General features: G+C 72.7%; 52 protein-coding genes, 1 tRNA gene and 3 pseudogenes (2 of these 56 running past the window's edge). 27 read left to right on the plus strand and 29 right to left on the minus strand.

Going from position 1 to position 55616, the window contains the following annotated elements:
• A protein-coding gene (locus ACIF8S_RS09315) for a cation:proton antiporter (protein WP_399998309.1) crosses the window boundary here: on the plus strand, positions 1-1053 show its 3' portion. Its footprint begins 234 nt before the window's first position; only the last 1053 of its 1287 coding nucleotides appear in the window; the start codon falls outside the window, past its left edge; its stop codon occupies positions 1051-1053.
• A gap of 70 nt (positions 1054-1123) precedes the next feature.
• On the opposite strand, the gene ACIF8S_RS09320 is transcribed toward ACIF8S_RS09315, so the two are convergent.
• Both ACIF8S_RS09320 and ACIF8S_RS09325 read right to left on the minus strand, forming a co-directional pair.
• Positions 1124-2566 carry a class I adenylate-forming enzyme family protein gene (locus ACIF8S_RS09320; RefSeq protein WP_399998311.1) on the minus strand — a complete coding sequence of 481 codons (1443 nt, stop codon included), beginning with the start codon at positions 2564-2566 and terminating at the stop codon, positions 1124-1126.
• Complete coding sequence (locus ACIF8S_RS09325; protein ID WP_399998312.1) at positions 2559-4103, minus strand: NAD(P)-binding domain-containing protein; 1545 nt, start codon at positions 4101-4103, stop codon at positions 2559-2561. Before ACIF8S_RS09325 ends, ACIF8S_RS09320 begins: the two co-directional genes overlap by 8 nt.
• A 93-nt stretch (positions 4104-4196) precedes the next feature.
• Between ACIF8S_RS09325 and ACIF8S_RS09330 the strand changes: the two genes are divergently transcribed.
• Complete coding sequence (locus tag ACIF8S_RS09330; protein WP_399998313.1) at positions 4197-4577, plus strand: signal peptidase I; 381 nt, start codon at positions 4197-4199, stop codon at positions 4575-4577.
• Positions 4578-4710: 133 nt separating this feature from the next.
• Here the strand turns inward: ACIF8S_RS09330 and ACIF8S_RS09335 are convergent.
• From ACIF8S_RS09335 to ACIF8S_RS09345, 3 genes and pseudogenes are all read right to left on the minus strand, one after another.
• Positions 4711-5166 (minus strand): annotated as a pseudogene (locus ACIF8S_RS09335) (LLM class flavin-dependent oxidoreductase); the annotation flags it as partial.
• Between the two features lie 75 nt (positions 5167-5241).
• Positions 5242-5799, minus strand: coding sequence for an NADPH-dependent FMN reductase (gene ssuE, locus ACIF8S_RS09340; protein WP_399998315.1), 558 nt, complete (start codon positions 5797-5799; stop codon positions 5242-5244).
• Positions 5800-6113: 314 nt separating this feature from the next.
• Positions 6114-6194, minus strand: a complete 81-nt coding sequence (locus tag ACIF8S_RS09345; RefSeq protein ID WP_356787323.1) for a putative leader peptide — start codon at positions 6192-6194, stop codon at positions 6114-6116.
• A 427-nt stretch (positions 6195-6621) separates the two neighbouring features.
• Here ACIF8S_RS09345 and ACIF8S_RS09350 point away from each other — a divergent pair, with 427 nt between their 5' ends.
• From ACIF8S_RS09350 to ACIF8S_RS09370, 5 genes are all read left to right on the plus strand, one after another.
• Entirely contained in the window at positions 6622-7983 is a 1362-nt protein-coding gene (locus tag ACIF8S_RS09350; RefSeq protein WP_399998316.1) for a bifunctional o-acetylhomoserine/o-acetylserine sulfhydrylase, read from the plus strand.
• Positions 7980-9164 carry a homoserine O-acetyltransferase gene (locus ACIF8S_RS09355; protein ID WP_399998493.1) on the plus strand — a complete coding sequence of 395 codons (1185 nt, stop codon included), beginning with the start codon at positions 7980-7982 and terminating at the stop codon, positions 9162-9164. Before ACIF8S_RS09350 ends, ACIF8S_RS09355 begins: the two co-directional genes overlap by 4 nt.
• A 19-nt stretch (positions 9165-9183) precedes the next feature.
• Positions 9184-9405 (plus strand): hypothetical protein, encoded by a 222-nt coding sequence (locus ACIF8S_RS09360; protein ID WP_399998317.1) that lies wholly within the window; start codon positions 9184-9186, stop codon positions 9403-9405.
• Positions 9354-9785 (plus strand): nitroreductase family protein, encoded by a 432-nt coding sequence (locus ACIF8S_RS09365; protein ID WP_399998494.1) that lies wholly within the window; start codon positions 9354-9356, stop codon positions 9783-9785. The genes ACIF8S_RS09360 and ACIF8S_RS09365 overlap by 52 nt, the downstream gene beginning before the upstream one ends.
• A 210-nt stretch (positions 9786-9995) precedes the next feature.
• Positions 9996-10565 carry a DUF6328 family protein gene (locus ACIF8S_RS09370; RefSeq protein ID WP_399998319.1) on the plus strand — a complete coding sequence of 190 codons (570 nt, stop codon included), beginning with the start codon at positions 9996-9998 and terminating at the stop codon, positions 10563-10565.
• A gap of 59 nt (positions 10566-10624) precedes the next feature.
• Here the strand turns inward: ACIF8S_RS09370 and ACIF8S_RS09375 are convergent, their stop codons facing one another.
• Positions 10625-11569 (minus strand): RNA polymerase sigma-70 factor, encoded by a 945-nt coding sequence (locus ACIF8S_RS09375; protein ID WP_399998321.1) that lies wholly within the window; start codon positions 11567-11569, stop codon positions 10625-10627.
• A 173-nt stretch (positions 11570-11742) separates the two neighbouring features.
• Here ACIF8S_RS09375 and ACIF8S_RS09380 point away from each other — a divergent pair, with 173 nt between their 5' ends.
• Together ACIF8S_RS09380 and ACIF8S_RS09385 are read left to right on the plus strand one after the other, a co-directional pair.
• Positions 11743-12234 carry a carboxymuconolactone decarboxylase family protein gene (locus ACIF8S_RS09380; RefSeq protein ID WP_349794341.1) on the plus strand — a complete coding sequence of 164 codons (492 nt, stop codon included), beginning with the start codon at positions 11743-11745 and terminating at the stop codon, positions 12232-12234.
• A gap of 169 nt (positions 12235-12403) precedes the next feature.
• Complete coding sequence (locus ACIF8S_RS09385; protein WP_399998322.1) at positions 12404-13384, plus strand: DUF2804 domain-containing protein; 981 nt, start codon at positions 12404-12406, stop codon at positions 13382-13384.
• A gap of 52 nt (positions 13385-13436) precedes the next feature.
• Here the strand turns inward: ACIF8S_RS09385 and ACIF8S_RS09390 are convergent, their stop codons facing one another.
• The 4 genes from ACIF8S_RS09390 to ACIF8S_RS09405 all read right to left on the minus strand — a co-directional run bounded on the left by ACIF8S_RS09390 (position 13437) and on the right by ACIF8S_RS09405 (position 16949).
• The gene (locus tag ACIF8S_RS09390) at positions 13437-13676 is read right to left on the minus strand and encodes a DUF5302 domain-containing protein (RefSeq protein ID WP_399998323.1); all 240 of its coding nucleotides are present in this window, start codon (positions 13674-13676) and stop codon (positions 13437-13439) included.
• Between the two features lie 89 nt (positions 13677-13765).
• On the minus strand, positions 13766-15229 hold the full coding sequence (locus ACIF8S_RS09395) for a DEAD/DEAH box helicase (protein ID WP_399998324.1): 1464 nt from the start codon (positions 15227-15229) through the stop codon (positions 13766-13768).
• 348 nt (positions 15230-15577) lie between these two features.
• Positions 15578-16558, minus strand: a complete 981-nt coding sequence (locus tag ACIF8S_RS09400; RefSeq protein WP_399998325.1) for an oxygenase MpaB family protein — start codon at positions 16556-16558, stop codon at positions 15578-15580.
• A gap of 43 nt (positions 16559-16601) precedes the next feature.
• Positions 16602-16949 (minus strand): deoxyxylulose-5-phosphate synthase, encoded by a 348-nt coding sequence (locus ACIF8S_RS09405; RefSeq protein ID WP_399998326.1) that lies wholly within the window; start codon positions 16947-16949, stop codon positions 16602-16604.
• 168 nt (positions 16950-17117) lie between these two features.
• Here ACIF8S_RS09405 and ACIF8S_RS09410 point away from each other — a divergent pair, with 168 nt between their 5' ends.
• On the plus strand, positions 17118-17957 hold the full coding sequence (locus tag ACIF8S_RS09410) for an SDR family NAD(P)-dependent oxidoreductase (RefSeq protein WP_399998327.1): 840 nt from the start codon (positions 17118-17120) through the stop codon (positions 17955-17957).
• Positions 17958-18027: 70 nt separating this feature from the next.
• Here the strand turns inward: ACIF8S_RS09410 and ACIF8S_RS09415 are convergent, their stop codons facing one another.
• Both ACIF8S_RS09415 and ACIF8S_RS09420 read right to left on the minus strand, forming a co-directional pair.
• A complete protein-coding gene (locus tag ACIF8S_RS09415; RefSeq protein ID WP_399998329.1) occupies positions 18028-18267 on the minus strand; it encodes a hypothetical protein in 240 nt (79 codons plus the stop codon).
• A 69-nt stretch (positions 18268-18336) separates the two neighbouring features.
• The gene (locus tag ACIF8S_RS09420; protein ID WP_349794325.1) at positions 18337-18573 is read right to left on the minus strand and encodes a hypothetical protein; all 237 of its coding nucleotides are present in this window, start codon (positions 18571-18573) and stop codon (positions 18337-18339) included.
• Positions 18574-18717: 144 nt separating this feature from the next.
• Here ACIF8S_RS09420 and ACIF8S_RS09425 point away from each other — a divergent pair, with 144 nt between their 5' ends.
• The 4 genes and pseudogenes from ACIF8S_RS09425 to ACIF8S_RS09440 all read left to right on the plus strand — a co-directional run.
• Positions 18718-19455 (plus strand): nitroreductase family protein, encoded by a 738-nt coding sequence (locus ACIF8S_RS09425; protein WP_399998330.1) that lies wholly within the window; start codon positions 18718-18720, stop codon positions 19453-19455.
• A 128-nt stretch (positions 19456-19583) separates the two neighbouring features.
• On the plus strand, positions 19584-20441 hold the full coding sequence (locus tag ACIF8S_RS09430; RefSeq protein ID WP_399998331.1) for a helix-turn-helix domain-containing protein: 858 nt from the start codon (positions 19584-19586) through the stop codon (positions 20439-20441).
• On the plus strand, positions 20438-20620 hold the full coding sequence (locus ACIF8S_RS09435) for a DUF397 domain-containing protein (protein WP_399998333.1): 183 nt from the start codon (positions 20438-20440) through the stop codon (positions 20618-20620). The genes ACIF8S_RS09430 and ACIF8S_RS09435 overlap by 4 nt, the downstream gene beginning before the upstream one ends.
• 192 nt (positions 20621-20812) lie before the next feature.
• A pseudogene (locus tag ACIF8S_RS09440) lies at positions 20813-22558 on the plus strand (alpha-amylase family glycosyl hydrolase); the annotation flags it as partial.
• Positions 22559-22632: 74 nt separating this feature from the next.
• On the opposite strand, the gene ACIF8S_RS09445 reads toward ACIF8S_RS09440, so the two are convergent.
• The 4 genes from ACIF8S_RS09445 to ACIF8S_RS09460 are packed head-to-tail and all read right to left on the minus strand — an operon-like array spanning position 22633 to position 28088.
• A complete protein-coding gene (locus ACIF8S_RS09445; protein WP_399998334.1) occupies positions 22633-25002 on the minus strand; it encodes a glycoside hydrolase family 3 N-terminal domain-containing protein in 2370 nt (789 codons plus the stop codon).
• The gene (locus tag ACIF8S_RS09450; RefSeq protein WP_024883650.1) at positions 24999-25817 is read right to left on the minus strand and encodes a carbohydrate ABC transporter permease; all 819 of its coding nucleotides are present in this window, start codon (positions 25815-25817) and stop codon (positions 24999-25001) included. Before ACIF8S_RS09450 ends, ACIF8S_RS09445 begins: the two co-directional genes overlap by 4 nt.
• Positions 25814-26773: a carbohydrate ABC transporter permease gene (locus ACIF8S_RS09455; RefSeq protein ID WP_024883651.1), complete on the minus strand. Its 960-nt coding sequence runs from the start codon at positions 26771-26773 to the stop codon at positions 25814-25816. The genes ACIF8S_RS09450 and ACIF8S_RS09455 overlap by 4 nt, the downstream gene beginning before the upstream one ends.
• Positions 26774-26783: 10 nt before the next feature.
• A complete protein-coding gene (locus ACIF8S_RS09460; RefSeq protein WP_399998335.1) occupies positions 26784-28088 on the minus strand; it encodes an ABC transporter substrate-binding protein in 1305 nt (434 codons plus the stop codon).
• A 138-nt stretch (positions 28089-28226) separates the two neighbouring features.
• On the opposite strand from ACIF8S_RS09460, the gene ACIF8S_RS09465 reads away from it, so the two are divergent.
• Positions 28227-29246, plus strand: coding sequence for a LacI family DNA-binding transcriptional regulator (locus ACIF8S_RS09465; protein WP_399998337.1), 1020 nt, complete (start codon positions 28227-28229; stop codon positions 29244-29246).
• Positions 29247-29324: 78 nt separating this feature from the next.
• Here the strand turns inward: ACIF8S_RS09465 and ACIF8S_RS09470 are convergent, their stop codons facing one another.
• Positions 29325-29684: a DUF6343 family protein gene (locus tag ACIF8S_RS09470; protein WP_399998338.1), complete on the minus strand. Its 360-nt coding sequence runs from the start codon at positions 29682-29684 to the stop codon at positions 29325-29327.
• Between the two features lie 134 nt (positions 29685-29818).
• Between ACIF8S_RS09470 and ACIF8S_RS09475 the strand changes: the two genes are divergently transcribed.
• Positions 29819-30463: a dienelactone hydrolase family protein gene (locus ACIF8S_RS09475; RefSeq protein ID WP_399998339.1), complete on the plus strand. Its 645-nt coding sequence runs from the start codon at positions 29819-29821 to the stop codon at positions 30461-30463.
• Between the two features lie 46 nt (positions 30464-30509).
• Here ACIF8S_RS09475 and ACIF8S_RS09480 read toward each other — a convergent pair whose 3' ends face one another.
• The 6 genes from ACIF8S_RS09480 to ACIF8S_RS09505 form a co-directional block, all read right to left on the minus strand.
• Positions 30510-31517 carry a polysaccharide deacetylase family protein gene (locus tag ACIF8S_RS09480; RefSeq protein ID WP_399998341.1) on the minus strand — a complete coding sequence of 336 codons (1008 nt, stop codon included), beginning with the start codon at positions 31515-31517 and terminating at the stop codon, positions 30510-30512.
• 26 nt (positions 31518-31543) lie between these two features.
• On the minus strand, positions 31544-32560 hold the full coding sequence (locus ACIF8S_RS09485) for a glycoside hydrolase family 11 protein (protein ID WP_399998495.1): 1017 nt from the start codon (positions 32558-32560) through the stop codon (positions 31544-31546).
• A 337-nt stretch (positions 32561-32897) separates the two neighbouring features.
• Positions 32898-33521, minus strand: a complete 624-nt coding sequence (locus ACIF8S_RS09490; protein ID WP_399998342.1) for a hypothetical protein — start codon at positions 33519-33521, stop codon at positions 32898-32900.
• Positions 33522-33565: 44 nt separating this feature from the next.
• Entirely contained in the window at positions 33566-34369 is an 804-nt protein-coding gene (locus ACIF8S_RS09495; protein ID WP_399998343.1) for a rod shape-determining protein, read from the minus strand.
• Complete coding sequence (locus tag ACIF8S_RS09500; RefSeq protein WP_349794294.1) at positions 34366-34734, minus strand: TraR/DksA C4-type zinc finger protein; 369 nt, start codon at positions 34732-34734, stop codon at positions 34366-34368. Before ACIF8S_RS09500 ends, ACIF8S_RS09495 begins: the two co-directional genes overlap by 4 nt.
• A gap of 49 nt (positions 34735-34783) precedes the next feature.
• The gene (locus ACIF8S_RS09505; RefSeq protein ID WP_024883661.1) at positions 34784-35110 is read right to left on the minus strand and encodes a TraR/DksA C4-type zinc finger protein; all 327 of its coding nucleotides are present in this window, start codon (positions 35108-35110) and stop codon (positions 34784-34786) included.
• A 272-nt stretch (positions 35111-35382) separates the two neighbouring features.
• On the opposite strand from ACIF8S_RS09505, the gene ACIF8S_RS09510 reads away from it, so the two are divergent.
• From ACIF8S_RS09510 to secD, 4 genes are all read left to right on the plus strand, one after another.
• Positions 35383-36360, plus strand: a complete 978-nt coding sequence (locus ACIF8S_RS09510) for a HAMP domain-containing sensor histidine kinase (RefSeq protein WP_399998344.1) — start codon at positions 35383-35385, stop codon at positions 36358-36360.
• The gene (locus ACIF8S_RS09515) at positions 36357-37040 is read left to right on the plus strand and encodes a response regulator transcription factor (RefSeq protein ID WP_024883663.1); all 684 of its coding nucleotides are present in this window, start codon (positions 36357-36359) and stop codon (positions 37038-37040) included. Before ACIF8S_RS09510 ends, ACIF8S_RS09515 begins: the two co-directional genes overlap by 4 nt.
• On the plus strand, positions 37037-37468 hold the full coding sequence (locus ACIF8S_RS09520; protein WP_399998345.1) for a hypothetical protein: 432 nt from the start codon (positions 37037-37039) through the stop codon (positions 37466-37468). Before ACIF8S_RS09515 ends, ACIF8S_RS09520 begins: the two co-directional genes overlap by 4 nt.
• Positions 37469-37530: 62 nt before the next feature.
• Positions 37531-39813 (plus strand): protein translocase subunit SecD, encoded by a 2283-nt coding sequence (gene secD, locus ACIF8S_RS09525; RefSeq protein ID WP_399998346.1) that lies wholly within the window; start codon positions 37531-37533, stop codon positions 39811-39813.
• 211 nt (positions 39814-40024) lie between these two features.
• Here secD and ACIF8S_RS09530 read toward each other — a convergent pair whose 3' ends face one another.
• Positions 40025-41908: an ABC transporter ATP-binding protein gene (locus ACIF8S_RS09530; RefSeq protein WP_399998497.1), complete on the minus strand. Its 1884-nt coding sequence runs from the start codon at positions 41906-41908 to the stop codon at positions 40025-40027.
• 147 nt (positions 41909-42055) lie between these two features.
• On the opposite strand from ACIF8S_RS09530, the gene ACIF8S_RS09535 reads away from it, so the two are divergent.
• From ACIF8S_RS09535 to ACIF8S_RS09555, 5 genes and pseudogenes are all read left to right on the plus strand, one after another.
• Positions 42056-42985, plus strand: a complete 930-nt coding sequence (locus tag ACIF8S_RS09535; RefSeq protein WP_399998348.1) for a YbhN family protein — start codon at positions 42056-42058, stop codon at positions 42983-42985.
• 188 nt (positions 42986-43173) lie between these two features.
• Positions 43174-43937: pseudogene (locus ACIF8S_RS09540) on the plus strand (crotonase/enoyl-CoA hydratase family protein).
• Positions 43938-44127: 190 nt separating this feature from the next.
• Positions 44128-45225: a mechanosensitive ion channel family protein gene (locus tag ACIF8S_RS09545; protein ID WP_399998349.1), complete on the plus strand. Its 1098-nt coding sequence runs from the start codon at positions 44128-44130 to the stop codon at positions 45223-45225.
• Positions 45226-45488: 263 nt separating this feature from the next.
• Positions 45489-47708, plus strand: a complete 2220-nt coding sequence (locus tag ACIF8S_RS09550) for an NADP-dependent isocitrate dehydrogenase (protein ID WP_399998351.1) — start codon at positions 45489-45491, stop codon at positions 47706-47708.
• A gap of 282 nt (positions 47709-47990) precedes the next feature.
• Positions 47991-48782, plus strand: a complete 792-nt coding sequence (locus ACIF8S_RS09555; RefSeq protein ID WP_399998352.1) for an N-formylglutamate amidohydrolase — start codon at positions 47991-47993, stop codon at positions 48780-48782.
• A gap of 104 nt (positions 48783-48886) precedes the next feature.
• Here ACIF8S_RS09555 and ACIF8S_RS09560 read toward each other — a convergent pair whose 3' ends face one another.
• The 3 genes from ACIF8S_RS09560 to ACIF8S_RS09570 are packed head-to-tail and all read right to left on the minus strand — an operon-like array spanning position 48887 to position 51437.
• The gene (locus tag ACIF8S_RS09560) at positions 48887-49354 is read right to left on the minus strand and encodes a hypothetical protein (RefSeq protein ID WP_399998353.1); all 468 of its coding nucleotides are present in this window, start codon (positions 49352-49354) and stop codon (positions 48887-48889) included.
• 14 nt (positions 49355-49368) lie between these two features.
• Positions 49369-49944, minus strand: coding sequence for an RNA polymerase sigma factor (locus tag ACIF8S_RS09565; protein WP_399998355.1), 576 nt, complete (start codon positions 49942-49944; stop codon positions 49369-49371).
• A 59-nt stretch (positions 49945-50003) separates the two neighbouring features.
• Positions 50004-51437: a S8/S53 family peptidase gene (locus ACIF8S_RS09570; RefSeq protein ID WP_399998356.1), complete on the minus strand. Its 1434-nt coding sequence runs from the start codon at positions 51435-51437 to the stop codon at positions 50004-50006.
• Between the two features lie 166 nt (positions 51438-51603).
• On the opposite strand from ACIF8S_RS09570, the gene ACIF8S_RS09575 reads away from it, so the two are divergent.
• On the plus strand, positions 51604-54171 hold the full coding sequence (locus ACIF8S_RS09575) for a CHAT domain-containing protein (RefSeq protein WP_399998498.1): 2568 nt from the start codon (positions 51604-51606) through the stop codon (positions 54169-54171).
• Positions 54172-54231: 60 nt separating this feature from the next.
• On the opposite strand, the gene ACIF8S_RS09580 is transcribed toward ACIF8S_RS09575, so the two are convergent.
• Together ACIF8S_RS09580 and ACIF8S_RS09585 are read right to left on the minus strand one after the other, a co-directional pair.
• Positions 54232-54486, minus strand: coding sequence for a hypothetical protein (locus tag ACIF8S_RS09580; protein ID WP_399998358.1), 255 nt, complete (start codon positions 54484-54486; stop codon positions 54232-54234).
• A gap of 67 nt (positions 54487-54553) precedes the next feature.
• Positions 54554-54627 (minus strand) — tRNA-Pro (locus tag ACIF8S_RS09585).
• A gap of 186 nt (positions 54628-54813) precedes the next feature.
• Between ACIF8S_RS09585 and ACIF8S_RS09590 the strand changes: the two genes are divergently transcribed.
• Positions 54814-55616, plus strand: the 5' portion of a protein-coding gene (locus tag ACIF8S_RS09590) for a Gfo/Idh/MocA family protein (protein ID WP_399998360.1). Its footprint extends 361 nt past the window's final position; 803 of the gene's 1164 nt are visible here — the first part of the coding sequence; the start codon lies at positions 54814-54816; the stop codon falls past the right edge of the window.

Below are 55616 nucleotides of genomic sequence, written 5' to 3' on the forward strand. Positions count from 1 at the left end.
CTCGTGGCGTTCATGTTCCACGTCGGCTGGGAGTTCCGGGTGGACCGGCTGCGCGGGGTGGCGCGGTCGGCGGGGCTGGTCTCGACGGCGGGCGTGCTGGCTCCGGTGGCGCTCGGGGCGGCGCTGATCGCCGTCGCGGGTGAGCGGACCGGCACCCTGGCGCCGGGGGTGCCGCTGGTGGTGTCGGCGCTGTTCGTGGGGGTGGCGCTGGCGGTGACGGCGTTCCCCATGCTGGCGCGCATCATCTCCGAACGGGGCCTGACCGGAACCCGGTTCGGATCGCTGGCGCTCGGGGCGGGGGCGGTGGACGACGCGGTCGCGTGGGTGCTGCTCGCGGGTGTCTTCAGCATCTCCGGGGGCAGCGCGGATCTGGTGTCGCTGGCCGTCGTCGGTGCCCTCGGGCTCGTGGTGGTGCTGGGGGTGGTGGCGCGGCTGCGCGGCCGTACGGTGCGGCTCGCGGAGCGGGCGGCACCCGAGAGTCTGCTGCCGGTGCTGGTCGGGGCGCTGTTCCTGGTGGCCTGGTACACCGACGAGATCGGGCTGTACGCGGTGTTCGGCGCGTTCAGCCTCGGCCTGGTGTTCCCCCGGTCGGAGCGGCTGGACCACACGGTGGAGAAGCTGACTCCGGTGGGCGCGGTGTTCCTGCCGTTGTTCTTCACCTACTCGGGGCTGAACACGGACTTCGCGCTGCTGGGTTCGGGGCCGGTGCTGCTGCTGACGCTGGGGTGCGTGCTGGTGGCGGTGGCGGGGAAGTTCGGCGCGTGCTGGCTCGCGGCACGGGTGGCCGGGGAGCCGTCGTCGGTGGCGCTGCGGGTGGGGGCGCTGATGAACGCGCGCGGCCTGATGCAGCTGATCGCGCTCAACCTGGGGCTGGCGGCGGGCATCGTGACGCAGGCGCTGTTCAGCGCGCTGGTGGTGGTCGCGGTGGTGACCACCGTGATGGCGACTCCGCTGCTGACGTGGATCGACCGGCGCGAGCGGGCGCGGGGGGCGGGACCGTCCGGTCCGGCTGCGGTGCCGTCCACGGACCCGGTGAAACCGGTGAGCCACTGAAACGGCGCGGGGGCCGCCGGCACGCGGTGCGTGTGCCGGCGGCCCCCGGTTGCTCTGACGGGCGCGGTCGCTAGCCCCCGGCCGCCAGGGCCCGTTTGTCGGGTTTCCCGGCCGGGGTGAGCGGAACGTCCTCGATCAGGGTGAGCCGGGTCGGGGCCGTGTCCTCGCCCAGGTCGGCCGCCACGAGGGCGCGCAGCTCGTCGAGCCGGGGCGTCCGGCCGGGCGCGGGCACCACGAAGGCGTGGACCGTCTCCCCGGTGTTCTCGTCGGGAGCGGCGACGACGTACGCCTCCGCGACCGCCGGATGTCCGGCGAGCACCCGCTCGACGGGGCCGGCGTAGAAGACGTTGGCGTTGACGATGATCACGTCGCGGGCGCGTCCGGTGAGCCGCAGCCGGCCCTGGGTGTCGAGGTGGCCGATGTCGCGGGTGCGGACCCAGCCGTCGGCGGTGAACACCTCGGCGCTCAGGGCGGGTTCACGCCAGTAGCCGCAGCCCTGGGAGGGGGTGCGGACGAAGAGTTCCCCGTCGGTGCCGGGCGGCAGGGGCGTGCCGTCCGCGTCGCGCACCTCCACCTCGACCGGCGGGACGCCCAGTGTGCCCGGCTCGTCGTCCGGGGTGGCCATGGAGATCATGCCGGTCTCCGTCTGGCCGTACCCGTGGAAGACGACCGGCCCGAGCACGTCGGCGGCCTCCCGCAGCCGTGCGGCGTCGATGGGCGAACCGGAGACCATCAGCGCGCGCAGGGCGCCGAGGTCGACGGGCCGCTCCCGCACGTTCGCGACGAGCCGCGTCAGCCGGGCCACGGTGATGACGCTGCCGGTGGCCCGATGGCGCACCAGGCTGTCCGGGAGGACCGGGGTGGCGTCGGCGACGAGGGTGCCGCCGGCGGCGAGAGCGAGCAGCCCGTACTCCATCATCACCTGGCTGGCCAGGGTGCCGAAGACGAGGAACCGCTCCAGGCGCGGGGCGAGTTCACGGACGGCGGGCGGCCAGCGGTCGGGGTGGACGGCCCAGGCGGCGGTCATCGCGGCGTAGGTCTGGGCGCACGCCTTGGGCATGCCGGTGCTGCCGCTGGTGTGGACGAGCCGGGCGACGTCCCGCGGGCGGCCGGAGATGCGCGGGCGGGTACCGTCGTCGTCCGCCGTGAGCAGGGCGTCGAGGGTGAGGACGACGGCTTCGGCCGTCACCGTCTCCCGGTCGGTCACGTGGAAGGCGGTGCCGGCGAGCAGGTGGGCGCGCTGGCCGGCGGTGAGTCCCGGGCGTACGCCCACGACGCGGGCGCCGACGGCGTGGGCGGCGAGGACGGCCGCGAACGCCTCGGGGCTCACCCCCAGCAGCAGCGCGAGACCGTCACCGGGCCGCACGCCCCGGGCGCGCAGTCCGTTGGTCACCCGCCGTACCAGAGAGAGGAGTTGATGTCCGGTGACCACCCGGTCGCCGTGCTCGAAGACGGGGCGGTCGCCCGCCGCCTCCAGGAGGTCGAGCACGGCGCCGGGGAACTGCTCAGCCAAGGCAGGACTTCACGAACGCGGCGAGCGGCCGGCGGTGGACGGCGGGGACGTCCCAGTCGTTCTCCAGGTTCTCGGCCAGATGGTGGGTGCCGGCGAGTTCGCCGTCGCGGTAGTGGCGCACCACGGGGTGGAGATATGTGGAGTCGTGGGCGTGCTCCGGGTCGTTCTCGCTGACGCGCGGTACGGACACGTCGAACGGGTCGACGTGGTCGTGGCCGGGGCCGTACTCCAGGTCGACGACGAACCGGTGCGCGGACGGCCCGAGTCCGCCGTCGGTGACGAAGTCGAGCGGGACCTCCTCCTGGTACACGGCGCGGCCGTCGTGCACGGTGACCACGTCGCCGAGGAAGCCGAACTGCTGCCACAGGCCGGAGGAACGGTTGACGCGCTCCACCAGCGCGTCGGCCACGGCTTCCGGCTCGGCGGGCAGTTCCCGGGCCGGCCACGGGGTGTCGTGGTGGCGGGCGCCGAGGAGGCGGTGGAGGGCGCGGACGCCGTAGCGGAAGCCGTGGATGAACCCGTTGGTGGACCGCTTGAAGTCGCGCTGCTGGGTGAGCGTGCCGGCGAAGTACAGGCCGGGGACGTTCACCGACTCGAAGGCGGAGGTCTGGGCGGGGAACCGGTCGTCCATCACCATCTCGGGCGCGCACGTGGCGTCGAACGGCGAGGTGTCGAAGCGGAAACCGGTGCACACCACGACGCGGTCGTAGTGCAGCTCGCGGAGCCGTTCGGTGGTGCGGGCGTAGCGGAACTCCACCCGGTGGCCGCCGTCGGGCCGCCGCTCGATCCGCTCGACGGTGCCGTCCAGGACCGCGTTCTGCGACTTGAGCTGGTAGCTGTCGAGGAAGTTGTTGTTCACCGCGCGCAGATGGCCCACGAAGTGCGTCTGCCACGCCATCCGCAGCGAGTGCGGCCCGGCGACGTGGATGACGGCGGCCTTCTCCATGAGCGCGTCGGCCGTCTCGAAGGCGGAGTTGCCCTTGCCGAGGACCAGCACCCGCTGGTTGGTGAAGGAGGCGGGGTCGGTGTCGAAGTCGTCGTAGCGTTCGGCGGTCTCGATGCCGGGGATGTCCGGGACGTGCGGCCGGGACACGCCGGTCGCGACGACGAGGCGCCGTGCCCGCCAGTTCCGGCCGGTGTCGTCCCGCACCAGGAAGCCGTCGCCGTCCCGGGAGACGTGGGTGACGTGGACGCCGTACTCGGCGCGGACACCGGTGCGCCGGGCGAAGTCGCCCAGGTAGCGCACCAGGTCGTCGGCTGCCGGGAAGTAGCGTTCGCTGTAGCGGGTGAACAGCAGCTCGGGGTCGTCGGTGAGCAGCGAGTTCCAGTCCATGCGGAGGGCGAGTTCCGGGTCGGTGTACCCGGTGTTGACCTTGTTGATCGAGATGAGTTGACGATGCCGGGGGAAGCGGGTGAAGAACGTACCGGGCCCGCTCCCCCGCTCCAGGACGACGTAGTCGCGTCCCTCGCGTTCCAGCAGAGCGGCGAGCTGGAGTCCGGCCGGTCCGGCCCCGATGACGATGTAGTCGCGCATCATGGGCGGGACGCTAACGGCCCGGAATCAGAGAACTCTGAGATTACGACCCGCCCGCCCCGGGCACCCCGCGTCCGGCTGCTACGTTCCGGAGCCATGACCGACAGCGTGTACGTGGGCAACGCGGGCCAGGACGCCGCGCTGGACCGAGGGTGGCTGCTGGGGCACTTCAAGGACGCCTCCGACCCTCGGCACAGCGAGGACGTGGAGATCAAATGGGGTGTCCACCCGCGGGGCGAGGCACGGGCCCGATGGGTGACCGGCGAAGCGCGTACGGCTTTGCTGGTCCTGATCAGCGGGCGCTTCCGGGTGGAACTGCCGGGGCGCAGCGTTCTGCTGGCCGAGCAGGGGGACTACGTGGTGTGGGGCAAGGGCGTCGATCACTCCTGGCTCGCCGAGGAGGAGTCCGTCGTCCTGACGGTCCGCTGGCCCTCGGTGCCCGGCTACAAGGTGCCGGAGGACGCGGCCGCCGGCTGACGCGGCCCGGATGGTGGGGCGGGTGGCCCGGCGTGACGGCCGTGGCCGCTGCCGCTCGGGGCGGGTCACCTGCCCGTGGGCCGGCCGGTCAGCGGGAACCGGTCGCCGCGAACGGCACCCGCGACTGCGGAAGTTAGGCTGCCGGTGCCTGGGACGGGTGGGTCCACAGGCCCTCTGCCTTAAGCCTCGGGAGGACGCCCTCGCCGAACCGGTACGCCTCCTCCAGGTGTGGGTAGCCGGAGAGGACGAACTCGTCGATGCCGAGGGCGTGGTACTCCTTGACGCGTTCGGCGCCCTCGTCGTGACTGCCGACCAGCGCCGTGCCCGCGCCGCCGCGCACCAGGCCGGTGCCCGCCCACAGGTTGGGGTGGATCTCCAGGCCGTCCCGGTTGCCGCGGCCGTGCAGGGCGAGCATCCGCCGCTGCCCCTCCGACTCGCTGCGGGCGAGCCCGGCCTGGACCGAGCGGATCGTCTCCTCGTCGAAGCCGGCCAGGAGACGATCCGCCTCCGCCCAGGCCTGCTCGGAGGTGTCGCGGGTGATGACGTGCAGCCGGATGCCGAAACGCGGGGTGCGGCCCTCGGAAGAGGCCGTCGCGGGCGGCCGTGGGCGCTTGTCAGGGCCCCTGGTGCGGGGGCCGGCGTCCCGGGTGCCGTACGGCCGCGTTCATCCGGTGGCCGCCAGCAGCGTCGTCCGGCCGCCGAGTGCGCGGGAGAACTGGTCGGTGACCTGCGCCAGCGCTTCCGCGGCGGCGGGGGCGACGGTCAGGGCGCCGTCGTCGCCGACGGTGATCTCCTTGTCGAGGGTGAACCAGCCGGGCGTGATGTGCGCGGGGCCCATGGAGTTGAGGACGGGCCGCAGGGCGTAGTCGATGGCGAGGACGTGCGCGGTGGTGCCGCCGGTGGCCAGCGGCAGAACGGTCTTCCCGGTCAGCGCGTACTGCGGGAGCAGGTCCAGCAGCGCCTTCAGCAGCCCGGAGTAGGCGGCCTTGTAGACGGGGGTGCCGATGACGACACCGTCGGCGCGCTGGAAGAGGGCGGTGGCCTCGACGATCGCCGGATGGCGGAAGTCGGCGTGCAGCAGGGCCTCGGGCGGGAGGGCGCGTACGTCGAGCGGTATGACCTCGTGACCCTGGGCGACGAGCCGCTGATCGAGGTGGCGCAGCAGCCGGCCGGTGCGGGAGGTGGCGGAGGGGCTTGCGGAGACGGACAGGACGGTGGCCATGGAGTGACCCTTCGGGAGTCGGTGTGGGGGCGGGCGAGTTCGAGTGCGGGCGGCGACGGGGGCGCGGTCCCTGGGTGCAGGTCCGCGCACGACGGAGCGGCACGGGCGGCACGGGCGGCAGGGGCCGGCCGGGCCGCACGGGCAGGACACGCAGTGTGCGCGACGGTCAGGAGAACGCGGTGAGTGGACGCCGGGCGGCGGCCCGGGGACGGCACGCGTCAGCGGGGAATCCGGGAACCATGAGCGATCCGGGAGCCGTGAGGCAGCCGTGCGTCAGGAGAAGGCGCGGGCGCGAGGGTGTCCCTCGGCCGCGCTCAGACCCGGGTGCGACAGCAGGAGCTGGAGACACGCGCAAGGTCGACGTGGCGTCGCCGCGTGAGCTCCTGTCGCTTCATGCCGCCGATCAAAGCAGCGGTCGGTGACACGGGTCAAGGACGCCCCGGCGACGTTCCACATGCTGAGAGCCGTTCTTCATGGGCCTGTTCGAGGGACGCCGTTCACGCTGGTCCACGCCCGGGGCGTCGTCCCGGCGGGTGGGACGACGCCCGTCGATCTGGCGCACCGCCACCCCCGTGTGGTTACCTGAGCGCATGACCGTGCTCGTGACCCGCCGCCACGTCGATTACGTGCGTGTCACCACCACGGGCTGTCCCGCCGCGAGCTGACGCCGCGCGCCCGGCCGTGGACCGGCCTTTCCCTGCTCCTCGCCGTACCGCACCGCGCTGACCACCGCCCCCCTGTGTCCGGGCCGTGGCGCGTGGCGCCGCGGCGTCCCTCAGGTATGACTTCCTTCCCTCCTTCCCTCTGCCAGGGAGCACCCTCATGAGCCAGCCCCTCGACTCCGTCACCGCATGTCACACCCCCGAGGAAGGTTCCACGACGGCTGACGCGCCGGCCTGGTCCTTCGAGACCAAGCAGGTCCACGCGGGCGCGGAGCCCGATCCGACGACCCGTGCCCGCGCGACGCCGATCTACCAGACGACGTCGTTCGTGTTCCGCGACACGCAGCACGCCGCCGACCTGTTCGCCCTGGCCGAGCCCGGCAACATCTACACCCGCATCCACAACCCCACCCAGGACGTCTTCGAGCAGCGGATCGCCGCGCTGGAGGGCGGTGTCGCGGCCGTGGCGCTGTCCTCGGGGCAGGCGGCCGAGACGTTGGCGATCCTCACGGTGGCGAGCGCCGGCGACCACATCGTCTCCAGCACCTCGCTGTACGGCGGCACGTACAACCTGTTCCGCCACACGCTGCCGAAGTTCGGCATCGAGGTGTCCTTCGTGGAGGACCCGGACGACCCGGAGGCCTGGCGGGCGGCGATCCGCCCCCGCACCAAGGCGCTGTTCGCCGAGTCGCTGGGCAACCCGCGCGGCAACGTCCTCGACGTGCGGGCGGTCGCGGACGTCGCCCACGCGGCGGGCGTGCCGCTGATCGTGGACAACACCGTGCCGACGCCCTATCTGCTGCGGCCCCTCGAGCACGGCGCGGATGTGGTGGTGCACTCGGCGACCAAGTTCCTGGGCGGGCACGGCACGGCCATCGCGGGTGTGGTCGTCGACGGGGGCACGTTCGACTTCGGGGCGCACGCCGACCGGTTCCCCGACTTCAGCGAGCCCGACCCGAGCTACCACGGCCTGCGGTACTGGCCGGCGCTCGGTCCGGGCGCGTTCGCCGTGAAGTTGCGGGTGCAGCTGCTGCGCGACCTGGGTCCCGCGCTCTCCCCGCACTCGGCGTTCCTGCTGCTGCAGGGCGTGGAGACGCTCAGCCTGCGTATCGAGCGGCACTCCTCGAACGCGCGGGCGCTCGCCGAGTGGCTGGAGCAGCGCGACGAGGTGGCCGCCGTGCACTACGCGGGCCTGCCGTCCAGCCCCTGGTACGAGGCGGGGCGGACGTACCTGCCGCGCGGTGCGGGCGCGATCGTCTCCTTCGAGCTGCGGGACGGTGTCGAGGCGGGCAAGCGGTTCGTGGACGCCGTCCGGCTGTTCAGTCACCTCGCCAACATCGGTGACGTACGCAGTCTCATCATCCACCCGGCGTCCACCACCCACAGCCAGTTGGACGAGCGGCAGCTCGCGGCCACCGGCACCTCGCCCGGCCTGGTGCGGCTGTCCGTCGGCATCGAGGCCCTCGACGACCTCAAGGCCGACCTGGAGGCGGGGTTCCGCGCGGCGAAGGGCGCGTCCTGAACACCGTCCTGACGTCGTCCCCGGTCCCCCTCCCGCCGGCCTCCGGGGCCTGGCGGGAGGGGGACCCGCCCGGACGGCGGCAGTGGTACACGCACCCGGAGACGCTTCCGCTGGAGGCGGGCGGTGAACTGCCGAGCGTGCGGCTCGCGTTCGAGACATGGGGGCGGCTCGCCCCGGACCGGTCCAACGCGGTGCTGGTGCTGCACGCCCTCACCGGCGACAGTCATGTCGCCGGTCCCGCCGAGCCGGGGCATCCCACGCCCGGCTGGTGGGAGGGGCTCGTCGGGCCGGGGCGGGCGCTCGACACGGACCGCTTCTTCGTGGTGGCGCCGAACGTGCTGGGCGGCTGTCAGGGCAGCACGGGGCCGTCCTCCCGTGGCCCGTCCGGGGGGCGCTGGGGCGGCGACTTCCCGTTCCTGACGCAGCGGGACCAGGTCACGGCCGAGGCCGCCCTGGCCGACGCGCTCGGCATCGACCGGTGGGCGCTCATCGTGGGCGGTTCGATGGGCGGGATGCGGGCCGTGGAGTGGGCCGTGTCGTACCCGGAACGGACCGGCGCGCTCCTGCTGCTGGCCACGACGGCCGCCGCGAGCGCGGAGCAGATCGCGTGGGCCGGGACGCAGACGCACGCCATCCGCTCCGACCCGCACTGGCACGGCGGCCACTACCACGACACCGGGCACGGCCCGCACGCCGGACTGGGCCTGGCCCGCCGCATCGCCCACATCACCTACCGCAGCGAGCCGGAACTGCGCGGCCGTTTCGGACGTGCGGCGCAGGACGCGGAGGACCCCTGGCGCGGTGGCCGCTACCAGATCGCGTCCTACCTGGACCATCACGCGGACAAGCTGGTGCGCCGCTTCGACGCGGGCAGTTACGTCGTGCTGTCCGAGGCGATGAACAGTCACGACGTCGGGCGCGGACGCGGCGGGGTGCGGGCCGCCCTCGGCCGGGTGACCGCCCCGACGCTGGTGGCCGGTGTCGACTCGGACCGGCTCTACCCGCTGTCCCAGCAGGCGGAACTGGCCGCCGGCATCCCCACGGCGGACGCCCCGCGGGTCGTCGGGTCGCCGTACGGCCACGACGGCTTCCTGATCGAGGTGGAGCAGGTCGCCGCGCTGGTGGGTGAGCTCCTGCCCGCACCTCCCCCGGCGCCGGAACACCGTCTCCCTCACCCCTGACACAGAAGGATCACCACACATGTCACCCCAGTCCGCGACCACGGCCGTGGCCGTCCATCCACTGCTCGCCGGGCGCTGGAGCCCCCGTTCGTTCGACGCCACGCACACGCTGGGCGACGAGGAACTGGTCTCGCTGCTCGAAGCGCCCGCTGGGCGCCCTCCGCCTTCAACGCGCAGCCGTGGCGGTTCCTGGTCGGCCGGCGCGGCGACACGACGTACCGGCGCGTCCTGGACAGCCTGATTCCCTTCAACCAGGAGTGGGCGCGCGCCAGTTCGCTGCTGGTGGCCGCGCTGGCGGAGGAGCGCGCCGACAACGGCGTGCCGCAGGACGGTCCCGTGTACGACACCGGGCTCGCGGTGGCCCAACTGGTGCTGCAGACACACGCGTTGGGGCTGCACGCACACCAGATGTCGGGCTTCGACGCCGAGGTGCTGCACGGTTCGCTGGGCGTACCGGGCGGCTACCGCGCGCTGTCCGTCGTCGCGGTCGGCGCGCTGGCCCCGGCGGATCTGCTGCCGCCGAAACTGCGCGAGCGGGAGACGGCCGCCCGTCAGCGGCGCCCTGCCGCGGAGACGTTCTTCGGCCCCGCCTGGGGCACCCCACTGCCCGTCGGCCCGTGAACACGGACCACCGGCACCTTCGCGGATCGCCCTGGGCGCGCCCGCCGACAGCCGGCCCGGTGACGTCCTCGGCGGGCCATGAGCCGCTCACCGTGTGACGGGTCACCAGCGGCCGGTTCCGGTGCGGGCGGTCGCCCCCCGATCACCCCGGATGCTGCATGACGGCGCCTGATCGGGGCAAACGGTCCGTCTGGAACTGGGGAGGACGCCATGACGATGACGGAGCAGCCGGCCGAGCCGACCGAGAAGGGGCACACCTGCTGCGCGCGCCACGACGACCATGCCACGCGGTCCGGCACCGAGGTGCCGGAGTCCGCGCGGGAGCGGGTGAACCGCCGTTGGAACGAGATTCTCCAGGAGACACGTGTCACTCAGACAGGTGTCCAGATTCTCTTCGGGTTCCTGCTCAGCGTGGCGTTCACCCCGCTGTTCCGTGAGCTGGAGACGCTGGACCGGGTCATCTACGTGATGACGGTGGTGTTCGGAGCGGCCGCCACGGGGTCGCTCATCGCGCCCGTCTCCATCCACCGTTTCCTGTCCGGTCAGCGCATGAAGGACGAGGTGGTGGAGGCGGCCGGGCGGCTGATGGTGTGCGGGATGGTGCTGCTCGCGCTGACCATCGGCTGCACGCTGCTGCTGATACTGCGGTTCGTGGTGCCGGGCGTGCTCGCCGAGGTGCTGGTCGGCGGGGTCATGCTGTGGTTCGGGCTGTGCTGGTACGTGCTGCCGCTGCGCCTGCGCCGCCGCGCCGCCCGGCGCGCCCGCGGCGAGCAGGCGTAGCGCCGGGCGGGCCTGTCGTCCTCCGGTGCGGCCGGCCGTTCACCGGCGCGACCGGCCGTTCACCGGCGCAGGACGGTCTCCCGCTCCATGCGCGACAGCTTCTCCGGGTTGCGCACCGCGTACAGCCCGGTGACCAGGCCGTCGTCGACGCGGACCGCGACCACGGTGTCGAGCTCGCCGTCGAGGTGGACCACGAGCCCCGGGCGGCCGTTGATCTCCGCCGGCCGCAGGGTCATCGCGGCGGGGGTCTTGCGCAGACCGCCCTGGAGCAGCCGGGCGACCTTGTCCGCGCCCACGACGGGCCGCAGCACCGCCTGCTTGATCCCGCCGCCGTCGCCGAGCAGGACGACGTCCGGCGCCAGCACGTCGAGCAGACCTTGCAGGTCGCCCGTCTCGACCGCCCGGCGGAACGCGTCGAGCGCGTCGCGCGATCGGTCGGGCGACCCGTCCCCGCGCGGGCGGCGGGCCGCGACGTGCGCGCGGGCCCGGTGCGCGATCTGCCGCACCGCGGCCGGGGACTTGTCCACGGCCCGCGCGATCTCGTCGTACCCGACGTCGAACACCTCGCGCAGCACGAACACCGCCCGCTCGGTCGGTGCGAGGGTCTCCATCACCAGCATCATCGCCATCGAGACACTGTCGGCCAGTTCGACGTCCTCGGCGACGTCGGGCGAGGTGAGCAGCGGCTCGGGCAGCCAGGAGCCGACGTAGGACTCCTTGCGGCGGCCGAGCGTGCGCAGCCGGGTCAGCGCCTGCCGGGTGGTGATCCGGACCAGGTACGCGCGCCGGTCCCGTACCTCGGCCAGGTCGACGCCGGACCAGCGCAGCCAGGTCTCCTGGAGCACGTCCTCGGCGTCGGCGGCCGAGCCGAGCATCTCGTAGGCGACGGTGAACAGCAGGTTCCGGTGGGCCAGGAAATCCTCGGTGGCGGACCCGACTCCCCCGTCGCCCCGGCCGGCCGTGTGCGGGCGGCGCCCGTCGCTCCCGTCGTCCACGCCTGGCACGGCCGCTCCTTCGTCCCGTTCCCCGAACACAGTCATGCGCACGAGACGCCGGCCGGGCCGGTTCCGTGACACCCACGACCTGTGGTCCACCTCACATCAGCCGCTCGTCACACGGTACGGACCGCCGGCATCTGGTGGGTGTCCGCCGAACGACGACGAGTGAGGACGACACCATGGACGCCCGCTTCAACCTGTTCGAGAACGAGGTCTCCGCCCGCTTCGCCAAGCGGTTCGCCGGCGCGGGACTGATCATCCACAACTCCCCGCTGCCCAGGCCGGTCCAGGAACTGGTGTCGCTGCGCGCCAGCCAGATCAACGGCTGCGGTCACTGCATCGACATGCACGTCAAGGAGGCGACGGCGGCCGGCGAGAGCGCCCTCCGGCTCCACCTGGTCGCCGCCTGGCGCGAGTCGACCGTGTTCACCGAGGCCGAGCAGGCGGCGCTCGCGCTGGCCGAGGAGGGCACCCGCCTCGCCGACGCCCACCAGGGCGTGTCGGACGAGACGTGGGCCCTGGTGCGCAAGCACTACGACGACGACCAGACCGCCGCGCTGGTCGCCCTGGTCGCCCTGATCAACGCGGCCAACCGGCTCGCGGTCATCGTCCACCAGAAGGGCGGCTCGTACGAGCCGGGGGCGTTCACGGCGGCGTTCGCCGAGGGGTGACGCCCGGAGGCGGGCGGGCCGCCCGGAGTCGCGGTGACTCCGGGCGGCCCCCGGCGCACTCCGGCGTCATGCCTCGCGGTATGACTGGGCACGGACATCGGTGACCAGGCCCGGGCCGTCCGCGGGACCCGGCCGAGGCGCGCCACCCGGACGAAAGGGCCACACCGCCATGACCGCCGAACGCGAGATCACCTCCCCCGTCGACCTGTGCCTTCCCGACGGGCGGCTCGATCCGGCGGCGGTCGGCTGGACCCGGCGGCCGCTGCACCGTGCGAACCTGCGCGGGTGGGGGCGGGCCAAGCGCTGGGAGTACTGGGGCATCGTGACCCCCACCCACATCGTGGGCCTGGTCGCCTCGTCCCTCGACTACGCCGGTACGCACGGCGTGTACGTGCTGGACCGGGCCACCGGCCGCGAGCTGGCCGAGGACGCGGTGACGCCGCTGGCGCGGGGCGTGCGCATGCCGGACCGCAGCGGCACGGGGACCGCGTCCGCGCGGGGCGGCGGGGTGGCGCTGGAGTTCGCCCAGCACCAGGACGGCACCAGCATCAGCGCGACCGCTCCCGGTTTCCGGCTGGAGGCCGAGGCGCCGCTCGTGCCGGGACACGAATCGCTGGGCGTGGTCGTGCCGTGGGGCCGGCACCGCTTCCAGTACACGGTGAAGGACCTCGGCCGTCCCGTGCACGGGCGTCTGACGCTCGGCTCGCGGGAGGTCACCTTCGACGCGTCCGACTCCTTCGCCGTCCTGGACCACGGGCGCGGCAAGTGGCGCTACTCCGTCTCCTGGAACTGGGCGGCCGGCTGCGCCCCGGGGCGGGCGGTCCAGCTAGGCGGCCGGTGGACCGACGGGACCGGCTCGACGGAGAACGCGCTGTTCGTCGACGGCCGGACGCACAAGGTGGGGCACGACCTGACCTGGGAGTACGACCGGACCGACTGGCTGCGGCCGTGGCGGATCACCGGCCCCCGGGTGGAGGCCGAGTTCCACCCGTCGCACGTGCGGACCGCCAGGACGAACCTGCTCGTCGTGTCCAGCGACACCCACCAGTGTTTCGGTGACTTCACCGGGCGCGCCCAGGCCGACGACGGCACCTGGGTGGACCTCGACGGCCTCACCGGCTGGGCGGAGGAGGCCCGCAACCGGTGGTGAGAACGGAACCGCCCGTGACGCGCGCGTCACGGGCGGGGCGGGACGGTGCGGCTCAGCCGCTCTTGCGGCGGAACGACCGCTGGCTCGTCGCCGGTCCGTGCGTCGCGCGCACCTTGGAGGCGTTGGGGTTGCCGGCGGCCTCGGCGGCTTCCGCCTGCGCGCCGCGCTTACGCGCCAACGCCTCACGGAACTTGCGCTTCAGGTCGTAGGTGCCGTCCTCGTCCGGGGTGAGAGGGGGCGTTCCGGCGTCCGCCGGCTCCGAACCTTCCGTGGCGGGCTGCTCTGCGGTCATGGTGACCTCCTGGGTTCGGTGCGGGGACGGGCGAGCTCAGCTTGTCACGTCCGGCCGCGTGCGGGGAGCGAATATCCGGGCGGCGCCGCTCAGCCGGAGCGGCGCACCTGGGCGGCCCGGCGCGCCTCGGCGAGCTTGCGGGCCTCACCGGCCTTGCGGGACGACCTGCCGCCGGTGGCGCGGGGAGCGCCCTTGCTGGTTCCGAGGCCGCGGAAGGGGGCGTTGGTGTTCTTCGGCCGGGGCGCGGCGGGTCCGCCGTCGAGGGGGACGCCGGTGGGGGCCTTGGCGCCGGTGATCCGGGTCAGTTCCGCCTCGCCGGAGCGCACCGTGGTGACGGTGGCGCGGATGCCGGCGCCGGTCAGCATGCGGGTGGTCTCGCGGCGCCCGCCCGACGCGACGAGCGTGACCACGCGGCCGGACTCACCGGCGCGGGCGGTGCGGCCCGCGCGGTGCACGTAGTCCTTGGGGTCGGCGGGCGGATCCACGTTGACGACGAGGTCGAGGTCGTCGATGTGCAGGCCGCGGGCCGCGACGTCGGTCGCCACCAGGGCGGTGATCCGGCCCTCCTTGAACTGCGCGAGCGTCCGGGTGCGCTGCGGCTGGGACTTGCCGCTGTGCAGGGCCCCGGCCTGCACCCCGTGTGCCCGCAGGTGCCGGGTGAGCTGGTCGACGGCGTGCTTGGTCTCCAGGAACAGCAGGACGCGGCCGTCGCGGGCGGCGATCTCCGTGGTGACGGCGTAGCGGTCGGGGCCGTGGACGACCAGGACGTGGTGCTCCATGGTGGCGACGGAGCCCTCGGCCGGGTCGACGGAGTGGACGACGGGGTCGTGGAGGTGGTCGCGGACCAGCTGGTCGACGTCGCCGTCCAGGGTGGCGGAGAAGAGCATGCGCTGTCCGTCGGGGCGCACCTGGGCGAGCACCTCGGTCACCTGCGGCAGGAAGCCCAGGTCGCACATCTGGTCGGCCTCGTCCAGGACGGTGATCCGTACCCGCCCGAGCCGGCAGGCGTTGCGCTCGACGAGGTCGTGCAGGCGTCCGGGCGTGGCGACGACCACCTCGGCGCCCTGGCGCAGCTCGGCGATCTGCCGGCCGATCGACATGCCGCCGACGACCGTGGCCACCCGCAGCCGCAGTGCCTCGGCGTACGGCGCGAGCGCCTGGGTGACCTGCTGGGCCAGCTCCCGGGTGGGCACCAGGATGAGGGCGAGGGGCTGCTTGGGTTCGGCGCGCCGGCCCGCCGTGCGGGTCAGCAGGGGGAGGCCGAAGGCGAGCGTCTTGCCGGAGCCGGTGCGCCCGCGCCCCAGGACGTCGCGTCCGCGCAGGGCGTCGGGCAGCGTGGCGGCCTGGATGGGGAAGGGGTCGCGCATTCCCTGCTCGTCCAGGGTGCGCAGCACCGCCACCGGGAGCCCCAGGGCGGCGAAGGAGCCGGGCGGGGCGTCCGCCGGCGTCGTGGTCCCGGACAGGCCGGTGCCTTCGTGGGCGGTGCCTTCGCGGGCGGTGCCTTCGTGGGCGGTGCCTTCGTGGGCGGTGCCTGAGTCGTCGGGGTGCTTCATGAGGAGCCTTCCGCAGGGGACGTGCCGAGGAAGGCCCGGCAGGAGGGGACGGTCCGCGCGGGGGCGGAACCGGCCTGGGAGAAGCGCCCACCGCGACGACCACGCAAACGCGTCACGGTAACACAAGGCATGACACGGATCCGCTTCGTAGATCACCGGGTCCCGCACAGAACCCCCTCCCGGCGCGGCTCACCGGATCGGCCCGTGGCTCCGCACAGCGGCAGGCATGCGAGCGCCGCCGGTACGCCGTCCGAGCGATGCCGTGCGCGGCGGCCCGGGCAGGGGAGGCCTCCGCGTCGAGAACCGGGGAGCCGGCGGGCCGCGGGCCCAACTGCCCCGACCGAGCCGTCACTTGCTCCGACGGCCCCGGCTCGGCGTACGGGCGGCGCGGCGGGCCGCGTAGGCAGCGGGCAGGTAGCGGAGCCGCTCGGGCAGGCGCGGCACCACCGTACGCACGACGCGGCCGAACAGCCGCAGCCGGCGCTCGTCGCGCGCCGTCCACACGATGTCCAGCCGCTCCCGGGCGACGGGCGGCAACAGCCCCTTGGTGGCGAAGACTTGCACCCGCAGCAGCGGCGGACACAGCACCGGCCAGAGCCGGCGCAGCACCGCACCCGCACCGTCCGGCGGGGGCACGGACCGCCGTGCGTCGAGCAACTCCTCGACGACGACCGTCCGTTCCAGCTCGTCACGGACCATCGCGTCGAAGTAGACCCAGAACTCCTCCGGGGAGCCCGGCATGTCCCGCTCCCGGATGCCGAGGATGCGGCCGAGCCGGCGCGCCTCCTCGTGCAGACGCCGTTCCCCCCGCTCGTCGAACGGCCGGAACAGGTACTGCGCGGCCCGCAGGAAGACGGGGAATCCGGTGGCGTGCACCCAGGCGTAGGGGGCGGGGTTCAGCGCGTGGTAGGGACGGTCGCGGGTGTCGGTGCCACGGAAGTCCTTGTGCAACCGGCGCAGCCTGCGCCCTTCTTCGACGGCCCGGTCACCGCCGTACACCCACAGTTGCAGTGAGTCGAGCGAGCGCCGGGCGCGCCCCCAGGGGTCGGTGCGGAACACGGAGTGTTCGTCGACCCCCGCGCCCACGGCCGGGTGCGCGACCTGGAGCACCAGGGCGGCGGGCAGGTACAGCAGGACGCGGATGTCGCCGACCATGTCCCAGAGGAGGGTGTCCGGGGTGAACGGCACGGGTTCGGCCCGGGACGCGCGGTCACGGCGCGCCGGCGCTTGCTCCGGGCCGCGCCCTGGCTCCGGTTCCGGTTCCAGTCCCGGCCCCGGCCTCGGTTCCGGTGTCGCCTCGGGGGCGGAGTCCGCACGGCCGCTGTCCATACCTCCAGCCTCCCACGCCCCTGCGGGCGCAGGTCGGCCGGGCTCAGGGCAGCTCCGGACGCACCAGCGCCCTGGCGAACCGCTCCCCCGTGCGCCGGGCGTACGCCATCCGCTCCCGCACCTCCCTGAGCGTGCGGGGGCGGTACCCCGGCCCGCAGCAGCAGCCCATGGGGAAGCGGACGCCCGCGTGCAGCAGCAGCGACAGCACCCTCCACCCCTCGGTGTCCCTGCGGGGCGGCGCGGCGAAGGCGGCCCCGACGTGGATCAGCGTCCCGGCACAGCGCGGACAGACCCGACGGTCGGCCTGCCCGTCCACCGGGCGCGACGGGTGCCGCTGCTTGTACGAGGCCCGGCACGGCAGACAGACGAAGGAGGTCCTGGCGGGAGACATGGACGTCAGGGTAGCGGCGGGCACACGGCCGCCTCCACGCCTTTCGGCGCGCCGCCCGGCAGGGCGTCGCCGCGTTTCACCGCCGGGCCGCCGGGACACCCGGCGCTGGCCGGGCGCGGCCGGGAAGGCCGCCGGCCGGCAGTCACCGGCGACGGAGGGATCAGGCGTATGACCTCGCACGACGCACCCGGCACGGCCCTCGTGACGGGGGCTTCCTCCGGCATCGGGTGGGAGTACGCCACCCGGCTGGCCGCGCGCGGCCGGCACCTGGTGCTGGTCGCCCGGCGGGCCGAGCGGCTGGAGACCCTGGCGGAGGAGGCGTACAAGGCGGGCGCGGCCGGCGTCGAGACGCTGGTGGCCGACCTCGCCCGCCCGGAGGACCTGGCCCGCGTCGTGGAACGGGTGTCCGGTGACGACGTGGACCTGCTGGTGAACAACGCCGGCATCAACGGCTACGGCCCCTTCGCCGAGGTCGACGCCGACCTCCTCGGCAGGGTCCTGAACGTGAACGTGGTGGCCCTGACGGCGCTGACGAGGGCCGCGGTGCCGGGCATGCTGGCACGCGGCCGGGGCGCCGTGATCAACGTGGCGTCGCTCCTGGCGTTCGCCGGCGACCTGCCGCCGGATCCCCTCCCCCGGCGGGCCGTGTACGCGGGGTCCAAGGGCTACGCGGTGGCCTTCACCCGGACTCTGGCGGCCGAGCTGGCCGGCGCTCCGGTGCGGGTGCAGGTCGTCTGCCCCGGGCTGACCGCGACCGAGTTCCACCTCGGCGCCGGGGACACCCCGGTGAGCGGTGAACGCCGGGTCCACGACGAGGGTGGCATGCCGGCGGCGGACGTGGTGACGGCGTCCCTCGTGGGTCTGGAGGCCGGTGAGGTGGTGTGCGTACCCGGGCTCACGGAGGCGGACGCCGTGACCCGCCTGGCGGCGGCTGAGCTGGACCTGCGCGGCGGCTCGGGCGCCCGCATGGCACCGCGCTACGGACGGACCGACGATCAGGCGCAGTGACCGTGCGGAACGGACGGTGACCGCCCGCTCCTGCCTTTCCGGAGCGGACGGTCACCGCGGGTGAACCACGTCAGGCACCCAGTTTGCCGACCGTGTCGGTCAGGGTCCCCGCCATGTCGTGCAGGTCCTGGTCGCTCGGGTCCGGACCCAGTCGTTCGACGAGGTCGCGCTTGGTGATCACGAGCAGCGCTCCCCGGGACTCCTCTCCCGACGGCTCGTCGACCACGCGTGCCCTGCCTTCCAGCAGGACGAGCGCGGCATCGTCGTTCGCGGCGTCACAGAGGTCCCTGACATGGCTCTCGTCGATCATTCGTCACCCTCCGGTGAATGGGTCGGTGGGGCAGGCTTCCGCGCGGTCGTCGTCACTCTTCGCTCACGGCTACGCGCTGTCGGCCAGCTCGGCGTGCCCCTGTGCGCGGGCGCAGTGGGCGCAGCAGAAGAACTGACCGCCTGCCTGAAGGCCGTGGCCGAGCACCTTGCAGCCGCAGTTGTCGCAGATGGGCGCCAGTTTGTGGGCGGCGCACTCGATGCTGTCGAACGTGTGGACCGAACCACCGACCGTGTGCACCTCGAAGGAGAGGGCGTAGTCGTTCCCGCACACTTCACAGACCGCCATGATCCGCTCCCTTCCGCAGTACGAGCCGAGTACCGCGCCGGGGCCGACGTCATGCGCGTGAGATGCGGGGCCGTGCGGGACCGATGATTCTGAAGTCAAGTACAGGAGTTACAGGGGAAGTTCACAGTCCCTACACTCACGATCATGACAACTGAAACGCCTTTCGCGGGGTCCGTGGCCGACGACGCCGCCGAGCCGTCCCTCTTTTCGACCATGTCCACGATGCGGGCGATGCGCCGCCTGCGCCCCGACCCGGTACCGGACGAGCTGCTCGACCAGCTGATACAGGCGGCCGTGTGGGGTCCGAGCGGCGGCAACATGCAGCGCTACGAGTACGTCGTCGTCACCGACCGGGCGGTCATGGCCGAGCTCGCGCCGCTGTGGAAGCGGTGCGTGGACGCGTACCTGGCCACGACCGGCAAGTACGCCCCCGAGGGCATGGACGAGGCGGCGTACGGGCGCATGGTCGCCGCGATCGAGTACCAGCGCGACCACTTCGCCGACACCCCGGCGTTGATCATCCCGTGCTACCGGTTCCCGCCGCCGCGGATCGAGGAGGAGGGCCTGCGGATCTACGCCGAGGCGCTGGGCGCGGAGGCGACGGAGCGGATGGGACGCATCCAGGAGCGGTTCTCCGCCCTCGCGGAGGGCTCGTGCGTCTACCCGGGCGTGCAGAACCTGCTGCTCGCCGCGCGCGGGCTGGGCCTGGCGGCCAACATCACCATCTGGCACCTGTTCCTGGAGAACGAGTGGAAGGCGGCCCTCGGCATCCCCGAGGACATGAACACCTTCGCCGCGATCCCGGTGGGCTGGCCGCGGGGCAACTTCGGCCCGGTCCGCCGCCGGTCGGTCGAGGAGGTCGTCCACCGCGACCGCTGGTAGCGGGGTAGGCACGGTACGGCGGGCGTACGGATCTGTACGCCCGCCGTACGTCTTCCTCCCGTCGCCGGAGGGGTGGCTCGGTCGTTGTGCTCCACGACGGATCACTGTGCGGTGGAGCAGGGGGCGCGATGGGCAGGACCACCCAGCGGGAGTGCGGTACGGCCGGCCGGCGCGGGCCCGACAAGGAGCGCCCGGCGGCGTGGAGCGCGTACGGCAAGCTCGTCCGCCTCTTCCGCGAACGCGCCGGCCTCACCCAACAGGCCCTCGCCGACGCCATCGGCTACTCCATGGAGCAGGTCGCGTCCGTCGAACAGGGCCGCCGCCCCGCGAAGGCGGCCTTCACGGAGGCGGCGGAACGCGTACTGGACACGGGCGGTGCGCTGCGGGTCCTTCAGCCGGACGTGGACCGGACCAAACTCCCGTTGTTCTTCCAGGACTTCGCCCTGCTGGAGACGGAGGCAGTGAGCCGCTTCTCGTACGACCCGATGCTGGTGCCGGGGTTGTTGCAGACGGAGGCGTATGCGCAGGCGCTTCTTGAAGCACACTTCCCTCCCCTCGACGGGGAGACGGTCGAGCAGCGGGTGGCGGCCCGCATGGCCCGGCAGTCACTGTTGACGCGCAAGAACCCGCCGATCGTCTTCGTGTTCATCGTCGAGGAGTCCGCGATTCGTCGCGTGATCGCCAACACCGCAGTGACGCGGCAGCAGTTGGAACAACTACTGGAATGCTCGGCCATGCGCAACATCGAGCTTCAGATCATGCCCACGGCCCGTGGCGCCCACAGCGGACTCAACGGCCCCATGGTGTTGTTGGAGTCGACCGACCGCAAACAGCACGTCTATGTTGAAGCCCAGGACATCGTGAGTGTGAGGTCCGACCGACATGAGGTGAGCGAGTTCTGGCTTCGGTATGGAACGCTGCGGACGCAGGCCCTCAACACCGAGGAGTCCTCGCGCCTCATCCAGCACATGGCAGGGGAGCTATGAGCATCGACCTTGAGTGGGTCAAGAGCAGCTACAGCGGGACGAGCGGCGGCGACTGCGTAGAGGTGGCCGCCCACCAGAACACCGTGTACGTGCGGGACTCTAAGACCGTCGACGACGGCCCCGTGCTGCGGGTCGGCCGTGACGTGTGGGCGGCCTTCATGTCCCTCGCCTCCCGCTGACCCGGAGAACACTCACCAGCGCTCGACCCGCCCATCCTTGCAAGTCGTTGCAACAACGACTGCGAGGGGGGGCGTTCTGCTGCGCCCAACCCCCGACAAGTTGAAGCACACCCCCTTTACGCCTCCTTTCCCCGGCGGTAACTTGCCGCTGCTGTAAGAAGTTGCTGCAACTTTCCGTTCGCCTTTGCATCCTTCGCCAAGGCGCTCGGGTTCTCCGCCGTGTGGATCACTCCCGTGGTCCTCAACCGCTCCGACTACGACTACCACGGCTACCACGGCTGGGACTTCTACGAGGTCGACCCACGCCTGGAGTCCGCCGGCGCCTCCTACCAGGACCTCATCGACGCCGCCCACGCCAAGGGCATGAAGATCTACCAGGACGTCGTCTACAACCACTCCTCCCGCTGGGGCGCCAAGGGGCTGTTCACCCCCACGGTGTACGGGGTGCGTGACGCGCAATGGAGCTGGTACTACGACGAGAAGCAGCCCGGCTTCGAGTACGACGGACTCACCGTCGAGCCCAGGAGCGGCAAGTCGTACTACAACGGCGACCTCTGGTCGACCGCCGAGCCGTCGGGCAACACCTGCGTCAACTGGGGCATCCCCACCGGCGGCAGAAGTCCCGAAGGCTACACCCTCTACAACTGCCAATGGCCCAGCCCGACCTCCAGCATGTTCCCCAAGGCGCTCTACCACCAGTGCTGGATCGGCAACTGGGAGGGCGAGGACTCCCGTTCGTGCTGGCTGCACGAGGACCTGGCCGACTTCAACACCGAGAACGCGCAGGTGCAGAACTACCTGATCGGCGCCTACGACAAGTACATCGACATGGGCGTCGACGGCTTCCGCGTCGACACGGCGGTCCACATACCGCGCACCACCTGGAACCGCCGCTTCCTGCCCGCCATCCAGGAGCGCGTCACCCAACGGCACGGCGCCGAGGCCGCCGAGAACTTCTTCGTCTTCGGCGAGGTCGCCGCCTTCGTCAACGACAAGTGGAACCCCGGTTCGGTCAACCACTCCGCGCAGTTCTACACCTGGAAGGAGCGCAAGGAGTACAGCGCCGACGACGCGAAGGCCGCGCTGGAGATGTACGACTACGAGCAGCAGCGGGGCACGGGCGACCAGCCCACGTCCACCAACGCGTTCCTCGACGGCAACAGCTACCACGCCCCCGACCACAGCCGGTTCTCCGGCATGCACGTCATCGACATGCGGATGCACATGAACTTCGGCGACGCGAGCAACGCCTTCCACAACGGCAAGGACTCCGACGACAGTTACAACGACGCCACGTACAACGTCGTCTACGTCGACAGCCACGACTACGGGCCCAACAAGAGCAACGAACGCTACACCGGCGGCACCGACGCCTGGGCCGAGAACATGTCCCTGATGTGGACCTTCCGCGGCATCCCCACCCTCTACTACGGCTCGGAGATCGAGTTCCAGAAGGGCAAGAAGATCGACTGCGGGCCGAGCTGCCCCTTGGCCACCACGGGCAGGGCGTACTACGGCGATCACCTCGCCGGTGACGTGAAGGCGTCCGGCTTCTCCCAGGTCGAGTCCGCCTCGGGGACGGCCGCCACCACGCTGCAACAGCCCCTGGTCAAACACGTACAGCGCCTCAACCAGATCCGCCGTGCCGTCCCGGCCCTCCAGACGGGCCAGTACTCCACAGCCGGCATCAGCGGCGACATGGCGTTCAAGCGGCGCTACACCGCGGACGGCACCGACAGCTTCGCCCTGGTCACCGTCTCGGGCGGCGCCACCTTCACCGGCATTCCCAACGGCACGTACCGGGACGCGGTCACCGGCGACACCCGGACCGTCACCGGCGGCACCCTCACCGTCGCCGCCCCCGGCAAGGGCAACCTGCGGGTGTACGTCCTCGACGGGCCCGGGAAGATCGGGGCGGACGGTCCCTACTTGAAGTGACGGGACCGCCGGCAAGGCGCCAAGGCCCAGCCCCCGGTCGACGCACGTCGGCCGGGGGCTGTGGTGGGTACGGGTCACGCCTCCTGCGAGAACTCCGCGTGGAAGCGCCGCGTGTGGTCCACCCGCCGCACCGGGCCGGTCAGCGTGACCGTCGCGGTGAGGCGTGCGTCCGCGCTGGACGCGGCCAGGCGCAGTTCCAGGTCGCCCGGTTCGACGATCCGGTGGCCGTCGCGGCCGGTGAAGGACGCCACGTCCGCCGGGACCGTGACGCGGACCCTCCGCTCCTCGCCCGGCTCCAGCTCGACCCGGGTGTAGCCGACCAGCCGCTGCACCGGCTGGACCACGGAGGCGACCGGGTCGTGCAGGTACAGCTGGACGACCTCGGTGCCGGTCCGGTCGCCCGTGTTGCGGACGGTGAGGGACGCGGTGAACTCGCCGTCCGTGGGCGCCTGTCCGGCGTCCACGGTGAGGTTGCTCCAGGCGAACGTCGTGTACGTCAGACCGTGTCCGAAGCCGAACGCCGGGGTCGGGTCGATGTTGGAGACCTCGCTGGCCTGGGCGAGCCGGGCGCCGAGGTACGTGGTCGGCTGCGAGCCGGCGCTGTTCGGGACGCTCACCGGCAGCCGCCCGGAGGGGGCGGTGCGGCCGCTGAGCACACCGGCGATGGCCCGGGTGCCCGCGACTCCGGGGAAGAACGACTGGACGATCGCCGCCGAGTCGGCGACGGCACGGCCGAGCGCGTACGGGCGGCCCGCGAGCAGCACGGTCACCACCGGCGTACCGGAGTCGAGCAGCGCGTCGAGGAGCTGCTGCTGGGCGCCGGGCAGGGCGAGGGATTCCGCGTCGCAGCCTTCGCCGCTGGTGCCCCGGCCGAACAGGCCCGCACGGTCACCGAGCGCCACGACGACGATGTCGGCGTCACGCGCCGTGTCGACCGCCTCCGCGATGCCGGTGAGGTCGCCGTCGTCGATGCCGGTGCCGCGCACCACGGTGATCTCGGCGTCCGCGAACTCGGCGGTCAGGCTGTCGCGCAGGCTGGGCAGTTCGATGCCCACGGGCATGTCCGGGTACTTCACGCCCACGTGCTGCGGGAAGGAGTAGCAGCCCAGGACGGCGGCTGCCTCGTCGGCGTTGGGGCCGACGAGCGCGATGCGGCGAGGACGGTCCAGCGGCAGGGTGCCGTCGTTGGTGAGCAGCACGACCGCCTTCTCGGCGATCTCCCGGGCCAGTTCGCGGTTCTCCGGGCCGTCGAGGTCGATCGTGCCGCGCAGCGACTCCGGGTCGTCCAGGTCGGCGCCGTCGAACGCGGGCGGCAGCGGGTTCCAGTCCCGGTCGAGCAGGCCGAGCTCCGCCTTCTGGGTGAGGACGCGGCGCAGGGCGCGGTCGATGACGGACTCCGGCACCCGGCCGTCGGTGACGGCCTCGACGAGCGGGGCGCCGAACGTCTTGACCGTGGGCAGCTCGACGTCGACGCCGGCCTCGAGCGCGGCGCCGGCCGCGTCGGCGAAGTCGCCGGCGACGCCGTGCAGCGTCTTGAGGAACGCGATGCCGAAGTAGTCGGCCACCACGGTGCCGTCGAAGCCCCAGGTGTCCCGGAGCAGCCCGGTGAGCAGGCTCTCGTCGGCGGCGGCGGGGATGCCGTCGATGTCGGTGTAGGCGTGCATGACGGAGCGCGCGCCGCCCTCGCGGATCGCCATCTCGAACGGCGGCAGCAGCACGTCGGCGCGTTCACGCGGCCCCACGGAGGAGGGGGCGAGGTTGCGGCCGGCGCGCGAGGCCGAGTAACCGACGAAGTGCTTGAGGGTGGCGACGATCCCGGCGGACTCCAGGCCCTGGACGTAGGCGGTGCCGATGGAGCCGACGAGGTACGGGTCCTCGCCGATGGTCTCCTCCACGCGGCCCCAGCGGGCGTCACGGACGACGTCCAGCACGGGCGCGAGGCCCTGGTGGACGCCGACGGCGCGCATGTCGCGGCCGATGGCGGCGGCCATCCGGCGGACGACGTCCGGGTCGAAGGTGGCGCCCCAGGACAGCGGCACGGGGTAGGCGGTCGCTCCCCAGGCGGCGAAGCCGGCCAGGCACTCCTCGTGTGCCACGGCGGGGATGCCGAAGCGGTTCGCGGAGGTGATCCGGGACTGGGTGCGCAGCAGGGACAGCGCGCCGAGCGCCGGGTCGACGGGCGCGGTGCCGAAGGGGCGGGTGAGCTGGCCCAGGCCGGCGGGGAGGAGCGCGTCGAGGTCGACGGCCTCCTCCATGTCGTGCTGGTGCGGGGCGACTTCGCCGCCGTTGGCGGAGGCGCCGACCCAGACTCCGTACAGCTGGGCGATCTTCTCCTCGAGGGTCATGGCGCCGATCAGCGCGTCGACCCGGGCGGAGACGGGGTGGGAGGGGTCGTTCCAGACGGGGGTTTCGGGGGTGGTCTCTACGGCCACGTTCGCGGTCACTTTCCTCCGACACCCATCAGCCCCTGGACCAGGGCACGACGGGCGAACAGGTAGACGAGAAGGATGGGCACCATGGACAGCACCACGGCTCCCAGCAGACCGGGGATGTCGATGCCGTGTTCGGTCTGGAAGTTGTACAGACCCAGGGTCACGACCTTGGTGGAGTCGGACTGGGTCAGCACCAGCGGGAACAGGAAGCCGTTCCACGCCTGCAGCGCGGAGAAGACCACGATGGTGGACAGTCCGCCCCGGGACAGCGGCATGACGAGCTGGAAGAACATGCGCCGCGGGGAGGCGCCGTCCATGGCCATGGCCTCGTACAGCTCCGGGGAGATGTCGCGCATGGCGCCGCTGAGGATGAGCGCGGACATCGGCAGGCAGAAGGCGGCCGTGGGCAGGATGACGCCGAGCAGGTTGTCGTACAGTCCGGCTTCGCTGATCAGGTAGAACATCGGCACGATGACGGCCTGGGCGGGGATCGCCAGACCGAGCAGGAACAGCCGGAAGATCGCCGACGTGGCCTTGCCCCGGCTGCGCACGATGGCGTAGGCGAGCGGCGGGACCAGCAGCAGCACGATGCCGATCACGCAGGCGGTGACGACGAGCGTGTTGAAGAAGTACTGGCCGAAGCCCGAGTCGAAGGCGCCGGTGAAGTTGTCCAGGGTGAAGGTGTCCGGAAGGGAGACCGGACCGTTCGCGGCGTAGTCCTGGCGGGTGCGCAGGGTCGCCGCGAGCATCACGTACAGCGGCAGGCCGACGAGGAGCAGCCAGACGATCGAGCCGGCGCCGGCCAGGTAGTTGGGGCGGCGCCTCATGACACACCCTCCATGGTGCTGCGCATCTTGTCGTAGCCGGAGACCTTCACCACGACCAGGGAGATGATGGTGGCGGCGACGACGAGGGCGAGGGCGATGGCGGAACCGGCCCCGAAGTCGAAGCCCTTGAAGGCCTTGTCGTACATGTAGTAGGCGCTGATGGTGGTGTCGGTGCCGGGGCCGCCCTGGGTCAGGATGAGGACGGTCTCGAAGGTGGTGAGGCCACCGACGATCATCAGGATCATCGACGTGATCATCGAGTTGCGCAGCTGCGGCAGGGTGATGTGGAAGAACTGCCGGTAGCGGCCGGCGCCGTCGATCTCCGCCGCCTGGTACAGCACCTGCGGGATCGCGCGGGCGGCGCCCTGGTAGATCAGCGTGTGGAAGGGCGTGAACTGCCAGGTGCTCACGAACGCGAGCACACCGATGGCGGTGGCCTGCTCGCCGAACAGGTTGCCGTCGCCGAACAGCCAGGTGGCGTCCGCCGGGATACCGAAGTTCGGGTCGAGGAGCGCGCGCCACAGCACGGAGACGGCGGTGGCGGACAGCAGCAGCGGGATGAAGTAGATGACCGACAGCACCGCGCGGTTGCGCTGGTGGCCCGCGGCCCAGACGCCGAGCAGGATGCTCAGCGGGGTCTGGACGACCACGCCGAGCGCGGTCAGCAGCAGGGTCAGCCAGATGCTCTGGAGCATCACCGGGTCGTCCATCAGGCGCGACCAGTTGTCCGCGCCGACCCACTGGGGCGAGCCGATCCCGTCCCAGCTCATGAAGGACAGCACCGCGACCATGATGAGCGGCACGATCGCGAAGAGGGCGAAGAAAACTGCGGCAGGCAGCGCCCAGGCGAAGCCCGGACGGCCCACCCTGGATACGGACGGGGAGGCGGCCGGCCGCCGCCGGGACTCCTTGCGGAGCCCGGCGGCGGGCGGGGCGCTCGTGATCTTTGTGGTCATGAGCCGTTCGTCACTCGGTCGGGAGGGCCTGCATGGCCTTGATGAAGCCGTCCGTGTCGAGCTGTCCGTTGAAGAACTGCTGGATGGCCTTGTGCATGTTCGAGGCAGCCGACTGCGGGTACGCCTGGTCCCACGACAGCTGGAACGACGGAGCGTTGGCCACCAGGTCGTACTGGAAGCGCGAGTACTCGGGCGTCGCGGACGTCTCGATGAACTGGTCGGTGTTGGTGGTGGTGGTCAGGTTGCCGACGTCGAGCTGCGCCTTGACGAACTCGTCGGAGTACATGAGCTTCAGGAACTCGGCGACGGCCTCGGGGTGCTTGGTCTTCTTCAGCACCGAGTAGTAGTTGTTGGTGTTGCCGGCGACGTTCTTCGGGTCGCCCTTGCCGCCCGCGACGGCCGGGAAGGCGGAGTAGCCGAGGCCCTTCTCGGCGAAGTCCGGGTGGTCGGTGAGCTGCTGGGAGTAGTACCAGGAGCCCATCAGCTCGAAGCCGGCCTTGCCCTGGGCGACGAGCGCGACCGAGCCGCCGTTGGTGTACTTGACCGAGTCGTAGTTCTTGCCGAAGGCGCCCGCGTCGACGAGCTCCCTGATCATCTTCAGGGCCTTCTTGCTCTCCGCGGACTCCCAGGCGCTCTTGTCGCCGTCGAGGGCCTTCTGGAAGAGCTCCGGGCCGGCTATGCGGTCGAACAGGTACTGGAACCACATCTGGGTGGGCCAGACGTCGCCGCCGCCGAGCGCGATCGGCGTGACACCCTCGTCCTTCAGCTTCTCGACGGCGTCGAGCAGCTCGTCCCAGGTCTTCGGCGGCTGGACGCCCGCCTTCTTGAGGACGTTCTTGTTGTGGAAGAGCAGGACCGGCTGGGTGCCGCGCATGGGAATGCCGTACGGCTTGCCGTCGACGACCGCGTTGTTGAAGACGGACGGGAGGAACTTGCTCTCCAGCTCCGGGTTCTTCTTGATGGCGTCGTCGAGCGGGAGGAGCAGGCCGGCCTTGACGAAGGGCTTGATGCTGCCGCCGCCCCAGTTGAAGAAGACGTCGGGTGCCTGCGGGGTGCTGATGATCGTCTGAAGCTTCTGCTGGTAGTCCGCACCGGGGATGGTGTCGAGGACCGCCTTGACGTCGGACGTCTCGTTGAACTTGTCGACGACCTGCTTCTCGATCTTGTTGGTGGCGTCCCCGTAGACAAGGATATGGATCTTGCCGTCGTCCGCCGACGCCCCGCCGTTGCCGTCACCGCAGGCCGACAGGCTCAGGGCGAGGGCGAGCGTCGCACCGGTGGCGATCAGTCTGGGCAAGCGCGCACGTGTCTTCATCGTTCGCCTTTCGAAAGTTTCGGCTTCATCGCCGAAAGTCCATGCCGAGGGACAGTAGGTCAGACGGGAGTTGGGGTCAACGGTCGGGTCGCAACTCGCCCGAAACGTTATCGACACGCGGTGCTCTATCCTGCGGGTATGCGTGAAGACGACGAGACGAGCGGGCGTGTCACCCTGGCTGCGGTAGCGAAAGAGGCCGGGGTTTCGATGCCGACAGTTTCGAAGGTGCTCAACGGCCGTTCGGATGTCTCACGCGCGACGCGCGCCAAGGTGGAGAAGCTGCTCGACCTGCACGGCTACCGTCGGCGCGTCCAGCCCGCGACCCGTTACCCGCTCATCGAGATCGTGTTCCACGAGCTGGAGAGCGTGTGGGCGATGGAGCTGATCCGGGGCGTGGAGAACGTCGCGAAAGAGAATCGCGCCACCGTCGTCCTCACCGAGAGCGGCACCCGGCACACCCCCGACCCGGACTGGCTGCCGGGGGTGCTGCAGCGCCGGCCGCTGGGCGTGGTGCTGGTGTTCTCCAGCCTCCCGCAGGACATCAAACGTCAGCTGCGGGCGGCCGCCATCCCGTTCGTCGTCATCGACCCGGCGGGCGACCCGGACCCGGACGTGCCGTCGGTCGGCTCCGCCAACTGGGCCGGAGGCCTCGCCGCCACCCGTCACCTCACCGAGCGGGGCCACCGCCGGATCGCCATCATCACCGGACCCGAGGACATGCTGTGCTCCCTGGCGCGGCTGGACGGCTACCGCTCGGCCATGGCCATGGCGGGCCTGGAGGCCGACCCACGGCTGACCCGCTTCGGCGACTTCCACGTGCAGGGCGGCTTCGAGCGCGCCATGGAGCTGCTGGAGGGCCCCGACCGGCCGACGGCCGTCTTCGCGGGCAGTGATCTGCAGGCGCTGGGTGTGCTGGAGGCGGCCCGGGTGAAGGGGCTACGGGTCCCCGAGGATCTGTCGGTGGTCGGCTACGACGACGTACCGCTCGCCCAGTGGTCCAGCCCGCCGCTCACCACGGTCCACCAGCCGCTGCGGCACATGGCCGAAGAGGCGTCCCGGATGCTGCTGCGCCCCGACGACCCGGGCGGCGCGGCCCAGCGCATCGAGCTGGCGACCCACCTGGTGGTACGGCAGAGCACGGCCCCACTCGTCGACTGACACCGCCGACGGTCCAAGGGTCCGGCCCGGCCCAGCCCCGGGGGCCGGTGCGGCTCGGCCGCGAGGGGTCGGCCAGGGTCAGCCCGTCGAGCCGCGTTCCCGGCGCAGGCGGCGCAGGACGACGGCCAGGTCCAGTGCCGCCGTGAGGGCGAGCACCCCGCAGACGACGGCGAGCAGCACCAGCGGGCCGGTTCCGGGGCTGTCACCGGAGTCGGACCGGGCCGCCCAGACGCCGAACAGCACCGTCCCCGCGACGAACAGCGGCAGGAAGACGGAGGCCAGCAGCAGCCGCAGCTTCAGCGGGCTGCGGGCGGTGACCGGCTCGGTGCCGGTGCGCGGGTTCCTGCGGCCGATGGTGCCGGAGCGGGCCCGGGAGACCGGCTCGCGACCGGAGCCGGTGCGAGGTTCCTGGCCGGAACCGGTACGGCTGTCGCGCACGTCGGCGCACCTCCTTCCCACCTCGTGTGCGGGTCGGGTAGCCCCCGTGGCGGACGGCAAACCGGCAGTCGCCTGGACCCGTGCGGCGCGGGTACCCGGAGCGCCCTGAGCGTGGCCGGAGGAGGTGGTCGGGCATGGTGAGCGCATCCGTGACGGTGCCGTCGGGAGCGCGGGGCCTGCGCGGTGATCTGGAGATCCCCGCCGGGGCGCGCGGCATGGTGCTGTTCGCGCACGGAAGCGGCAGCTCGCGGCTCAGCCCGCGCAACCGGGCCGTCGCCGGAGTGCTGCGCGACGCCGGGTTCGGCACGCTGCTGCTCGACCTGCTGACCGGGGCGGAGGAGGACGAGGACGCGGCGACGGGCCGGCACCGCTTCGACATCGGTCTGCCGGCCGGGCGGCTGGCGCACGCCGTGGACTGGCTGGAGGGGCGGCCGGACGCCGCGGACCTGCCGGTGGGACTGTTCGGGGCCAGTACGGGGGCGGCGGCCGCGCTGGTCGCGGCCACGGAGCGGCCTCGGCGGGTGGCGGCGGTCGTCTCGCGGGGCGGGCGCCCGGACCTGGCCGGTGACGCGCTGGGCCTGGTGGCGTGCCCGGTGCTGCTCGTGGTGGGCGGCGCCGACCACGAGGTGCTGGACCTCAACCGCCGTGCCGCCGCACGGCTGTCCGCCCCGCACCGCGTCGACGTGGTGCCCGGCGCCACCCATCTCTTCGCCGAGCCCGGCGCGCTGGAGCGGGCCGCGCAGCTGGCCGCCGGGTGGTTCGGCGAGCATCTGTCGTGAGGGCGGCGAGCCGCGCCGGGAAGGCCGGCGCGGCTCGCCGACGTGCTCAGCTCGTGCTGCAGGAGACCGTCGGCCAGTTCCAGTTGCCGTTGGTCTGGATCGTCACCCCCCAGTTGTTCCCGCTGCCGTTCGGCCTGGCCACGAGGGTCTGGCTGTTGGGGTAGGAGGCGCTGACGTTCCAGGTGCTGAGGACCTTCGCCGGGGACGGCACGTTCATCGTCACGGTCCAGTTGCCGGAGCCTCCGACCGAGACGTTGAGGTTGTAGCGGTCGCCCCACTGCTGGCCCGCCGACAGGGTCGCGGTGCAGGCACCGCCGCCACCACCACCGCCGCCCCCTCCCCCGCCGCCGGAGCCGTCGGGGGCGACCGCCCGGCCGGTCTGCGGGGAGATCATGCCGGCGCACAGACCCCGGGAGGCCAGGTTCTGCGCGATGCGCGGAATGGCGGCGATGGTGTTGGCCGGCCAGTCGTGCATCAGGATGACCTGCCCGTCGTTCAGCCGGGAGGCGGCCTGCACGATGGCGTCGGTGCTCGCGTTGTTCCAGTCCTGCGAGTCGACGTCCCAGATGACCTCGGTCAGACCGTACTTGGCCTCCACCGAGCGCAGGGTGGAGTTGGTCTCGCCGTAGGGCGGGCGGAACAGCTTGGGTGTGCCGCCCCCGGCACTCGCGATCGCCTGCTGGGTGCGGGAGATCTCCGAGTCCATCTGCGCCTGGCTGAGCTGCGTCATGTGGGGGTGGGTGTAGCTGTGGTTGGCGACCCACATCCCCGCGTCCACCTGTGCCTTGACCAGGGACGGGTTGGCGGCGGCGTACTGGCCCTGGTTGAACATGGTGGCCCGCAGGCCGTTCTGCTTCAGCGCGTTGAGCAGGTTCATGGTGGATCCGGTGGACGGGCCGTCGTCGAAGGTGAGTCCGACGTACCCGTTGCAGGCGGCCGCCTGCGCGGGGGCGGCGCCGACGCCCGCGGTCACGGTGCCTGCCACCGTCAGTGCGGTGACGGCCACACCCGGGACCAGGTACCGGGTGACCGGCTGTCGCTTTCCGGTGCTCATGTGTGGGGGTCCTCCTCGTACGGGGATCAGCCTGCGCTGCAGGAGACCGAGGGCCAGTTCCAGTTGCCGTTGGTCTGGATCGTCGCGCCCCAGTTGTTGCCGCTGCCGTTGGGCCGGGCGACGAGGGTCTGGCTGTCGGGGTAGGACGCGCTCGCGTTCCAGGTCGCGGAGACCTTGGCCGGGGACGGGACGCGCATGGTGACGGTCCAGTTGCTGGAGCCGCTCACCGAGACGTTGAGGTTGTAGCGGTCGCCCCACTGCTGGCCGGCCGACAGGGTCGCGGTGCAACCACCACCGCCACCACCGCCGCCACCGCCACCGCCACCGCCACCACCGCCACCGCCACCGCCGGAGCCCTCGCTCACGGTGATGTTGGAGTTGCCGCTGCTCTGGTAGCCCTCGGTGGCCATGATCATGTAGTTGTGGCTGCCCAGGTTCATGCCCTTGCTCGCCCAGGCGTCGAAGTGGTTGCCACTGGTGATGGTGCCGCCGGTGCGCTTCTGCTGGCGGACGCTCCAGTACTGGTCGAAGGTCCTGGTGCCCTCGATCGAGGGGGCGTTGTACCGGGTCGTCTTGTAGATGTCGTAGGTGCCGCCGTCACTGGTGACGGTGCCCTTGTACTCGCCGGTGGGCCGGTAGGTGCCCCAGTTGTCGACGATGTAGTACTCGACCAGGGGGCCGGTGGTCCAGCCGTAGAGCGTCAGGTACGCGTTGCCGGACGGGTTGAAGCTGCCGGAGTAGCTGACGGTCTTGCGCCCGCCGGTGCTCCAGCCCTTGCCCGCCACGAAGTTGCCGGTGTTGCTCCACTGGGTGCTGTAACTGCCCCCGGAGCCCAGGTCCATGGAGACCGTGCCCGGGGCGTCGGTCCAGAAGGAGTACCACCAGCCGTTGTTGGTGCCGGTCTGGTTGCTCGTGATGACCGGGGCGGCGGTCGCCGTGCCGGTGAGGAGCAGCGCGGTGAGGGCGGCGAGAGCGATCGTCCAGACGCTCTTGACGCTCATGATCAGCCAGCTGCGTCTGCGGCTGCCGGGTGGTGAGGACATGTGCATGGGTGGCGCCTCCTGTTACGGCTCGATGGGGAGGTCGATGCCGTGACAGTGTTGGTCTGAGCGCGTCAACCGTCAACGGTTTCGGTGAGAGTTTCGAAAAGTTCGAGTAACCGGATCTCGTCACGGAAAGAGATGACGCCAGCTCAACCAGGTTATGGAAGCGCTTGACTTGTGAAGCACCGGATATGCGCCACCACTCGAGCCGAAGCTCGAACACCTTACTGCGAAACTTTCGTAGGACTATTGCAGGCGCCCAACGACAGCCGGCCGGTACGGTCGTTGCCCGCCATTGGGGGCAACGACCGTACCGGCGGCACAACATGACGGTACGTCAGGAGGGCGTCGTCCAGCGGGGAGCCGTCTCCGCCCACGCGGTCTCCCATCCGGCCAGATCGCGCCGGCGCAGAAGGATCCCGGCGACGGCGTGCGCGGCGGCGCCGGCGAGGGCGACGCCGAGGGCGGCCAGCAGCGCCCAGCCCCTCGCGCGGCTGCGGACCTCCTTCGCCCTCAGGGGTGCCTCGGTCACCTTCCCGTCGGCGGTGATCCACACGCTGACGGTGCTCCCTGCGGTCAGTCCCGGCCACACCTCCGCCCGGGTGGTCCGGGTGCGCCCCTCACGGGTGACGACCCGGACCTCGACCGGGTAACGGGTCTTCTTCTCCTCGTCCGAGCCCGGCTCGGGGTGCCGGGGCGCGTCCGCGGTCAGGGTCGCGTCCGTGAGATGACGCGTCTGCTGCTGGTGGCGCGCCGCGTCCCGGTAGTGCCGGTGGGCGGCGTCGCCCGCCAGGGCGGCGGCCACGGGCGCCACGGCCAGTACGGCGATCAGCACCCCGAGCCCCAGCCAGGCCCGCAGCACGTCGGTGCGGCGGCGCAGCGGGTTGCGCCGCCACCGCCAGAACATCGGGCGCGGGGGCGGGGCGGAGGGCGGCTGTGCCGGTGGGGGCTCGCCCGCCACGTCACGGCTCCTTCCGGTGAGGGGGTCGCAGGCAGAGGGGTGGGTCAGCGGGTCCCGCCGGCCGACGGGTGGTGGTGCGCGGCGGCCAGCAGGCCGGCGGCGCCCCGGACGGCAGCGGTGTGCGGGGACGGCACCGGCTGGACCGCGCAGCCGAGGCCGCCGGGCAGCCCGGCGGTGATCTCGGGGCGCAGCGCGCCTCCTCCGGCCAGCAGCACGCCCCGGCTCAGCGCGGTCCGGGTGAGCGAGGTGCGGTCCTGCCGCAGCATCGCGGTCACCATGTCGATCACCGCTTCGGTGACGAGTTCCGGCGGGGTGCCGTCGCCCAGGTCGGCGGTGCCCAGGGCGGTGCGGCGGGCGTCGGTCACCGCGCCGTCGGTGAGCAGCACCACCTCGGTGAGGTGCGCGCCGATGTCGACGACCAGCAGCGGCCGGACGTGGTCGGCGCTCGCGGCGAGCGCGACCGCCCGCGCGCCGGGGACCGTCAGTACGGCGCGCGGGCGGAGTGCTTCCACGGCCGTGCGGGCGGCGGCGCGGAAGGTGAGCCCGTCCAGGACCGGGGCGGTGACGACGACCAGCGGGCGGCCGATCCTCGGCATCCGGTGTCCGAGCAGCCGGTCCAGCATGCGGGCGGTGCCGGGGACGTCGACGATGGTGCCGCGCTGGATGGGGTGGACGGCCCCCGAGCCGGGGAACGTCACGGTCGGTACGTCCAGGACCATGCCCCGTCCGGCGATCCACGCGCGAGTGCGGGCGCTGCCCAGGTCGAGAGCGATACCCGAGCAGCGCCTGCACAGCGGCCAGTGCCGGTGCCGTACGGGACCCGGCCGGGGGCACCGGATCACGGTCACCGGCCGGCCTCCCGCACCTGCTGGCAGCGCCCGCAGTAGCGGGCCTGGGGGACGATCAGCAGGCGGTGCCGTTCGACCGGGCGGCGGCAGAGGTGACAGACGCCGTAGTTCCCGGAGTCCATCCGGGCCAGCGCCTCCTCGACGTCGGCGAGCACCATGCGGGCCGACGCCGCGAGCTTGACTCCGACCTCGATCTGCGCGGCGTCCTCCCGCCGGCGGCGGTCGTCGCAGCGGCTCGCGGAGGCGAACTGGCGCAGCTGTTCCCGTCGGAAGAGCAGCTGCTCGTGCAGGTTCTCACGGAGCGCGGCGAGGTCCTCGGCGTCGAGGACCCCGTCGTGCTCGCCGATGGTCTGGTGGGTCACCACTGCACCCCTCGGGCAGAGCGGATGGACGGACGGACGTGTCTTCGGGCCCCTAGGCCGCGCGGCGCTGGCAGGCGACGCAGTACCGGGTGTGCGGCAGGATCTCCAGCCGCTCCGGCGGTACGGGCTTGGAGCAGCCCAGGCAGTCGCCGTAGGTGCCGGCGTCGACGCGGGCGAAGGCCTCGTCGATCTCCGTGAGAACCCGCTTGATGGCGTCCTTCTGGTTGGACATCAGGTGGTCGCCCGGGCTGTCCCCGCCTTCGTCCAGCGCCTTGAGCTGCGCGAGCCGGGTGCTCCGGGCGTGCTCCAGACGCCGGCGGACCTCCTCCGCGGCGGGGTTCGCGGTACGGGGTTCGGTGCGGGGCAGGTCGAGCGACACGGGTTTCCTCCTGGGAGACGTACGGGATGACGCTTCCACCATGGCCGCTCACGCCGCCCGCGCCCATCGGGCGTGGGACCCATCTGTGCCGGGTCCGACGACCCACCCCGGGCGGCATGGGTCCGGCGGACGACGGGAAATGGGGCGCGGGGCCCATCGACCGGGCCGGGGTGTCCGGGGCAGGCTGGCCGGTGTCCGCCGGGACCAGGGGGTCGCTGCCGCATCAGGGGCCGCGGTGACCGACAGTAGAGGCAGACGAGAAAGAGGAAGGCGTGACCTCCGTGTCCCTGTACTGGCGGATCTTCGGGCTCAACGCCGTGGTGCTCGGCAGCGCCACGGCCCTGTTGCTGTGGGCTCCGGTGACCGTGTCCGTGCCGGTGCTGCTGACGGAGGCGGTGATCCTCGTCGGCGGTCTGGTCGTGATGCTGGTGGCCAACGCGGCGCTGCTGCGCATCGGGCTCGCCCCGCTGGACCGGGTGACCCGGCTGATGACCACCGTCGACCTGCTCCGTCCCGGCCAGCGTCTTCCCGTGCGCGGGGGCGGTGAGGTGGCGGAGCTGGTGAGCACCTTCAACGCGATGCTGGAGCGCCTGGAGGGGGAACGCGTGGCGAGCAGTGCCCGCGCCATCCTCGCCCAGGAGGGCGAGCGGCGCCGAATCGCCCAGGAACTCCACGACGAGGTCGGGCAGAGCATGACGGCCGTGCTGCTGGCCCTGAAGCGGGCCGCCGACGAGGCGGAGGAGCCGCTGCGCGGCGAGCTGCAGCAGGCGCAGGAGATCACCCGCGGCAGCCTGGACGAGGTACGCCGGCTGGTGCGCCGGCTGCGCCCGGGCGTGCTGGACGACCTCGGTCTGGTCAGCGCGGTGACATCGCTGACCACGGAGTTCTCCACCCACACCGGGCTGCGCGTGGTGCGCCGCTTCGACCCTGACCTGCCCTCCCTCGACCACGAGACGGAACTGGTGATCTACCGGGTGGCGCAGGAGAGCCTGACCAACGCCGCCCGGCACGCCGAGGCGGGGCGGGTGGAGGTGGCGCTGCGCGGCACCGACCGGGGTGTCCTGCTGGAGGTGGCCGACGACGGGCGCGGCATCGGGGCCGCGCGGGAAGGCGCGGGACTTCGTGGAATGCGTGAACGCGCCCTGCTGATCGGGGCCACGCTGGACATCTGGAGCCCGGACGAGGTCTCCCGAACAGGAACCGGTACCCGAATCCGGCTGACCGTGCCCGCCGTCAGGAAGCAGTCATGAACGACCAGGACATCCGTGCCGACCGCCCCGCGGACACGATCCGTATCCTCCTCGCCGACGACCACGCGCTGGTACGGCGCGGGGTCCGGCTGATCCTCGACCGGGAGCCCGACCTGGAGGTGGTCGCCGAGGCCGGTGACGGGGCCGAGGCGATCGCCATGGCCCGCACCCACGACGTCGACCTCGCGGTGCTGGACATCGCCATGCCGCGGCTGACCGGTCTGCAGGCGGCGCGGGAGCTGACCGCGCTGAAGCCGGGGCTGCGCATCCTGATGCTGACGATGCACGACAACGAGCAGTACCTGTTCCAGGCGTTGAAGGCGGGGGCGGGCGGCTACGTGCTGAAGTCCGTCGCCGACCGTGACCTGGTCGCCGCCTGCCGGGCGGCGATGCGGGACGAGCCGTTCCTGTACCCGGGTGCGGTGACCGCGCTGATCCGCAACTACCTGGACCGGGTGCGGCACGGCGAGGAGGCCCCCGAGCAGCTGCTCACGCCGCGCGAGGAGGAGGTGCTGAAGCTGGTCGCCGAGGGCCACTCCTCCAAGGAGATCGCGGAGCTGCTGTTCATCAGCGTCAAGACGGTCCAGCGGCACCGGGAGAACCTGCTGCACAAGCTCGGTCTCCGGGACCGTCTGGAGCTGACGCGTTACGCCATCCGCGCGGGGCTCGTGGAACCTTGACCGCCCACGCCCCGGGCCGTGCCGCCCGCCTTCCGTGCCGAGCCGCCGCGGCCGTCCTGGCCGCCTTCGCGGCCGTTCTGCTGACCCTCGGTTTCACCCCCGGCACGGCCCCCGCGTCGGCCGTCACCGCTCCCCCGTCGGCCCCCGCCTACTTCCCGGCGTCCCCCGGCACCCCGACGTACTCCTCGGGCACCCAGCCGCACAGCGACGAGGCGTACGTCGCCGCCCGGACCGTCCTGACCCGGCCGGAACGGGCCGACGGCGAGCGGACCCTGTTCGCCGGGCCGCTGCTGTTCACGCCCGCGTACACGCCGCGGGTCCCGCCCCGGCCGGCGCGTCCCGCGCCCTCGGCCGGACACGCGCCGCCCGCCGCCGCGCACGTACCGGCGGATCTGGGGCGGGCCCCGCCCGCCGCCTCCAGCACCTGAGCCGTCCCCTTCCCACCTTCCGCGTGCCCCCGACGGGCACGTGTGCCTTGCTGGAGGCATCTGTGAAACGTCCCGCCCGCGTCAGGGCGTTGTTCGCGCTTGCCGTGATCGCCGTGTCCGTGTTCGTCGCCGTCACCGTTCCCGTCCGTCTGGGACTGGATCTGCGGGGCGGCACCCAGATCGTGCTGGAGACCCGTTCGACCGAGACACTGAAGGCCGACTCCGAGGCCACCGACCGCACCCTGGAGGTGCTGCGCGGCCGGGTCGACGCGCTGGGCGTCGCCGAGCCGGGCATCGTCCGCTCCGGTGACAACCGGATCATCGTGGAGCTGCCGGGGGTGCAGGACCCGCGGCAGGCCGCCGACGTCCTCGGCCGCACCGCGCAGCTCTCCGTCCACCCCGTCCTCGGCCCCGGCACCGCGGACGGCCGGGCGCTGCCGAAGGGCGAGCGCGTGCTGCCCGACGAGGCGGGCGAGCGGCTGCACCTGGGCGGGGCCGCGCTCAGCGGCCAGGACGTGAAGAGCGCCGAGGCCCGCTTCGACCCGCAGAGCGGGGCCGGCTGGCACGTCACCGTCGACTTCGCGGACGGCAAGGGCTGGGCCCGGCTGACCGGTGAGGCCGCCTGCCATCCGGCGGGCGACCCGCAGCGGCGGGTGGCCATCGTCCTCGACAACAAGATCATCTCGTCGCCGCAGGTCGATCCGTCGGTGGCCTGCGGTGCGGGAATCACCGGGGGGTCGACGCAGATCACCGGGTCCTTCACCAGCGACGAGGCGAAGGAGCTCGCGCTCCTCGTGCACGGCGGTGCCCTGCCGGTGCCGGTGGAGACCGTGGAGCAGCGGACGGTCGGCCCGACGCTGGGCGCCGAAGCCATCCGGGCCAGCGCCTGGGCGGCCGTGGTCGGCACCGCGTTGACGGCGCTGTTCGTCATCGTCGTCTACCGCCTCATGGGCCTGCTCGCCGTCGTGGCCCTGCTCTGCTACGGCCTGATCTCGTACGCCGGCCTGGCGGCGCTCGGCGCGACCCTGACCCTGCCCGGTCTCGCCGGTTTCGTGCTGGCCATCGGCATGGCGGTGGACGCCAACGTGCTGGTCTTCGAACGCTCCCGGGAGGAGTACGCCAAACGCAACCGGCCCAGCGGGCGCTCGGCCCTGACCGCCGGTTTCAAGGGCGCGTTCAGCGCGATCGCGGACTCCAACGTGACGACGCTGATCGCGGCGGCGCTGCTGTTCGTGCTCGCCTCCGGCCCGGTGAAAGGCTTCGGCGTGACGCTCGGCATCGGTGTGCTGGCGTCCATGATCAGCGCCTTGGTGATCACCCGGGTGCTCGCGGAGTTCGCGGTGGCGCGCCGCTGGGTGCACCGTCGTCCCGGTGTCACGGGGCTGGCCTCCGTCGGCCGGGTCCGTGCCTTCCTCACCCGCCGTAACCCGCAGCTGATGCGCCGCCCGCGCCGCTGGCTGGCCGTGTCGGCCGTGGTACTGGCCGTTGCCGCCGCGGGCATCTTCGTGCGCGGGCTGAACTTCGGTGTGGAGTTCACCGGCGGCCGGCTGATCGAGTACTCCACCGAGCAGACCGTCGACCCGGACCGGGCCCGCGCCGCCCTCGCCGACGCCGGCTTCCCGCAGGCCGTCGTGCAGTCCTCCGGCGACAGCGGTCTGACGGTGCGGACGGAGGAGCTGAGCAACGAGGAGGCGGTCAAGGTGGCCGAGACCGTCGCCGAGGTCGGCGGCGGGGCGGAGAAGGTCCGCGACGAGCTGATCGGCCCGAGCCTCGGCGACGAGCTGCGGCGCAACGCGCTGATCGCGCTCGGCCTCGCCCTGCTCGCCCAACTGCTGTACCTGGCGGTGCGGTTCCGCTGGATGTTCGGCACCGGGGCGGTGGCCGCGCTGGCGCACGACGTGGTGATCCTCACCGGCGTCTTCGCCTGGCTGGGCAAGCCGGTCGACGGGGTGTTCCTGGCGGCGCTGCTCACCGTGATCGGCTACTCGGTGAACGACTCCGTGGTGGTGTTCGACCGCATCCGGGAGCTGTGGCGCAAGGACGCGAAGGCGCCGCTCGCGCAGGTCACCAACCAGGCGATCCTGCAGACGGTGCCGCGTACCGTGAACACGGGCATCGGCGTGATCTTCATCCTGGCGGCGCTGGCGCTGCTGGGCGGTGACTCGCTCACCGACTTCGCGCTGGCCCTGCTGATCGGCATGCTCGTCGGCACGTACTCGTCGGTCCTGACCGCCTCCCCCCTGGCCATCGAGCTGGACGCCCGGGCGGGCGGCGGAAAGCGGTCCCGACGAGCCGCCCCCCGCAAACCGGCCCCCCGAACGGAGCGCACGAAGACCGAGGTGTGACACGAGGGGGTGCAGGCGGCGTCGGCCGCCTGCACCCCTGGGTGCGCGGGAAACCGCGCGACCAGCCCCCACCGGCCGTAGGAACTACGACCCCAGGGGCGCGGGGAACTGCGCGACCACCCCCCACCCACCCGCACACACCCGCCAAGACAAGCCCAAACAGGGGCGCGGGGAACTGCGCGACCAGCCCCCACGCACCCGCACCGACCCCTCACGCGCTCACCCCCGCTCCCACCCCCTCCTCCTCCTCGAACTGCGTCCGGTACAACTCCGCGTACCGCCCACCCGCGACCAGCAACTCCTCATGCGTCCCGCGCTCGACCACGCACCCGCCCTCGACCACGAGGATCAGATCGGCGGCCCGCACGGTCGACAGACGGTGCGCGATCACCAGCGCCGTCCTCCCCTCGAGCGCCTCCCCCAACGCCTCCTGCACCGCCGCCTCGGACGTGTTGTCCAAGTGGGCCGTCGCCTCGTCGAGGACGACCACCCGCTGCCGTGCCAGCAGCAACCGCGCGATCGTCATGCGCTGCCGTTCACCGCCGGAGAGCCGGTAGCCGCGCTCCCCGACCACCGTGTCCAGCCCGTCGGGCAACGCCCGCACCAGCGTGTCGAGGCGCGCCCGCCGCAACGCGTCCCACAGCTCCGCCTCGTCCGCGTCCGGCCGGGCCAGCAGCAGGTTGGCGCGGACGGTGTCGTGGAAGAGGTGACCGTCCTGGGTCACCATCCCGACCGTGTCCCGCAGCGACGCCGCGCTCAGGTCGCGGACGTCGGCGCCGCCCACCCGCACCGCGCCCGAGTCGACGTCGTACAGCCGGGGCAGCAGGGCCGCGACGGTCGACTTGCCGGCGCCGGAGGAGCCGACGAGGGCGACGGTCTGCCCGGGTTCGGCGCGGAAGGAAATGCCGTGCAGCACCTCCTCGCCGCCGCGTGTGTCGAGGGTGGCGACCTCCTCCAGGGAGGCCAGGGACACCTTGTCGGCGGACGGGTAGCCGAAGCGGACGTCGTCGAACTCCACAGCGACCGGGCCTTCGGGGACCTCGCGCGCGTCCGGCCGCTCCCTGATGAGGGGTTCGAGGTCCAGCACCTCGAAGACCCTCTCGAAGCTGACCAGCGCGCTCATCACCTCCACCCGGGCCCCGGCCAGCGAGGTCAGCGGCGCGTACAGCCGGGTCAGCAGCAGCGCGAGCGCCACCACCGCGCCCGCGTCGAGGGCGCCGGACAGGGCGAGCCGGCCGCCGAGGCCGTAGACCAGGGCGAGGGCGAGGGCGGAGACGAGGGTGAGCGCGGTGATGAACACGGTCTGGGCGGTGGCCGTACGCACGCCGATGTCCCGGACCCGGCGGGCGCGTTCCAGGAACTCCTCGGACTCCTCCTCGGGCCGCCCGAACAGTTTCACCAGGGTGGCGCCGGGAGCGGAGAACCGCTCCGTCATCCGCGTCCCCATGGCCGCGTTGAGGGAGGCGGCCTCCCGCTGGAGTCCGGCCATCCGACGGCCCATGCGGCGGGCCGGGATCACGAACACCGGCAGCAGCACCAGCGACAGCAGGGTGATCTGCCAGGACAGGGTCAGCATCACGCCGAGGGTGAGCACCAGGGTGACCATGTTGCCGACGACCGTCGACAGGGTGGTGCTGAAAGCCCGCTGTGCGCCGATCACGTCGTTGTTGAGACGGGAGACGAGCGCTCCCGTACGGGTGCGTGTGAAGAACGCCACCGGCATCCGCTGCACATGGTCGAAGACCGCCGCCCGCAGCCCCAGGATGAGGTCCTCCCCGAGGGCCGCCGACAGCCTCCGCCCCAGTACGCCGAGGACCGCCTCCGCCACCGCGATCAGGGCGATGAGCAGGGCCAGACGCACCACCGTGGCCGGGTCCCCGTCCGACACGACGGTGTTCACGACCCGCCCGGCGAGGACGGGGGTGGCGACGGCGAGTGCCGCGGTCGCCGTGCCGAGCAGCACGAACAGGACCAGCCGGCGGCGGTGCGGCCGGGCGAAGGCGCCGATCCGGCGCAGGGTGTCCCGGGTGACGGGGCGATGCCCCTCCTCGGCGGTCATGACGCTGCGCAGCTGTGCCCACGCGGTGGTCTCCATGCTCATGGACGTGACGGTATGACCTCAAGCATGATTGAGGTCAAGGAGACGGCCGTCCCGCCGGCCCGGCGCGCGCACGGGGGTCTTCGCCGTGCGTCCGGCCTGTCGCAACCCGCCGTTCGCACGGACCGGTCATCCTCGGGGGCCATGACGGTGACGATCCGCCGTGTGCTGTGCGTACTGCCGCTGCTGCTCGTGACCGTGGTCGCGGTGCGGCAGCGGGCGGTGCTGTCCGAGGGGTTCGGGCTGCTGGCGACCGCGCGCTGGCCCTGGCTGCTGGCCGCGGCCGGCCTGACGTGTCTGACGTGGGTGGCCGCCGCGTGCACCCGGCAGGGCGCGGTCCTCGAACGGCTGCCCGGGCGGCGGCTGTTGGCGACCCAGTTCGCGGCGGGCGCGGCGAACCACCTGCTCCCCACGGGGCTGGGCGCGAGCGCGGTCAACCTGCGCTTCATGGCCGTGTGCGGGCTCAGCCCGGCCCGGTCCTCGGCCGCGCTGGCGCTGTATCTGCTGGCGGAGTGCGTCGGACGGGTGGGCTTGTTGGGCGCCCTGCTCGTGCTGTTCCCGGACGCCCTGCCGTTCGGCTCGCTGTTGCCGGACGAGGTTCCGGTCGGGGCGTTCCTCGCGGCGGGCGCGGTGACGGCCGTGGCGGTGGGCGCGCTGGCCTCCCTAGGGCGGGTGCGGACGGTGGTGGGCCGGTTCCTGCGGACGGCGCTCGGCGAGGCGCGGTCGGTGCACGCCCGTCCGGCGCGGGCGCTGGCGCTGTGGGGCGGGGCGCTGGCCTTCCCGGCGCTGCAGGCGGGCGTACTGGTGCTGGTGGCGCAGGCGTTCGGACTGGCGGTGCCCGCCGCGCACCTGGCGGTGGCGTACCTGGCGGCGACGGTGGCGGTGGCCCTGGTGCCCACCCCGGGCGGGATCGGCTCGGTGGAGGCGGCGCTGGTCGTGGCGCTGGTGGCGGTCGGCGGGGCCGCCGCGGTGGCCACGGCGGTGGTCCTGGTGTTCCGGCTCATCACGGTATGGCTGCCCCTGCTGCCGGGCGCGGTGACACTGGCGGCGCTGGTACGGCTGAAGGTGATCTGACGCCGCGCGGACCGACGGTGCGTCTCGCGTGGACGCGCGGTGTGTCCGCCCCGCGGACGGGCGGTGTGTCCGCCGCGTGGACGGGCGGCGAGCCGGCGGGCTCTTCGGCCGGGTGTCCGGCGTGCGGGCGGATCATCCGGCGCCCGGGGCGGGTAGGGTCCCGGTCCCAGCCACGGAAGGGACCTGCCATGCCCGTACGGATCGAACGCCGGGGAGCCGTCACCACGGTCGTGCTGTCCCGTCCCGAGGCGCGCAACGCGGTGGACGGGCCGACGGCCGCCGAACTCGCCGACGCCTTCCGGGCGTTCGAGGCGGACGACGAAGCGCGGGTGGCGGTGCTGTGGGGTGAGGGCGGCACGTTCTGCGCGGGCGCCGACCTGAAGGCGCTGGGCACGGAGCGCGCCAACCGGGTGGCCGAGGACGGTGACGGGCCGATGGGGCCGACCCGGATGCGGCTGTCGAAGCCGGTGATCGCCGCGGTGTCCGGGCACGCCGTGGCGGGCGGTCTCGAGCTGGCGCCTGGTGCGACCTGCGGGTGGCCGAGGAGGGCGCCGTCTTCGGCATGTACTGCCGTCGTTGGGGCGTGCCGCTGATCGACGGCGGCACCGTACGGCTGCCCCGTCTGATCGGCACGAGCAGGGCCATGGACATGATCCTCACCGGGCGTCCGGTGGCCGCGGCCGAGGCGTACGCGATGGGACTGGCCAACCGGGTGGTGCCCACCGGGCGTGCCCGCGCCGAGGCGGAGGAACTGGCCGCCGGACTGGCCCGGTTCCCCCAGGCGTGCCTGCGGTCCGACCGCGCCTCGGTGCTGGAGCAGGAAGGGCTCGGCGAGGAGGCCGCGCTCGCCGTCGAACTGCGGCACGGCGCCGGGGTGTTGGAGGAGAGCGCGGAGGGCGCGGCCCGGTTCGCGTCAGGGGCCGGCCGGCACGGCTCCTTCGGCGGCCTGTGACACCGGCCGTGGTACGAACTGCCTCTCGGGATACGGCAGGATGAGCGACGGTGCCCCCGCAGGTCGCAGCGGGTGCGGCACCGGTGGATCCCGTATACCTCGAGCAGGTGACTCACGTGACACGACTTCACATACGGCCCTCGGCCCAGGAGACCCGGCCGTCGGCCCGGGGGTGCGCGGGGGGTGAGCGGTGACCCGCTCCCTCACCGTGGACGATCTGGCGCACGCCGGAATCGCCCTCGCCGCCGGTGTCCTGGCGGCGTTCCTGCTTCGCATGCTGCTGCGCTGGCTGGCGCGGCACGCCGAGCGCACCGCCTGGCGCGGTGACGACATCCTGGTGGACGCGCTGCGCATGGTCGTGCCGTGGGCCGCCGTCGCGGGCGGTGCGGCCTCCGCGGCGGCGGCGCTGCCGCTGACCCGGGCCGTGCAGCACACGGTCAACCAGGTGCTGACCCTGACGGTGATCTTCGTCGCGACCGTGGCGGCCGCCCGGGTGGTGGCGGACCTGGTGCGTTCGGTCACCCAGTCGCGGTCCGGCGTGGCCGGGTCGGCGACGATCTTCGTGAACATCACCCGGATCCTGGTCCTCGCCATCGGCTTCCTGATCGGACTGCAGACGCTGGGCATCTCCATCGCCCCGCTGCTCACCGCCCTGGGTGTCGGCGGTCTGGCGGTGGCGCTGGCGCTGCAGGACACGCTCGCGAACCTCTTCGCGGGCATCCACATCCTCGCCTCGAAGACCGTGCAGCCCGGTGACTACATCCGGCTGAGCAGCGGTGAGGAGGGCTACGTCGAGGACATCAACTGGCGTCAGACGACCGTCCGCGAGCTGTCCAACAACCTGGTGGTCGTGCCCAACGGCCAGCTCGCCAAGTCCAACATGACCAACTTCATGCGGCCCCAGCAGCAGCTGACGATCCTGGTGCAGGCCGGGGTGTCGTACGACAGTGACCTGGAGCATGTGGAGCGGGTGACCAAGGAGGTCGTCGCCGAGGTGATGACCGAGATCACCGGTGCCGTGCCGGAGCACGAGCCGGCGGTGCGCTTCCACACCTTCGGCGACTCGCGCATCGGGTTCACCGTGATCCTGGGCGTGGCGGAGTTCAGCGACCAGTACCGGATCAAGCACGAGTTCATCAAGCGGCTGCACCGGCGCTACCGCGAGGAGGGCATCCGCATTCCGTCCCCTGCCCGGACGGTCGCCCTCCAGCAGGGCACGGTGCTGATTCCGTCCCAGCGGGACGCGTCGGCGACGGCGGACGACATGATCACCGGGCGGCCGGTCTGACGGTCGGGCGGCGGGCCGCAGCAGCCGCTGGGCGCCGCGGCCCGGCGCACCCTCCTTCGGCGGGTTTCGGGGCTCCGCCCCGGACCCCGTTCGCGCAGTTCCCCGCGCCCCTGTGGGGCGCTCCCGGCACGCCGCCCTCCCCCTCGCAGCCGCGCCCCGGTGGGGCGTTCCCCGGGAACTCGGCGTGGACCCCTGTCGAGCCTGGGGCCGTCACAAGATATCTTGATGTCGAGCAATGTTGCAGACGTGGAGCGGAGCACCCGGTGACTGACTCGACCATCATCTATACGCACACTGACGAGGCCCCGGCCCTGGCGACGTATTCCTTCCTGCCGGTGGTCCGGGCGTACGCCTCGCAGGCGGGCGTCCCCGTGGAGACGCGGGACATCTCGCTGGCCGGACGCATCATCGCCGTGTTCCCGGAGTACCTCACCGAGGACCAGCGCATCCCGGACGCCCTCGCCGAGCTCGGTGAGCTGGCGAAGACCCCCGCGGCCAACATCATCAAGCTGCCCAACATCTCGGCCTCGATCCCGCAGCTCAAGGCCGCGATCGCCGAGCTGCAGGGCCAGGGCTACGCGCTGCCGGACTACCCGGACGACCCGAAGACCGACGAGGAGCGCGAGATCCGCGCCCGCTACGACAAGATCAAGGGTTCCGCCGTGAACCCGGTCCTGCGTGAGGGCAACTCCGACCGCCGCGCCCCCGCCTCGGTCAAGAACTACGCGAAGTCCCACCCCCACCGCATGGGCGCCTGGACCGCCGAGTCCAAGACCAACGTCGCCACGATGGGCCAGGACGACTTCCGCTCCACCGAGAAGTCGGCCGTCATCGCCGAGGACGGTGCGCTGCGCATCGAGCTCAAGGGCGACGACGGCTCCACCACCGTGCTGCGCGAGTCGGTGCCCGTGCTCAAGGGCGAGGTCGTCGACGCCTCCGTGATGCGCGTCGCCGCGCTGCGCGAGTTCCTGACCGCTCAGGTCGCCCGCGCCAAGCAGGAGGGTGTGCTGTTCTCCGTGCACCTGAAGGCCACGATGATGAAGGTCTCCGACCCGATCGTCTTCGGCCACGTGGTGCGCGCCTTCTTCCCGAAGACGTTCGCGCAGTACGGCGACAAGCTGGCCGCGGCCGGCCTCACCCCGAACGACGGCCTCGGCGGCATCTACAAGGGCCTGGAGAACCTGCCCGAGGGTGCCGAGATCAAGGCGTCCTTCGACGCCGAGCTGGCCGAGGGTCCGGAGCTGGCGATGGTCGACTCCGACAAGGGCATCACCAACCTGCACGTCCCCTCGGACGTCATCGTGGACGCCTCCATGCCGGCCATGATCCGCACCTCCGGTCACATGTGGGGCCCCGACGGCCAGGAGGCCGACACCCTCGCGGTGCTCCCGGACTCCAGCTACGCCGGCGTCTACCAGGCCGTGATCGACGACTGCCGCGCCAACGGCGCCTACGACCCGTCCACCATGGGCTCGGTCCCGAACGTCGGTCTGATGGCGCAGAAGGCCGAGGAGTACGGCAGCCACGACAAGACCTTCGAGATCCCCACCACGGGCACCGTCCGTCTGGTCGACGGCAACGGCGACGTGGTCATCGAGCAGGCCGTCTCCGCCGGTGACATCTTCCGCGCCTGCCAGACCAAGGACGCCCCGATCCGCGACTGGGTGAAGCTGGCCGTCACCCGCGCCCGCGCCACCGGCGCCCCGGCCGTCTTCTGGCTGGACGAGACCCGCGCGCACGACGCCAACCTGATCGCCAAGGTCAAGGAGTACCTGCCGGAGCACGACACCGAGGGCCTGGACATCCGGATCCTCAACCCGGTCGAGGCGACCAAGCTGTCGGTGGAGCGCATCCGCCGCGGCGAGGACACCATCTCGGTCACCGGCAACGTGCTGCGCGACTACCTGACCGACCTGTTCCCGATCCTGGAGCTGGGCACCAGCGCCAAGATGCTGTCGGTGGTCCCGCTGATGGCGGGCGGCGGCCTGTTCGAGACGGGCGCGGGCGGCTCGGCGCCGAAGCACGTGCAGCAGCTGGTCAAGGAGAACTACCTGCGCTGGGACTCCCTCGGTGAGTTCTTCGCGCTGGTGCCGTCGCTGGAGCAGTACGCCGGGGTCACGGGCAACACCCGCGCCAAGGTGCTCGCCGACGCCCTCGACCGCGCCACGGCGACCTTCCTCAACGAGGACAAGTCCCCGACCCGTCGCGTCGGCGGCATCGACAACCGCGGCAGCCACTTCTACCTGTCCCTGTACTGGGCCCAGGAGCTGGCCGCGCAGACGGAGGACGCGGACCTCGCGAAGGCCTTCGCCCCGCTCGCCGAGACCCTCTCCGCCAACGAGGCGAAGATCGTCGAGGAGCTGAACGCCGTCCAGGGCAAGCCGGCCGAGATCGGCGGCTACTTCCAGCCCGACCCGGCCAAGGCCGCCGCGGTGATGCGTCCGTCCGCCACGTGGAACGAGGCGCTGGCGTCCCTCAGCTGACCCGCACGTCCCTGCGCTCCGCCCCGGCCGGCGACCCGCCCGGCCGGGGCGGAGCCGTGTCCGGGGGCCGGCGGTTCCTTAGAGTCCGGCTGCGCGGGCTTCGGCTGCCCAGGTTTCGGCTCCTCGGGGTCCGGCTCTCCGGGGTCGGCTCCCCCGGGGTCGGCCCCCCGGGCTGTCGCTCGGGCGGTCGCTCGGGCGGTCGCTCGGGGGTCGTTGTCAGTGGCGTGTGGCACCTTGATCGTCCGTACGTCCGTACCACCGACAGCACCTTTGGAGCAGCGCATGACCGTCGTGCCGCCCTCGTTCGACCTCCTTCCTGGAGACCCCGCCTCCCCGGTGATCCTGCACGTGCCGCACTCGGCCCGGGAGATACCGGCCGACGTCCGCTCCGGGATCGTCCTGGACGACGCCGCGCTGGAGCGCGAGCTGGACCACATCACCGACGCGCACACCGCGTCGATCGCGGACGCGGCGGCCCGCGCGGCCGGCGTCACCCCCTGGCGGTTCGTGAACCGGCTCTCGCGTCTGGTCGTGGACCCCGAGCGGTTCCCGGACGAGCGGGAGGAGATGCTCGCCGTGGGCATGGGCGCGGTGTACACGCGGACCACCCACAAGGACGCGCTGCGGCCGGACGGCTTCGACGCCGCCCCGCTGGTCGAGCGGTACTTCCACCCGTACGCGCGGGCCATGACGGAGGCGGTGGCCGGCCGGCTCGCGGTGACCGGGAGGTGCGTGATCGTCGACGTGCACTCCTACCCGAGCGCGCCACTGCCGTACGAGTTGCACGGCGACGGGCCGCGTCCCGAGGTGTGCCTGGGCACCGACCCCTTCCACACCCCGCCCGCGTTGCTCGCCGCCGCCCGTGAGGCGTTCGCGCCGTGCGGGGAGACGGGGCTGGACAGCCCGTTCGCGGGGACGTACGTGCCGCTGGAGTTCTACGGCAAGCGGGCGGAGGTGTCCGCGCTGATGGTGGAGATCCGCCGCGACACCTACATGACCGAACCGGGCGGCCCTGCGGACGAGGGCCTGCCCCGCCTCGCGTCGGCACTCGGCACGCTGATCGACGCGGCCTGACGCGGACGGGGGCCGGCGAGGGCCGCCTCCGCAACCGAGGCGCCCCCGGCCCGCACCGCCCCTTCGCGGCCCCTCGACCAGCGAGGCGCCGGTCTCGGCGCCGGTCAGACGCGGAGCCACTCCGTGACGACCACGTCGTCGGCGGTGCGCAGGCGTAGGGCGAACGGGCCGGACGGGGCGGTGTCCGCGGTGAAGCGGCCCATGTCGTCGGCCGTGACGGAAGCGGCGGGACGGGGGCCGTCCAGCACCTCGATGCGGGCGGGCCCCGGTGGCAGCACCTGGCCGATCAGCCCCTCCTCGGTCACCTCCACGTCCAGGGTGACCTCGCCCGCCGTGAACGTCAGCATGCGCGCCGTGTCCGCCGCCCCCCGCACGGGGATCGCGTCGGCCAGCGAGTCGAAGGTCAGCTCGGCCACCCGGGCGTCCAGGTCGACCAGCGCGAAGGCGTCGACCGCGCTCTGGAGCAGCGCCGCGGGCACCGGGTCCAGTACCGCCGCGGCCTGCCGCAGCTCCTCCTCGAGCAGTTCGTCGTCGACGTCGGGGCCCTCGGGGAGCCCCGTCCCGTCACTCATGTCGTCCCTGTCGCTCACGTGGTCCCCCGTGCCTCGAGCCGGGCCCGCAGCCGGCGCAGACAGCGCTGGCGCATCGGCCCGATGCTGCCCACCGCGATGTCGAGCGCGGCGGACACCTCCTGATAACTGGGCGGCGGCGAGGCGATCAGCACGCGGAGCAACTGGCGGCAGCGGTCACCGAGCTCCTCGAAAGCCTGCCACACCCGCCGTACCCGCTCGCCCTGCGCGGCCGCCTCCTCCGACTCCAGCAGCGACTGTTCCGGTTCGCCGTCCTCGCTGACCCGGTCGAGCAGTTGCGGGTCGTCCGTCAGCACCAGCCGGCGCGCGCCGCGGTGCACCTTCAGGCACTCGTGGCGCGCGGTGCTGGCCAGCCACGAGCCGGCCTTCTCCGGCTCCCGGAGGCGGCCCAGGTGCTGGGTGAAGCGGAACCACACGGTCTGGTAGACCTCGTGGGCGTCGGCGTCGGAGAGCCGGTGCGCGCGCACCACGGACCACACGAGCGGGCCCAGCCCTTCCACGATCGCCTTCCAGGCCGCCGCGTCGCCGTCGACAGCGGACCGGACCAACGCGCCGACTTCCGAACGCTCCACGGTGCCACCCCTCGTGTACGGCACGTCATGGTACGCCGCGGAGGGGGTGGTGGCGATCATCATGGGCGCGCGGTGGGCGCGACGACGCTCACGGGGCGCCAGGTGGGCGGGAACAGCGCGGGCACGTGCGCCCCGCGCACTTCGGCGAACTCGGTGACACCGTCGAGCAGTTGCCTGCGCGCCGCACGCGGGTCGCGTACGCCGTGCGCCGTCATGTGCGAGGCGATCATGCCGACCGCGACGGGGGTCGCGAAGGAGGTGCCGCTCCACTGGGCGAGCCCCTCGAACATCACCTGGTCCGGCTTGGCGGAGGGACCGTCCTCGCTCAGCACACCCGTGTGACGCGGGTGGTTGCAGGTGCAGGCGTAGGTGAAGCCGTAGCGGCAGGCGTCGTAGGTGGAGTGCTGGTACACGTACGGGACGGGAGCCTCGAAGCCGGTGAGGGCACTGGTCAGCCGCTCACCGGGGGCGTAGGCCTTCACCCAGCCGCCGTGGTTGCTGAAGCACGCGCCGGCCTCCCCGTCGGCGCGCAGCGCCCCGACGGACAGCACGCTGTCCTCGTAACCGGGGAGGTCCGCGTAGGCGGCGGGCCAGAAGGGCGCGGCGCTGCCGTTGTTGCCCGCGGCGGCGACCAGCAAGGTGCCCTGGTCGCGTAGTTCGCGCATGAAGGCGTCGATGCCGAGTAGACCGTCGGTGCGGCCGTTGGAGGTGCCCGCCGAGAGGCTGAGGACGTCCGGCCAGCCGCCCGCGTCGACGGCGTCGAAGAGCTTCTCGCCGAACTCGTGCTCCAGCACCGCCCCCGCGTCGTTGAGCGCGCCGCTGACGGTGATGTCGGTGTGCGGGGCGACGGCGGCGACCAGTCCGGCGATGAACGTGCCGTGCCCGCAGTACTGCTGCAGGATTCCGTCGTCGTCGCACTCGGCGACCTGCGCGTCCCCCACGGTGCGGGCCAGCGGCGGGTAGGAGCGGTAGTCGTGCATCAGGCCGGTGTCGACGACCAGGACGCGGGCCGCGTCCCCGGGCGGGTCGCCCTCGGTCCCGGCGACGGCCGGATTCGGCCCGGCGCCGCGCGCCACGGGCACCGGCTCGTCGCCGGGGCAGGCGTTGACGGCGATGTGCACCACGTGGTTGCGGCTGACCATGCGCCGTCCGACGCGGCCCTGCACCGCGGACAGCGCGCGCAGCGCGCCCGTGACGGCCGGGTCCCCGGCGGCGTCGCCCTCGCCGGGGTCGGAGACCTGGATGCGGACGACGCCGGAGCGGTGGGCCGCGGGGCCGAGCCGGCGGACGCGGTCGGGCACGCCGGCGGCGAAGGTGGTGAAGTGCCCGCGCACGGTGTCCTCCACGACCTGGGCCTCCTCCCCCTCGCGGGCGAGGACGACGCCCTTCTCGTAGAGGAACTCCCCCGCGTCGTCGGGTCCCACGGCCAGCGGCACGTCGGGCATGGAGCGCTGGATCTGCCGGAACTGCTCATGGAATCGCCGGGGTGCCATGGCGTGTCCTCCACTCGGTCGACGGGGGCCGGGGCCGCGCAGCTGTCGTGAACGGGAGCCGCCGGACGGTCCTCTGATACAACGCCGCATCTGTGAGGCACGGTTGCGGACCACTACCATCGTGGAGGTGACAGCCGGAAGCGACGCGGTGCAGGACCTCCTGCCGATGGTGTTCGCCGCCCCCGGCGAGGCCCGGACGAAGGCCGAGGCCGTCCTGCGCCACCGCCCCGAGCCCCTGCACGCCTCGGTCGCCCACCAGGTGATCGGCATCTGGCAGCGGGACTTCGGGGACATGCGGCTCGCCCTGCGGCATCTGCGCAGGGCGAGGGACTGGGCGGCCCGCGCGGGCTCGGCCGACCGGGAGGCGGACGTCCTCGCCACGCTCGGGGTCGCGCTGGTGCATTCGGGCCGCACCCGGCAGGGCCTGGACGCCCTGCGCCGGGGGGTGGGGCGCGGCACGGGCCACACCCGCGCCCGGGTGCTGTTCCGGCGGGCGTACTCCTGGTGGGTGCTGGGGCATCACAAGGAGGCCCTGGAGGACGTACGACGGGCCGTCCCCGTGCTGCGGCAGGCGGGGGACGTGATCTGGACGGCGCGTGCGCTGACGCTGCGGGCGACGGTGCACCTGGCGCTGGGCGCGGTGGAGCGGGCGGACGCCGACTTCGCGTCGGCGGAGGACCTGTGGGCGGTCACGGACCAGGAGCACGACAAGGCGGACGCGGTGGAGAGCCGCGGGCTGGCCGCCTTCCGGTCCGGTGACGTCCCCGCCGCGCTGCGGCTGCTGGACGAGGCGGAGGAGCGCTACGCCAAGCTGGGCACGCCGACGTTCATGCTGAGCATCCGGCGCTGCGAGGTGCTGATGGCGGCCGGTCTCGCGGCGGAGGCGCTGGCCGAGGCGGACGCGGCGATCGCCGAGCTGGACTCCATCGGCGGGCAGTCGACCCGCAAGGCGGAGCTGCTGCTGGCCGCGGCGCGGGCCGCCCGGCTGGCCGACGACCCGGCGACGGCCATCGCGCGCGCGGGACTCGCGGTGCGGCTCTTCGCGGGGCAGCGGCGCTCCTGGTGGGAGGCGCACGCCCGGCTGGTGCTGATCGGGGCCCGGCACGCGGCAGGCCGCCGTTCCGGCCGGCTGGTCGCGGACGCGGCGGCGGTCGCGGAGCGGCTGGTGGAGCTCGGCGCCCCGGCCGCCCCGGAGGCGTTCCTGCTCGCCGGACGGATGGCGCTCGGCCTCGGCCGCACGGCGGACGCGGAACGGTATCTGACGGTGGCTGCGCGCGGCAGGCGGAGCGGGCCGCCGCTCGCGCGGATGACCGGCTGGGCGGCGCAGGCGCTGAGGGCGCGGGCGGCCGGCTCGACGCGGGGCGTGCTGGAGGCATGCCGGCGCGGCCTCGACGTACTGGACGACCACCGGATGACGCTGGGCGCCTCCGAGCTGCGGGCGCGTGCCACGGCGCAGGGCGCGGAGCTCGCGGCGCTCGCGCAGCAGGCCGCCCTGCGGTCGGGCGGGCCGCGGCAGTTGCTGGTGTGGAGCGAACGCTGGCGGGCCACCGCGTTGTCCGCGCCGCCGACCCGGCCGCCCGCCGACCCGGAGCTCCTGAGCCACATGACCGCGTACCGGGAGATCGCGGCGCGCGCCGAGGAGTCCCGGATGGAGGGCCGGCCGGTGCCGGCCCTGGAGCGGGACCAGCGGCGCCTGGAGCGGGAGATCCGCTCCCGCACGCTCCATATGCGGGCGGAGGCGCCCCACGGTGGCGACCGCTTCGACGCGGGCCGTCTGCTGGAGCGTCTGGGGGACGGCGTGCGGCTGGTGGAGCTGGCGGTGGTCGACGGGCGGGTGCAGGTGCTGCTGTGCGGACGGGGCAGGGTGCGCCGGTTCGAGGCGGGGCTGCTGGCGGCGGCGGAGACGGAGGCCGAGCACGTCCAGGCGGGGCTGCGGCGGCTGGCGCATCCGGGGGCGGAGGCCCGGCTGCCAGTGGTGGAGGCCTCGGGGCGCCGTCTGGAGGAGCTGCTGCTGGGTCCCGCCGTGGCGCACCTCGGTGACGGTCCGCTGGTGATCGTGCCGCCGGGGCGGCTGCACCGGGTGCCGTGGGCGCTGCTGCCTTCGCTGCGGGAGCGGGTGGTCAGCGTGTCGCCGTCGGCGAGCAGCTGGCTGCGTGCGCGGGAGACGGAGCCGCCTCGCGGCGGACGTCAGGTGCTGGTGCGTGGGCCCGGTCTCGCCACGGGCGGCGCGGAGGTGACCCGGCTGGCCGCCCGCTACGGCGGGGCCACGGTGCTGGAGCACCGGGACGCGTCCGTGCCGCGGGTGCTGGCGGAACTGGACGGTGCCGGGCTGGCGCACATCGCCGCGCACGGGACGTTCCGTACGGACGGGCCGATGTTCTCGTCGCTGCGGATGGCGGACGGTCCGCTGATCGTGCACGACTTCGAGCGGCTCGGCCGCAGCCCGTACCGGATCATTCTGTCCTGCTGCGACACGGCCCGCTTCGCCACCGTCGGCGCGGACGAACTCCTGGGCCTGGTCACGGCGTTGTTGCCGCTGGGCACGGCGGGGGTGGTGGCGTGCAGCGCCCCGGTCAACGACGCGGCGGTCGTCCCGCTGATGCTGGCGCTCCACGAGGGCCTGGAGGCGGGCCTGCCCCTGGCGGAAGCGTTGCGCGACGCCCGGGCGGCCCTCCCGCAGGACGCCCTGCACCGGGCCACGGGCTGGGCGTTCACGGCGTTCGGCGCGGCGTGAGAGGGGCGGGACGGACGCGGTCGGCGGGTCGCCCGCCCGGCTCGCGTCCGAGGCGCGCGCTCACTCGGAACGCAGGCGCAGGGACTCCCGCTCCGCCTCCTCGATCTGCTCGATGGTCAGGCCGGGAAGATTCAGCTGGGCCAGCACCACCTCGGCGCTGGTGGGCTGGGCGTCGGCCGGCACCCACTGCTCCGGCTTCCAGGTGCCCGCCCGCATCAGCGACTTGGGGCAGTGCGGATAGGCCTGCTCGATCCGCACGACGATCGCCGAGACCTGCGGTTGCCGACGGGAGTGAGCTGCAACACCCGTCGCCACGCGTGCACTTCCTCGGCATGCGTCAGGGGGCCCGCCGTCGCACGGCGGGCCCCCTGTCCTCGCATCGTCGGGACGACAGGATTTGAACCTGCGACCCCTTGACCCCCAGTCAAGTGCGCTACCAAGCTGCGCCACGTCCCGATGCGGCTCCCGCGGTGAACCGCGTGATCTCGCAGGTCAACCCTACCGTATGCGCGGGGGAGGGCCGGCCGGTGCGGGGTCGGCGCACGCCCGCCCTCTCTGATTGTCCTGTCAAATGGTTGACAGGACACCGAGCGGGACCCGAAGGTGGCGGGCGGAACAGGACCCGGCCGGAGAGAGGCAGTCATGGTGGATGCGCTGGGCGTCGCCGTCGTCGGATTCGGCTGGATGGGGCGGGTGCACACCCAGGCCTACGCACGGGTCGCGCACCACTTCCCGGGGCTGCCGCTGCGTCCGGAGCTGATCACCGTCGCCGAGGAGGTACCGGGCCGGGCCGAGGAGGCCGCCGCGCAGTTCGGGTTCGCCTCGACGACCCGGGACTGGCGCGACGTGGCCGCCGACCCGCGCGTGCGGGCCGTCAGCATCACCGCGCCGAACTTCCTGCACCGCGAGATCGGCGTCGCCCTGGCCGAGGCCGGCAAGCACATCTGGATCGAGAAGCCGGTCGGTCTCACCGCGGAGGACGCCCGGGCGGTCACGGACGCGGTCGCCAAGGCCGGCGTCCAGGGCGCCGTCGGCTTCAACTACCGCAACGCCCCCGCCGTGGAGGCCGCCCGCGAACTGATCGCTTCCGGCGGGATCGGCCGGGTCACGCACGCCCGCGTGCGGCTGTTCAGTGACTACGCGGCGCACCCCGACTCCGCGCTGACCTGGCGCTACGAACGGGAGCGCGGCGGCAGCGGGGTGCTCGGCGACCTGGCCTCGCACGGTGCCGACCTGGCCCGCTTCCTGCTGGGCGACATCGCCGCGCTGACCGCCGACACGGCGGTCTTCCTGCCCGAGCGGGCACGCCCGGCCGGCGCCACGGCCGGCCACTCCCGCGCGAGCGGCGGCGAGCTCGGCCCGGTGGAGAACGAGGACTACGTCAGCTGTCTGCTGCGGTTCGCCTCCGGTGCGCGGGGCGTGCTGGAGGCCTGCCGGGTCTCGGT

This window comes from Streptomyces sp. NPDC085937 (assembly GCF_044540535.1).
In the GTDB taxonomy this organism is placed as follows: domain Bacteria; phylum Actinomycetota; class Actinomycetes; order Streptomycetales; family Streptomycetaceae; genus Streptomyces.

Excerpts from the sequence above, each read along its gene's own strand:
- ACIF8S_RS09535 (WP_399998348.1), top strand. The coding sequence starts at position 42,056 with ATGACGGTGACGATCCGCCGTGTGCTGTGCGTACTGCCGCTGCTGCTC.
- ACIF8S_RS09555 (WP_399998352.1), top strand. The coding sequence starts at position 47,991 with ATGACCGTCGTGCCGCCCTCGTTCGACCTCCTTCCTGGAGACCCCGCC.
- ACIF8S_RS09325 (WP_399998312.1), bottom strand. The coding sequence starts at position 4,103 with ATGATGCGCGACTACATCGTCATCGGGGCCGGACCGGCCGGACTCCAG.
- ACIF8S_RS09465 (WP_399998337.1), top strand. The coding sequence starts at position 28,227 with ATGCGTGAAGACGACGAGACGAGCGGGCGTGTCACCCTGGCTGCGGTA.
- ACIF8S_RS09350 (WP_399998316.1), top strand. The coding sequence starts at position 6,622 with ATGAGCCAGCCCCTCGACTCCGTCACCGCATGTCACACCCCCGAGGAA.
- ACIF8S_RS09390 (WP_399998323.1), bottom strand. The coding sequence starts at position 13,676 with ATGACCGCAGAGCAGCCCGCCACGGAAGGTTCGGAGCCGGCGGACGCC.
- ACIF8S_RS09455 (WP_024883651.1), bottom strand. The coding sequence starts at position 26,773 with ATGACCACAAAGATCACGAGCGCCCCGCCCGCCGCCGGGCTCCGCAAG.
- ACIF8S_RS09460 (WP_399998335.1), bottom strand. The coding sequence starts at position 28,088 with ATGAAGACACGTGCGCGCTTGCCCAGACTGATCGCCACCGGTGCGACG.
- ACIF8S_RS09360 (WP_399998317.1), top strand. The coding sequence starts at position 9,184 with ATGTCACCCCAGTCCGCGACCACGGCCGTGGCCGTCCATCCACTGCTC.
- ACIF8S_RS09435 (WP_399998333.1), top strand. The coding sequence starts at position 20,438 with ATGAGCATCGACCTTGAGTGGGTCAAGAGCAGCTACAGCGGGACGAGC.
- ACIF8S_RS09330 (WP_399998313.1), top strand. The coding sequence starts at position 4,197 with ATGACCGACAGCGTGTACGTGGGCAACGCGGGCCAGGACGCCGCGCTG.
- ACIF8S_RS09480 (WP_399998341.1), bottom strand. The coding sequence starts at position 31,517 with ATGAGCACCGGAAAGCGACAGCCGGTCACCCGGTACCTGGTCCCGGGT.
- ACIF8S_RS09450 (WP_024883650.1), bottom strand. The coding sequence starts at position 25,817 with ATGAGGCGCCGCCCCAACTACCTGGCCGGCGCCGGCTCGATCGTCTGG.
- ACIF8S_RS09430 (WP_399998331.1), top strand. The coding sequence starts at position 19,584 with ATGGGCAGGACCACCCAGCGGGAGTGCGGTACGGCCGGCCGGCGCGGG.
- ACIF8S_RS09400 (WP_399998325.1), bottom strand. The coding sequence starts at position 16,558 with ATGGACAGCGGCCGTGCGGACTCCGCCCCCGAGGCGACACCGGAACCG.
- ACIF8S_RS09485 (WP_399998495.1), bottom strand. The coding sequence starts at position 32,560 with ATGTCCTCACCACCCGGCAGCCGCAGACGCAGCTGGCTGATCATGAGC.
- ACIF8S_RS09385 (WP_399998322.1), top strand. The coding sequence starts at position 12,404 with ATGACCGCCGAACGCGAGATCACCTCCCCCGTCGACCTGTGCCTTCCC.
- ACIF8S_RS09370 (WP_399998319.1), top strand. The coding sequence starts at position 9,996 with ATGACGATGACGGAGCAGCCGGCCGAGCCGACCGAGAAGGGGCACACC.
- ssuE (WP_399998315.1), bottom strand. The coding sequence starts at position 5,799 with ATGGCCACCGTCCTGTCCGTCTCCGCAAGCCCCTCCGCCACCTCCCGC.
- ACIF8S_RS09380 (WP_349794341.1), top strand. The coding sequence starts at position 11,743 with ATGGACGCCCGCTTCAACCTGTTCGAGAACGAGGTCTCCGCCCGCTTC.
- ACIF8S_RS09425 (WP_399998330.1), top strand. The coding sequence starts at position 18,718 with ATGACAACTGAAACGCCTTTCGCGGGGTCCGTGGCCGACGACGCCGCC.
- ACIF8S_RS09420 (WP_349794325.1), bottom strand. The coding sequence starts at position 18,573 with ATGGCGGTCTGTGAAGTGTGCGGGAACGACTACGCCCTCTCCTTCGAG.
- ACIF8S_RS09570 (WP_399998356.1), bottom strand. The coding sequence starts at position 51,437 with ATGGCACCCCGGCGATTCCATGAGCAGTTCCGGCAGATCCAGCGCTCC.
- ACIF8S_RS09515 (WP_024883663.1), top strand. The coding sequence starts at position 36,357 with ATGAACGACCAGGACATCCGTGCCGACCGCCCCGCGGACACGATCCGT.
- ACIF8S_RS09410 (WP_399998327.1), top strand. The coding sequence starts at position 17,118 with ATGACCTCGCACGACGCACCCGGCACGGCCCTCGTGACGGGGGCTTCC.
- ACIF8S_RS09575 (WP_399998498.1), top strand. The coding sequence starts at position 51,604 with ATGGTGTTCGCCGCCCCCGGCGAGGCCCGGACGAAGGCCGAGGCCGTC.
- ACIF8S_RS09415 (WP_399998329.1), bottom strand. The coding sequence starts at position 18,267 with ATGATCGACGAGAGCCATGTCAGGGACCTCTGTGACGCCGCGAACGAC.
- ACIF8S_RS09475 (WP_399998339.1), top strand. The coding sequence starts at position 29,819 with ATGGTGAGCGCATCCGTGACGGTGCCGTCGGGAGCGCGGGGCCTGCGC.
- ACIF8S_RS09345 (WP_356787323.1), bottom strand. The coding sequence starts at position 6,194 with ATGAAGCGACAGGAGCTCACGCGGCGACGCCACGTCGACCTTGCGCGT.
- ACIF8S_RS09395 (WP_399998324.1), bottom strand. The coding sequence starts at position 15,229 with ATGAAGCACCCCGACGACTCAGGCACCGCCCACGAAGGCACCGCCCAC.
- ACIF8S_RS09530 (WP_399998497.1), bottom strand. The coding sequence starts at position 41,908 with ATGGAGACCACCGCGTGGGCACAGCTGCGCAGCGTCATGACCGCCGAG.
- ACIF8S_RS09560 (WP_399998353.1), bottom strand. The coding sequence starts at position 49,354 with ATGAGTGACGGGACGGGGCTCCCCGAGGGCCCCGACGTCGACGACGAA.
- ACIF8S_RS09405 (WP_399998326.1), bottom strand. The coding sequence starts at position 16,949 with ATGTCTCCCGCCAGGACCTCCTTCGTCTGTCTGCCGTGCCGGGCCTCG.